The 55451-nt window shown below is 64.9% G+C and carries 57 protein-coding genes and 1 tRNA gene (2 of these 58 running past the window's edge); 29 read left to right on the forward strand and 29 right to left on the reverse strand.

All coding sequences use genetic code 11. From position 1 onward, the window contains the following. The 3 genes from CLM74_RS13455 to CLM74_RS13465 all read left to right on the forward strand — a co-directional run. On the forward strand, positions 1 to 1600 hold the 3' portion of the coding sequence (locus CLM74_RS13455) for a MacB family efflux pump subunit (protein ID WP_105164304.1). It extends 365 nt beyond the left edge of the window; 1600 of the gene's 1965 nt are visible here — the last part of the coding sequence; the start codon falls outside the window, past its left edge; its stop codon occupies positions 1598 to 1600. A gap of 90 nt (positions 1601 to 1690) precedes the next feature. Beyond that, complete coding sequence (locus CLM74_RS13460) at positions 1691 to 2083, forward strand: hypothetical protein (protein WP_105164305.1); 393 nt, start codon at positions 1691 to 1693, stop codon at positions 2081 to 2083. A gap of 31 nt (positions 2084 to 2114) precedes the next feature. Then, on the forward strand, positions 2115 to 2492 hold the full coding sequence (locus tag CLM74_RS13465; protein WP_105164306.1) for an EF-hand domain-containing protein: 378 nt from the start codon (positions 2115 to 2117) through the stop codon (positions 2490 to 2492). A 44-nt stretch (positions 2493 to 2536) separates the two neighbouring features. Here the strand turns inward: CLM74_RS13465 and CLM74_RS13470 are convergent, their stop codons facing one another. From CLM74_RS13470 to CLM74_RS13480, 3 genes are all read right to left on the reverse strand, one after another. Beyond that, entirely contained in the window at positions 2537 to 3859 is a 1323-nt protein-coding gene (locus CLM74_RS13470) for an XVIPCD domain-containing protein (RefSeq protein ID WP_105164307.1), read from the reverse strand. Between the two features lie 19 nt (positions 3860 to 3878). Further along, complete coding sequence (locus CLM74_RS13475) at positions 3879 to 4742, reverse strand: hypothetical protein (protein WP_105164308.1); 864 nt, start codon at positions 4740 to 4742, stop codon at positions 3879 to 3881. 129 nt (positions 4743 to 4871) lie between these two features. Then, positions 4872 to 5087: a hypothetical protein gene (locus tag CLM74_RS13480; protein WP_105164309.1), complete on the reverse strand. Its 216-nt coding sequence runs from the start codon at positions 5085 to 5087 to the stop codon at positions 4872 to 4874. 175 nt (positions 5088 to 5262) lie between these two features. Between CLM74_RS13480 and CLM74_RS13485 the strand changes: the two genes are divergently transcribed. Next, positions 5263 to 5622: a helix-turn-helix transcriptional regulator gene (locus tag CLM74_RS13485; protein WP_105164310.1), complete on the forward strand. Its 360-nt coding sequence runs from the start codon at positions 5263 to 5265 to the stop codon at positions 5620 to 5622. A 67-nt stretch (positions 5623 to 5689) separates the two neighbouring features. Here the strand turns inward: CLM74_RS13485 and CLM74_RS13490 are convergent, their stop codons facing one another. After that, positions 5690 to 6097: a hypothetical protein gene (locus CLM74_RS13490; protein WP_105164311.1), complete on the reverse strand. Its 408-nt coding sequence runs from the start codon at positions 6095 to 6097 to the stop codon at positions 5690 to 5692. A 291-nt stretch (positions 6098 to 6388) separates the two neighbouring features. Between CLM74_RS13490 and CLM74_RS13495 the strand changes: the two genes are divergently transcribed. From CLM74_RS13495 to CLM74_RS21765, 4 genes are all read left to right on the forward strand, one after another. Next, entirely contained in the window at positions 6389 to 7063 is a 675-nt protein-coding gene (locus CLM74_RS13495; protein ID WP_234003369.1) for a hypothetical protein, read from the forward strand. Positions 7064 to 7307: 244 nt separating this feature from the next. Continuing rightward, entirely contained in the window at positions 7308 to 8435 is a 1128-nt protein-coding gene (locus tag CLM74_RS13500) for a site-specific integrase (RefSeq protein WP_234003370.1), read from the forward strand. A gap of 293 nt (positions 8436 to 8728) precedes the next feature. Continuing rightward, on the forward strand, positions 8729 to 10489 hold the full coding sequence (locus tag CLM74_RS13505) for a hypothetical protein (RefSeq protein WP_105164313.1): 1761 nt from the start codon (positions 8729 to 8731) through the stop codon (positions 10487 to 10489). A gap of 454 nt (positions 10490 to 10943) precedes the next feature. Beyond that, positions 10944 to 11078: an AlpA family phage regulatory protein gene (locus CLM74_RS21765; RefSeq protein WP_234003482.1), complete on the forward strand. Its 135-nt coding sequence runs from the start codon at positions 10944 to 10946 to the stop codon at positions 11076 to 11078. 42 nt (positions 11079 to 11120) lie between these two features. On the opposite strand, the gene CLM74_RS13520 is transcribed toward CLM74_RS21765, so the two are convergent. Beyond that, positions 11121 to 11210: transfer RNA gene (locus CLM74_RS13520), tRNA-Ser, on the reverse strand. Positions 11211 to 11295: 85 nt separating this feature from the next. Next, entirely contained in the window at positions 11296 to 12288 is a 993-nt protein-coding gene (locus CLM74_RS13525; RefSeq protein WP_025878750.1) for a LysR family transcriptional regulator, read from the reverse strand. A 122-nt stretch (positions 12289 to 12410) separates the two neighbouring features. On the opposite strand from CLM74_RS13525, the gene CLM74_RS13530 reads away from it, so the two are divergent. Beyond that, a complete protein-coding gene (locus tag CLM74_RS13530) occupies positions 12411 to 12998 on the forward strand; it encodes an NAD(P)H-dependent oxidoreductase (RefSeq protein WP_033831454.1) in 588 nt (195 codons plus the stop codon). A gap of 135 nt (positions 12999 to 13133) precedes the next feature. Beyond that, complete coding sequence (locus CLM74_RS13535; RefSeq protein ID WP_033831455.1) at positions 13134 to 13484, forward strand: variant SH3 domain-containing protein; 351 nt, start codon at positions 13134 to 13136, stop codon at positions 13482 to 13484. 201 nt (positions 13485 to 13685) lie between these two features. Here the strand turns inward: CLM74_RS13535 and serS are convergent, their stop codons facing one another. After that, positions 13686 to 14966, reverse strand: coding sequence for a serine--tRNA ligase (gene serS / locus CLM74_RS13540; protein WP_025878753.1), 1281 nt, complete (start codon positions 14964 to 14966; stop codon positions 13686 to 13688). 113 nt (positions 14967 to 15079) lie between these two features. Between serS and CLM74_RS13545 the strand changes: the two genes are divergently transcribed. Further along, positions 15080 to 15724, forward strand: coding sequence for an energy transducer TonB (locus tag CLM74_RS13545; RefSeq protein ID WP_025878754.1), 645 nt, complete (start codon positions 15080 to 15082; stop codon positions 15722 to 15724). Between the two features lie 118 nt (positions 15725 to 15842). Then, positions 15843 to 16412, forward strand: a complete 570-nt coding sequence (locus CLM74_RS13550) for an energy transducer TonB (protein WP_105164316.1) — start codon at positions 15843 to 15845, stop codon at positions 16410 to 16412. 158 nt (positions 16413 to 16570) lie between these two features. On the opposite strand, the gene aroA is transcribed toward CLM74_RS13550, so the two are convergent. From aroA to CLM74_RS13570, 4 genes are all read right to left on the reverse strand, one after another. Next, positions 16571 to 17878 carry a 3-phosphoshikimate 1-carboxyvinyltransferase gene (aroA, locus tag CLM74_RS13555; protein ID WP_105164317.1) on the reverse strand — a complete coding sequence of 436 codons (1308 nt, stop codon included), beginning with the start codon at positions 17876 to 17878 and terminating at the stop codon, positions 16571 to 16573. 74 nt (positions 17879 to 17952) lie between these two features. Further along, entirely contained in the window at positions 17953 to 19143 is a 1191-nt protein-coding gene (gene pheA, locus CLM74_RS13560; protein WP_025878757.1) for a prephenate dehydratase, read from the reverse strand. Positions 19144 to 19194: 51 nt separating this feature from the next. Then, positions 19195 to 20280 (reverse strand): 3-phosphoserine/phosphohydroxythreonine transaminase, encoded by a 1086-nt coding sequence (serC, locus tag CLM74_RS13565; RefSeq protein ID WP_105164318.1) that lies wholly within the window; start codon positions 20278 to 20280, stop codon positions 19195 to 19197. A gap of 236 nt (positions 20281 to 20516) precedes the next feature. Further along, positions 20517 to 21326, reverse strand: coding sequence for an FHA domain-containing protein (locus CLM74_RS13570; RefSeq protein ID WP_025876986.1), 810 nt, complete (start codon positions 21324 to 21326; stop codon positions 20517 to 20519). Positions 21327 to 21451: 125 nt separating this feature from the next. Between CLM74_RS13570 and CLM74_RS13575 the strand changes: the two genes are divergently transcribed. From CLM74_RS13575 to CLM74_RS13585, 3 genes are all read left to right on the forward strand, one after another. Continuing rightward, positions 21452 to 21727: a polyhydroxyalkanoic acid system family protein gene (locus CLM74_RS13575; RefSeq protein ID WP_025876985.1), complete on the forward strand. Its 276-nt coding sequence runs from the start codon at positions 21452 to 21454 to the stop codon at positions 21725 to 21727. Between the two features lie 81 nt (positions 21728 to 21808). Next, positions 21809 to 22300, forward strand: a complete 492-nt coding sequence (locus CLM74_RS13580) for a phasin family protein (RefSeq protein WP_105164319.1) — start codon at positions 21809 to 21811, stop codon at positions 22298 to 22300. A gap of 238 nt (positions 22301 to 22538) precedes the next feature. After that, a complete protein-coding gene (locus CLM74_RS13585; RefSeq protein WP_105164320.1) occupies positions 22539 to 23555 on the forward strand; it encodes a restriction endonuclease in 1017 nt (338 codons plus the stop codon). Between the two features lie 135 nt (positions 23556 to 23690). On the opposite strand, the gene hutC is transcribed toward CLM74_RS13585, so the two are convergent. Together hutC and CLM74_RS13595 are read right to left on the reverse strand one after the other, a co-directional pair. Further along, complete coding sequence (hutC, locus tag CLM74_RS13590) at positions 23691 to 24419, reverse strand: histidine utilization repressor (RefSeq protein ID WP_093819095.1); 729 nt, start codon at positions 24417 to 24419, stop codon at positions 23691 to 23693. Between the two features lie 28 nt (positions 24420 to 24447). After that, a complete protein-coding gene (locus tag CLM74_RS13595; RefSeq protein WP_105164321.1) occupies positions 24448 to 25818 on the reverse strand; it encodes a formimidoylglutamate deiminase in 1371 nt (456 codons plus the stop codon). A 67-nt stretch (positions 25819 to 25885) separates the two neighbouring features. On the opposite strand from CLM74_RS13595, the gene hutI reads away from it, so the two are divergent. From hutI to hutU, 4 genes are read left to right on the forward strand one after another with little or no spacing between them, the layout of a single operon-like run. After that, positions 25886 to 27109, forward strand: a complete 1224-nt coding sequence (gene hutI, locus CLM74_RS13600) for an imidazolonepropionase (protein WP_105165025.1) — start codon at positions 25886 to 25888, stop codon at positions 27107 to 27109. Continuing rightward, complete coding sequence (gene hutH, locus CLM74_RS13605) at positions 27106 to 28647, forward strand: histidine ammonia-lyase (protein WP_105164322.1); 1542 nt, start codon at positions 27106 to 27108, stop codon at positions 28645 to 28647. The genes hutI and hutH overlap by 4 nt, the downstream gene beginning before the upstream one ends. Further along, on the forward strand, positions 28644 to 29498 hold the full coding sequence (gene hutG, locus CLM74_RS13610) for an N-formylglutamate deformylase (RefSeq protein WP_032976262.1): 855 nt from the start codon (positions 28644 to 28646) through the stop codon (positions 29496 to 29498). Before hutH ends, hutG begins: the two co-directional genes overlap by 4 nt. After that, positions 29495 to 31162 (forward strand): urocanate hydratase, encoded by a 1668-nt coding sequence (gene hutU, locus CLM74_RS13615; RefSeq protein ID WP_033831466.1) that lies wholly within the window; start codon positions 29495 to 29497, stop codon positions 31160 to 31162. The genes hutG and hutU overlap by 4 nt, the downstream gene beginning before the upstream one ends. Before the next feature lie 121 nt (positions 31163 to 31283). Here the strand turns inward: hutU and CLM74_RS13620 are convergent, their stop codons facing one another. Next, positions 31284 to 31742, reverse strand: a complete 459-nt coding sequence (locus CLM74_RS13620; protein WP_158684150.1) for an Imm30 family immunity protein — start codon at positions 31740 to 31742, stop codon at positions 31284 to 31286. 242 nt (positions 31743 to 31984) lie between these two features. Then, complete coding sequence (locus tag CLM74_RS13625) at positions 31985 to 32653, reverse strand: GAD-like domain-containing protein (RefSeq protein ID WP_105164324.1); 669 nt, start codon at positions 32651 to 32653, stop codon at positions 31985 to 31987. 189 nt (positions 32654 to 32842) lie between these two features. On the opposite strand from CLM74_RS13625, the gene CLM74_RS13630 reads away from it, so the two are divergent. The 3 genes from CLM74_RS13630 to CLM74_RS13640 all read left to right on the forward strand — a co-directional run bounded on the left by CLM74_RS13630 (position 32843) and on the right by CLM74_RS13640 (position 37343). Next, on the forward strand, positions 32843 to 34279 hold the full coding sequence (locus tag CLM74_RS13630) for a serine hydrolase domain-containing protein (RefSeq protein ID WP_105164325.1): 1437 nt from the start codon (positions 32843 to 32845) through the stop codon (positions 34277 to 34279). A 96-nt stretch (positions 34280 to 34375) separates the two neighbouring features. Continuing rightward, on the forward strand, positions 34376 to 35176 hold the full coding sequence (locus CLM74_RS13635) for a restriction endonuclease (protein WP_105164326.1): 801 nt from the start codon (positions 34376 to 34378) through the stop codon (positions 35174 to 35176). 58 nt (positions 35177 to 35234) lie between these two features. Then, a complete protein-coding gene (locus CLM74_RS13640; protein WP_105164327.1) occupies positions 35235 to 37343 on the forward strand; it encodes a TonB-dependent receptor in 2109 nt (702 codons plus the stop codon). Between the two features lie 41 nt (positions 37344 to 37384). Here the strand turns inward: CLM74_RS13640 and CLM74_RS13645 are convergent, their stop codons facing one another. Genes CLM74_RS13645 through CLM74_RS13655 form a run of 3 tightly spaced genes read right to left on the reverse strand, consistent with a single transcriptional unit; the run spans position 37385 to position 39072 of the window. After that, entirely contained in the window at positions 37385 to 37900 is a 516-nt protein-coding gene (locus CLM74_RS13645) for a hypothetical protein (RefSeq protein ID WP_105164328.1), read from the reverse strand. Between the two features lie 48 nt (positions 37901 to 37948). Beyond that, entirely contained in the window at positions 37949 to 38698 is a 750-nt protein-coding gene (locus CLM74_RS13650; protein ID WP_099784699.1) for a hypothetical protein, read from the reverse strand. Next, positions 38695 to 39072, reverse strand: coding sequence for a VOC family protein (locus CLM74_RS13655; RefSeq protein WP_105164329.1), 378 nt, complete (start codon positions 39070 to 39072; stop codon positions 38695 to 38697). The genes CLM74_RS13650 and CLM74_RS13655 overlap by 4 nt, the downstream gene beginning before the upstream one ends. A 166-nt stretch (positions 39073 to 39238) precedes the next feature. Here CLM74_RS13655 and CLM74_RS13660 point away from each other — a divergent pair, with 166 nt between their 5' ends. Beyond that, positions 39239 to 39547: a hypothetical protein gene (locus CLM74_RS13660; RefSeq protein ID WP_234003371.1), complete on the forward strand. Its 309-nt coding sequence runs from the start codon at positions 39239 to 39241 to the stop codon at positions 39545 to 39547. A gap of 12 nt (positions 39548 to 39559) precedes the next feature. Here CLM74_RS13660 and CLM74_RS13665 read toward each other — a convergent pair whose 3' ends face one another. Continuing rightward, on the reverse strand, positions 39560 to 40138 hold the full coding sequence (locus tag CLM74_RS13665) for a TetR/AcrR family transcriptional regulator (RefSeq protein WP_032976272.1): 579 nt from the start codon (positions 40136 to 40138) through the stop codon (positions 39560 to 39562). A gap of 69 nt (positions 40139 to 40207) precedes the next feature. On the opposite strand from CLM74_RS13665, the gene CLM74_RS13670 reads away from it, so the two are divergent. Further along, a complete protein-coding gene (locus CLM74_RS13670) occupies positions 40208 to 40753 on the forward strand; it encodes a thioesterase family protein (protein WP_105164330.1) in 546 nt (181 codons plus the stop codon). A 15-nt stretch (positions 40754 to 40768) separates the two neighbouring features. On the opposite strand, the gene CLM74_RS13675 is transcribed toward CLM74_RS13670, so the two are convergent. The 3 genes from CLM74_RS13675 to CLM74_RS13685 all read right to left on the reverse strand — a co-directional run bounded on the left by CLM74_RS13675 (position 40769) and on the right by CLM74_RS13685 (position 43500). After that, positions 40769 to 41488 carry a hypothetical protein gene (locus tag CLM74_RS13675; RefSeq protein WP_229655613.1) on the reverse strand — a complete coding sequence of 240 codons (720 nt, stop codon included), beginning with the start codon at positions 41486 to 41488 and terminating at the stop codon, positions 40769 to 40771. A gap of 202 nt (positions 41489 to 41690) precedes the next feature. Beyond that, positions 41691 to 42437 (reverse strand): SGNH/GDSL hydrolase family protein, encoded by a 747-nt coding sequence (locus tag CLM74_RS13680; protein WP_234003483.1) that lies wholly within the window; start codon positions 42435 to 42437, stop codon positions 41691 to 41693. 94 nt (positions 42438 to 42531) lie between these two features. Beyond that, complete coding sequence (locus CLM74_RS13685) at positions 42532 to 43500, reverse strand: DUF2268 domain-containing putative Zn-dependent protease (RefSeq protein ID WP_059064593.1); 969 nt, start codon at positions 43498 to 43500, stop codon at positions 42532 to 42534. A gap of 140 nt (positions 43501 to 43640) precedes the next feature. Here CLM74_RS13685 and CLM74_RS13690 point away from each other — a divergent pair, with 140 nt between their 5' ends. Then, on the forward strand, positions 43641 to 44624 hold the full coding sequence (locus CLM74_RS13690; RefSeq protein WP_105164332.1) for a hypothetical protein: 984 nt from the start codon (positions 43641 to 43643) through the stop codon (positions 44622 to 44624). 13 nt (positions 44625 to 44637) lie between these two features. Here CLM74_RS13690 and CLM74_RS13695 read toward each other — a convergent pair whose 3' ends face one another. From CLM74_RS13695 to CLM74_RS13705, 3 genes are all read right to left on the reverse strand, one after another. Continuing rightward, positions 44638 to 44961, reverse strand: coding sequence for a hypothetical protein (locus CLM74_RS13695; RefSeq protein ID WP_025876947.1), 324 nt, complete (start codon positions 44959 to 44961; stop codon positions 44638 to 44640). A 155-nt stretch (positions 44962 to 45116) separates the two neighbouring features. Next, positions 45117 to 47579: a prolyl oligopeptidase family serine peptidase gene (locus CLM74_RS13700; RefSeq protein WP_105164333.1), complete on the reverse strand. Its 2463-nt coding sequence runs from the start codon at positions 47577 to 47579 to the stop codon at positions 45117 to 45119. A gap of 155 nt (positions 47580 to 47734) precedes the next feature. Next, positions 47735 to 48070 carry a hypothetical protein gene (locus CLM74_RS13705; RefSeq protein WP_025876944.1) on the reverse strand — a complete coding sequence of 112 codons (336 nt, stop codon included), beginning with the start codon at positions 48068 to 48070 and terminating at the stop codon, positions 47735 to 47737. A gap of 760 nt (positions 48071 to 48830) precedes the next feature. Here CLM74_RS13705 and CLM74_RS13710 point away from each other — a divergent pair. From CLM74_RS13710 to CLM74_RS13725, 4 genes are all read left to right on the forward strand, one after another. Continuing rightward, complete coding sequence (locus CLM74_RS13710) at positions 48831 to 49337, forward strand: hypothetical protein (protein ID WP_234003372.1); 507 nt, start codon at positions 48831 to 48833, stop codon at positions 49335 to 49337. A 13-nt stretch (positions 49338 to 49350) separates the two neighbouring features. Next, positions 49351 to 50781 (forward strand): XVIPCD domain-containing protein, encoded by a 1431-nt coding sequence (locus CLM74_RS13715; protein ID WP_105164335.1) that lies wholly within the window; start codon positions 49351 to 49353, stop codon positions 50779 to 50781. Positions 50782 to 50845: 64 nt separating this feature from the next. Then, positions 50846 to 51622, forward strand: a complete 777-nt coding sequence (locus tag CLM74_RS13720) for a HipA family kinase (protein ID WP_105164336.1) — start codon at positions 50846 to 50848, stop codon at positions 51620 to 51622. Then, positions 51600 to 51992, forward strand: coding sequence for a DUF3037 domain-containing protein (locus CLM74_RS13725; protein ID WP_105164337.1), 393 nt, complete (start codon positions 51600 to 51602; stop codon positions 51990 to 51992). Before CLM74_RS13720 ends, CLM74_RS13725 begins: the two co-directional genes overlap by 23 nt. Before the next feature lie 4 nt (positions 51993 to 51996). Here CLM74_RS13725 and CLM74_RS13730 read toward each other — a convergent pair whose 3' ends face one another. The 4 genes from CLM74_RS13730 to CLM74_RS13745 form a co-directional block, all read right to left on the reverse strand. Next, entirely contained in the window at positions 51997 to 52380 is a 384-nt protein-coding gene (locus CLM74_RS13730; protein ID WP_158684151.1) for an energy transducer TonB, read from the reverse strand. A 46-nt stretch (positions 52381 to 52426) separates the two neighbouring features. After that, positions 52427 to 52882, reverse strand: a complete 456-nt coding sequence (locus CLM74_RS13735; RefSeq protein WP_105165028.1) for a DUF4952 domain-containing protein — start codon at positions 52880 to 52882, stop codon at positions 52427 to 52429. A 77-nt stretch (positions 52883 to 52959) separates the two neighbouring features. Then, on the reverse strand, positions 52960 to 54390 hold the full coding sequence (locus CLM74_RS13740; RefSeq protein WP_105164339.1) for a serine hydrolase domain-containing protein: 1431 nt from the start codon (positions 54388 to 54390) through the stop codon (positions 52960 to 52962). An 88-nt stretch (positions 54391 to 54478) separates the two neighbouring features. Continuing rightward, positions 54479 to 55451: the 3' end of a membrane-bound PQQ-dependent dehydrogenase, glucose/quinate/shikimate family gene (locus CLM74_RS13745; RefSeq protein ID WP_105164340.1), read on the reverse strand. 1553 nt of this gene lie beyond the right edge of the window; the window shows 973 of its 2526 coding nt (coding positions 1554-2526); the start codon falls outside the window, past its right edge — the gene reads right to left on this strand; it ends in the stop codon at positions 54479 to 54481.

The raw sequence follows: 55451 nt of genomic DNA on the forward strand, positions 1-55451 counted from the left end.
CTCCCCCGCGCGCCACGCGCGGGCCGCCGAACTGCTGGCGCGGCTGGGCCTGGGGGAACGCATGCAGCATCTGCCCGGCGAGCTGTCGGGGGGCCAGCAGCAACGCGTGTCGATTGCCCGCGCACTGATGAATGGCGGTGCGGTGATCTTTGCCGACGAACCGACCGGCGCCCTGGATACACAGTCGGGCAAGGAAGTGATGAAGATCCTCGGCGAGCTGCATGCCGAAGGCCACACCGTGGTGCTGGTGACCCATGACATGGCGGTGGCCGAACACGCCCAGCGCATCATCGAGATCCGCGATGGTCGGATTGTCGATGATCGTGCCACGGGTGCTGGCTCGGCAGCGGGCATGGAGCCGACCGCGATGCCGCAACGCAACGATGGCATCGGCTGGCAGGCCGTGCGTGATCGCTTCTCCGAGGCTTTCCGCATGGCCCTGCGCGCCATGAATGCACACCGCATGCGTACCTTCCTGACCATGCTCGGCATCATCATCGGCATCGCCTCGGTGGTGTCAGTGGTCGCGCTGGGTACGGGCGCGCGTCAGGCCATCCTGTCCAACATCTCTTCGCTGGGTACCAGCACCATCGAGATCTATCCAGGCTCCGGCTTTGGCGACCTGCACGCGGCGCGGGTGGAGACCCTTACCCCAGGTGACAGCGTGGCCCTGGCCGGGCAACCGTTCGTGGACAGTGCCACCCCCGGCGTAGCCACCACGGGTACCGCGATGCGTGGCAACCGCTCCGCCAGCGTGCAGGTGCAGGGCGTCAGCGAACAGTACTTCCGCGTGCATGGATTGAAACTGGGCGAAGGCACCTTCTTCAACGCGCGGGGTGTGGCTGGCTATCAGCAGGTGGCGATCATCGACGCCAACACCCGCGCGCGCTTCTTCGCCGCAGCCGAGAACCCCATCGGGCAGACCCTGCTGCTGGGCACCGTGCCGGTGCGCGTGGTGGGTGTGGTGAAGAAAGATGCCGGCGCCGCCGGCGACGCCTCGCTGCTACGGGTGTGGATGCCCTACACCACGGCCATGGCGCGGGTGTTGGGCCAGAGCCATGTATCCAGCATCACCGTGCGCGTATCCGATGCGACCAGCATGGAAGCGGCCGAGCAGGCCATTGCACGATTGCTGACCCGCCGCCACGGCAGTACCGACTTCTACATGAGCAACAACGCGCAGATCCGCCACTCGATTGAACAGACCACCGGCATCCTCACCATGATGATCAGCTCCATTGCCGCCATCGCGCTGGTGGTGGGTGGTATAGGAGTGATGAACATCATGCTGGTATCAGTGACCGAGCGCACCCGTGAGATCGGCGTACGCATGGCCGTGGGCGCGCGGCGCAGCGACATCCTGCAGCAGTTCCTGATCGAGTCGGTGCTGGTGTGCCTGCTTGGTGGTGTGCTGGGCATTGGCGTGGCGTTGCTGCTGGGCGCAGTGCTGGCACTGGCCCACGTGGGCTTCAGCCTGGTGTTCTCGGCGAACTCGATCATTGCGGCGTTCGCGTGTTCCAGCCTGATCGGTATCTGCTTCGGCTTCCTGCCGGCACGTCGTGCGGCGCAGCTGGACCCGGTGGAAGCACTGGTCCGGTAGTCACTGCAATTGCCTGCGGTGACGGCAGGTTCGCGCAATGTCTGCGGTGTGTACTGCAGCTACCGACGATTTCCGCACAGGAGCTGGACGATGTTTCTGAAAACAGGAAGGACTGCGCTGCTGCTGGCAGCAGCCACACAAGTGCTGGTGCTGATGCCGTATTCCGGCGATGCCCATGCGCAGCGTAGTGACCGCTACAACCCGCAGTGGAACCAGGACTATCGTGACCGCGAGCGCGATGACTGGCAGCGCCGCGAGCGGGAGCGTGACCGGGAACGTGAGCGCCGGCATGACGCCAAGACCGCGGGCGTGGTGGTGGGCGTCGTGGGCGCGGCCGTGGTGGCGGGCGTGATTGCGGCAGCGGCGAAGCGCGAGCGGGAAACACGCGAGCGCGCCGATTACTGCATGAACCGCTACGGCAACTATGACCGCCGCACCGACAGCTATCGCGACCGCGATGGCTACACCTACCCCTGCCGCTGACTCCCTCGCTCAAGGACTACATGCAATGCATATGAACAAGACCGCCCTGCTGATCGCGCTGTGCGCCGCCCCGCTGCTTGCACAGGCGGCGCCAGCCGACCCGAAACAAGCCTATATCGATTCCACCTTCACCGCGATGGACAGCAACAAGGACGCTCGCGTCGACAAGGGCGAGTTTGCTACGTATCAGCAGGCACGCTTCAGCAAGCAGGCTGACTCGATCGATGCCGCGTTCGCTGCGATGGACAAGAACAAGGACGGAAAGATCAGCAAGGAAGAAGCGGCCGTGGTGCCGGAAATTGCGAAGTACTTCACGGGACTGGATACCGACGGCGATGGCTACCTGTCGCTGAAGGAAATGCAGCAGGCGATGGTGGCGGCGCAGACAGCCGACGCACCGGGGAAGTGACGGGTGCGGGGCAATGGGAATACCCCACTGCCCCTTGCTGTGCACTATGCCAGGCGCATTGCCGGATGCTCGCGCACCTGGTTGTCCAGTTCCTGCTGCTGACGCTGGGACTGGGCCTGTTGCCGTTCTGCACTGGCCAGCTCCAGACGCTGCAACGACTGCTCTACCGGCGTCTGCACGGCCACATCGGTGGGCATGGAAGCCCTCAGGTGTGCCGGATCGTTCATCTCGCCCTGCACCACGAACACGTTGCGGCCAGCTGGGCTGTCCGCCGTCTGCGCGCTGAGCAGCACATGGTCGGCACGGTCCAGGTTGTTCTGCCGGGCCAGGACCATCACGCTGGCGGTCAGACGTTCACTGCTTTCATCCGGCGTGCGTCCTGCTCTGGCGTCGATGCCGGCGACATGCCCGCTGACCTGCTGCAGCAGACTGTACTCGGCGTGGTCCGGTCCAATGTCCGCCAGACGCGTTGGCGAACGCTGGGGGCCTGGCATGCCATCGACCGATGCAGTGAGCGGGCTGCGGGTGATGGAGCGGTAGGGATCTTCCGGGTGGAAGTGGGTGGCCTTCTGCTGGCGCTCAAGGCGGACTTCGCGCGCGTCGTTGAGCTCGGCGATGCGGGCCGGATCGGTGACATCGCGTTTGATCAGCAGGCCATCCAGTGAGCGAAAGTGAACCCACTTGTTGTCCTGTTCGAAGTACAGCGAAAAATCGTCATGCCTGCCGATAGCATTGGGACTGACTGCGGAAAGCTCGCCAACGGCTTGGAACTCATGCCCACCGAGCTTCGTCAGATACTCCCCTCCCGCCTTCCAGCCCAACTGGGTAATGGCATCCACGCTGGTGTTCTTTACGCGCGGGATGCCAGCCCCGTCGTTGTCGAGCATGTTGCTCCAGATCTGCTCGAGCTTCTGCGGGCCACTCTTTTCCAGTGCGGCCTGAAGCAGCACGCGGGGTGTCCAGCAATTGGGATCCAGATGATGCTGATCGAAGGCGCGATCATGGGCCAGCATCACGTCAGCCCCAGGCAGGTTCAGCGTCAGGTCCGGGCGGCGTTCCGCCATCCACCTCTGCCGTAGTTCCAGATCTCTATCAAGCAGTGTCTGACCAAACGATTCCCACTGGCGCTCGGTCAATTCGGCGTTGGGGAACCGGGAACCTTCATCTTGCTGCGTCCTAGCGAAGCTCTGCGCATAGCTGTTCGCAACCCTTCCTGGCAGGCTGTCATTCCTGACGACACCCAATGCCAGCGTTCCGTATCCGTCGGCGCCCGGCAACTGCGACAGGTAGTTCCAATAGAGCTCGCGGTTGCCATCCTTGGCATAGCTGCCAAGGATCCTGAGGTCATGTTCGGTCAATCCACTCATGCCTGAATCCTTCCTTGGATCAATTGGATCGGGTGCGCGTGATGACATCTCTGATAGCGTCTTCCATACGCTTCCAGTCCTTCAGGAAGGCTCTCTTGTAGTCCAGGGTAACGGAGAGCTTGTTGTCACCATCCACGAAGTAGTGAACACAGCCGGCGGCAACCTCACCTTGCACGCTGATCACCTGATCACCCTCCAGCCGCACGCCGTCCTGACGAAAGCCCTCGGCATCACACTTGATGAACGTGCTGATCCGGCCATCGGCCTGGCGTGCGACGTACCAGTCCCTTTCGTAGGCTGGATTCCGGACGGGAGCCTTCCCATATCGCGCCTCGTAGCGCTTTGCGAACTCCTTCATTGCCGCCTCGTCGATGGCGTACGGCGTCAACCCCATCGTCTCAGACAGCGGGATTCGGAGATCGAGCCTATCCCTGGGATCTCCGCGTTCCACCGAATCCGCCTCGGTAAGAGCCTCGTTGGACGCGTAGCGCTCCATCAAGCCCTCGATGGGAACGCGATCAACGTAATTGATCCGAACGGAAATTTCCTTGCGGAAATCATTGGTCCTTGGATTAGCCCGCGCCCCCGGCAACGTCGGCGTCATGTCCGGCCATTCAACGACCAGCGAAACGCCTTCACCGGGCCAAGGCGCAATCTGGCTGTCCAGATAGTTGGCGGGGATACGGAAAGTATTCGGCCCCAGCTTCACGTCCACGGGCGCGTCGGTGTAGGTGTGGCCGTTGAGGGTGCGGCCGGTCTGCGTTGCGCCAGGCATGGCGGGATTCCTTTCGTGTTCGGTGGATGTCGGTCGTGCGCAGGCACTGGCGCTCACAGCGACGGTGATTGCGAGTGCCAGGCACCGGCCGTAGGACATCGGGTGCATCGGGCCATTCCATTGCGGGGTTTGGCTCCACTATAGGCAAAGGCCGATCAACGGGACAGGAACGTCATCACTACCCGCCCACGATCAGAATTTTCCTACGCACCTCCATCGCCGTGCCAGTTGGCACCTTCAACGCCATTGCAGATCGACGTGACACTGCGGGCAGGAGTGGTAGGCAGATGCCGGGCGGACCGCAAGTGCGCCCACAATGCCGATCAGTATCGACATGGCCAGCATCCCGGTGACGCCCATCAATAAGAAACCAACTGCACCGCCAAGCAGCGCCAGAAACGTGAAGGCCCACCCCGAGCCAGACCAATGCCTGCGGCCATCGCTGATGGCCATCGGGCCGCGGTATCCGCAGGCAAGGCAGATTGCCGATGTCCTGCTGCCACGCGGCATTGGCCGCGAAGACGGCTTCATACGCTACTCCGACCCACGATGCTACAAATAATGTAGCATACGAATTGTGGGGCGATTGCCATCCTGTAGACCGTTACAGGATGCGCCCAGGCGGGTAATGTCCCCCACACCTCTCCGCGACCAGTTCACCAAGCGCCTCAAAGAAGCGCGCTTGGCGATGGGCATTTCCCAGCGCGAGCTGGGCCGGCGCATTGGCTTGTCTGAAGATGTAGTGTCCAGCCGGGTGACACGTTACGAACAGGGCACGTCGGAGCCGGACTTTGCCACTGCCGGAAAGATGGCTGCCGAACTGGGTGTTCCGTTGGCCTATCTTCTGGCCGATAGCGACGCACTGGCCAATGTCATTCTCGCCGCCGCCAGGATGCCGCACGCAGAGCAGCGACGACTGGCGACGGAATTGAAAGAGCGCGCGAAGCGGTCGAGCGGCGCAGAGCAAGCAGAAAGCGACAGCGACTAGCACGGCGCTTGAACCGCAGGCATGGGGACCACGTTGCAGGTCCCCACCCTGCCCGCGCACCAGTGAATCAAGGGTCAAGACAGCGCTCTACCTGTAGTGACAGCGCCTCGCAGGCATCGAACAGACCATCGACCATGGCCGCCGACGGATAGAAGCCCGGATCGTCGTTCTCCCGAGCTACGTGTGCGGCGTGCAACATGGCAGTGAGCGCGGTGATGCCCGATGCGCTTCGAGTGGCCAAGGCCAAGTCGAAAGCACGACCGGGCGTGAGGCGGTTTTCGGACCACGGTGTGCCGTCCGCACGATGGCCTTTGCCGTGGCCTTGCAGGAACGTGAAGAACGCAGAGTGAGGCGCGGACACGGCGACATCGCTGAGTGCGTCTTCCATCTTTTCGGCGAGAGCATTGGGAAGATCGCGCACGGCATCGCCGAGCAGCGCGTGCAGACGGGGATAGTCGGGAAGCAGGTCAGACATGGCGGCAACCTCACGGTGTGGCCACCTGCAGATGCAAGGTGGCGGACGGTGCGGGTTGGCGTGCCGGATACATGACGCAAGAAGCCGACGGATCACAGGATCCCCACGCACCATCCGCCATGAACTGGCAGAGCATGCATTGTCGCGCATCATGTAAGTTCGAGACGCCAATCCCGGCCAAGGCGAGTACCTTGGCGCAACCATCGTCCACGCGTCCTTTCAGCAGATCGAGAGGCAAATGCGTCGCGAAGTGGTATCAAGACTTGGATCAGAGAGCATTGATCCCAAAACGTGAAAATCAACACCAATGCATTGTGCGGCCCGGGAGTTTTCGTCGACGCCATAGACCACATGATGCTGCGCGGCTGTCGCTCCTGCTGCTCATACGGGTGGATTCCGACAGCCAGTGATCGCGTCTTACCTTCGCCGGATTCGTGTAAAGTCACGCTGAAAGGTGCCACCCGCCTATCAATGGCGATTTTCTCGGGGGAAGAATATGCATTCCATAGCTGCAAAGATCACAATGCGAGCGGCGATGATCGCTGTTCCGTTGCTGGCCGCAGGTTGTTTCATGCCCACCAAACAACCGACGCAGCAATGGTCAAGCCGGCACCTGCAGATCGGGTATTTGCACTCCCCGACCAAGGCGCTTCCACCGGGAATGTGGTGGTAACCCGCGACATCGGCGCTGTTGGTAGCAAGTGTGCAATAGGCGTTATGGTCGATGAGCAGATGGCCGCCCATCTCAACACAGCCGAATCAGTCACCTTCGCATTGAAGCCAGGCCGGCACTTGCTGACGGTAACCGGAATTGACGGCCCCGGCCTGTGTTCATTCAATGCCACCAAATCCGCGCTGGCCAGACGCCGTTCGACCGAGATCTTTGTAGATGCCGATACAACGCAAAAGTACCGGCTATCTTTCCCTGCAGTGGAGTCACCGCCGGTGATCGAGCCTGCGTTCTGACGACACTTTCTCGTTGCAGCACAAATGCAAACGCCCCTTTCGGGGCGTTTTTTCATTCTTGGCGGAGAGAGTGGCCGATTTTCCACTCTCACAATCTCTCAGGGAGTCCAGAAACCTAGGCGTATCAACGCCTGAGACTCCACACCCATACCATCGAGTCTCGCGGAATCCGGACCCTAAACATGGGGCGAACTGTGGGGCACTATTGATGGCAAGACCAACCAATCGACTTAGCGCGCGAGCCGTGCAGACCACGACCAAAGCAGGCTATCACGCAGATGGCGGCGGCCTGTACCTGCTGGTTGGACCGACCGGTTCCAAGTCCTGGGTACTGCGCTACCAGCGGAGCGGCCGGCGTCGGGAAATGGGACCTGGCCCCACGCAGCTAGTCAGCCTGCAGGAGGCTCGGGCGTCTGCCCTGCAGCACCGCCGACAGCTGTTCGCGGGAGATGATCCTATTGAGGCCCGCCGAGTGCGCCGGTCGGCTGGCACCACCTTTGGCGAGGCAGCAGACGCCTACATCACCTCCCACCGCGCTGGCTGGAAGAACGAGGCCCAAGCGGAACAGTGGGAGCAATCCCTGCGGACCTACGGACCGGCGCGGGATACCCCAGTCGGAAACGTCGATACCCACCTGGTGATGGCATGCCTGCGGCCCATCTGGACCGAGAAGACCGTGACTGCCACACGCGTGCGCGGGCGCATCGAGCGCGTGCTGGACTGGGCAAAGGTCCACGGCCACCGCGACGGCGACAACCCGGCGCGCTGGCGTGGCCATCTGGAGAACCTGCTTCCCAAGCCCACCAAGGTGAGTAAGCCCAAGCACCACGACGCGATGCCCTACGCGGATGTACCGGCCTTCATGACCACCCTTGCCGGGCGTGAGGCGCGCAGCCGACGGGCGCTGCAGTTCGTCATCCTGACCGCAGCGCGGACGGCCGAGGTGACCGGGGCGGATTGGTCCGAGTTCGACCTGGAACACCGACTGTGGACCATCCCAGCCACCAGGATGAAGGGCGGCCGGGAACACATCGTGCCGCTGACCGAAGCCGCGGTGGCGCTGCTGAAACCGCTGTCCCGGAAGGAACCCCCGTTCTCCCTGTCTGAGAACGCGATGCTCTACCTACTGCAGAAGCCAGCGCCCAAAGGCCTGGGCATGCCCTTCACTGTGCACGGCTTCCGATCCAGCTTCCGCGACTGGGCAGCCGAGACGACGGACTATGCAAACGAGGTTGTGGAGATGGCGATGGCACACGCCATCAAGAACAAGGCAGAGGCGGCCTACCGCCGTGGGCAGCTTCTGGACAAGCGACGCCTCCTCATGGAGGAGTGGGCCACGTATCTGGGCCTCAGCTCAGACCGCGTGGCGTAGCTGCTGGAGCCCTGTCCTCACCCACGCCTCGCAGATCGGATCGCGCGCCGCCCCTGCGCAATGTTGCCAAACAGAATAGCCCTGACCGGAGTCAGGGCCATTCCATTGGCGGCATCAACAGGATCGAACCGCCGTAAACGGCTTTGCAATCCAAATATTTCATAAGCTGATCAATAACTTAAACTACCAAGCCACCCAAGCTGCCGCACCTTCGTTGGTTCTCGTCGAAATCACCACCAGCGGCCCGCCCTCCCGCCTACACTCGCTGGGTCTCCACCATGGAAAGAGAGCACATGAAGAAGAAGGATTGGATTCTCCAGAGCCGGGAAACGCGGAGGCGATTTGACAACTCCACGTGGGTACCGTTGCGAGCATCAGAGGCTACCGACGAAGGCATCAGCGATGTAAAGGAAGTCGGCCATGTCAGTGAGTACTTTGGCTGCGGCTCCGTGGCATTTCCTCCAGAGAACCGAGAAACAGCAGATCGCTTCGGGTGGAGTCAAATAGGAATAATCCACAGTGCCCGACCGTACGCTTACGACGACGGCCACTACTCTCCCGTGGAAGAATTTGAGTACGGCGATAAGGAAGCAGTTGGAGTTGAACTCGTTTACGAGCACGACCAGCCCGTTGTTGGCGGAAGGAAGTGGATACTCAGCCCCGACCTTATCATCGCACTTCGCTTAGTGAAGATTGACAATAGCTGGGTCCGACCTGAGGAGGACTTTGTTGAGGTAGTACGTGAAAAGCTGGACAAGGATGGAAGCCATATATCCATTGAGATCAAACGCGAGTTTCTCATGGACTACCTATCCGCGAGAGGCTTGGCACTGAGAATTTCGTACTACCGCCAGCGAGTTGAGAACGTTGCGTCCTTGGAAGAAAGCGAATACCACGACATCTCAGAAATCAATGGAGACAGGGATGGAGGCAAATTCGAGCTAAGGCTGCGCACTCTGGAAAACGTGTTTGGTGGTAGCTGGGCTTCACTGCGCATCTGGAGAACGGATGTTGATCCGGACGAAGACGCGCCGGTGATGGGCCCCGAGCAGGATGACAACACTGCGTCTGAACACCGACGAGGCTACCGATCTGGGTACGTTGGCGTAAGAGTCGAAGGTGAGTTTTGGCGAGATGAGTGGATCAATCACCAAGGACGAAGTGTACGGGTCCGAGGCGACGAGGATTCATCACGCCCTAATTTTATTGCAGAAACTGACGGAACTAGAATAGCGTCCAGAGATCTAGACGATGAGGACATAGGTCGTTGGCTTTGGTTCCGCCCAGGAATCGTAAATGAGCTCCTATCTAGGCGAGGCTTCTCTTTGAAGTGGTATACCCAAGACACGGGCGCAATCATATCGACGTCGGGATATCAAACTCATTTCGGGATAAATACGGCAGACCTTATCACCGTTTACGCTTACGACGTTGCCAGACTACCCACTTGGGAGCAGCATGTTTGGGCATCCCACAACGTCGCTCCTGACGGAAAGGTATCTGCCGAACTGCTAATGGCGCAAGTGCAGACACAGCCAGCCTCAACCCACGCGTTCGAAGAACTTTTGTTCAAAACGATGAGGCTGCTCGAAAGAAGTTTTCAAGACAAGTATGGATTCTCGCTCTTCAATCATGACTTGAATGATGCAGATTCAATGCAAGTTGTCACAAGGTTTGTCAGCACCGATCAGGCAGCGCTGTTCCGCCTTGCAAAGGAGCTAGTCCGCGTTTTTTCAGACAGACTCAATATCCGCGAGCTCCGAAAAATATCTACTCACGCCGATAGAGATAAGCTCGGCTCCAACAAGCTTTTGGAGGACTTGCTATCGCAGAAGATCGGCCCGGAAAAGGCGCGAAGTCTGTTCGGGGTCGTAGCTGGAGTTTACGAACTGAGACTAGCAGATGCGCATCCAACAGGCAGCAAGGTTGCGGAAGCTCTCGCCTTGGCTCGCATTGATACGAGTCTCTCTTTCCTCAGGCAAGGCGAGCAGCTGATCTACAACTTTGGAAGCACGCTATGGAAGGTAGGCGAGCAGCTTTTCGGGAGCGAGTAGCGATTGATTCCGCCGCCCCTTATCGGTGCTGGCGATCTGACGGAGCCCTTGCACATTTCCAATCCCAAGGGTTCCATCGGCTACATAACGGATTAAAAGTCTGCCTGACTCTGGATGCCAATCAAAGACTTGCTTTGACTGCAATTCTGGAGCAGGAACATGCAGGCCCTTGCAGGGTATGGGCTCGGTGGCGAGTTTTCTGGAGGCTCGGCGCTCAGACGGTGCGCCCAAGCTGGTGGCGCCCCGCCCTCACCCAAGCCTTCATCGGGTCCTTCGCCCTAGGCTTGGTCTCCGCCGGCGGCTTGCGCGGCTGGAGCGCTTCCTTGACCCGCTCCAGTTCCCTCGTTCCGGCCTCGGCCAAGCGCCGGGCCTGTTGCTGATGCTCGCGGGTCTGCAACCAATCGAGGTTGTCGCTGTGCGCACCAGCTTGGGACAGTCGTCGATCTACCGGCGAATGAAGGAAGGCACCTTCCCGCACTCGTACAAAATTGGGTCGCGTGCGGTATGGTTGAAGGAGGACATCGACCGCTTTATCGCCGCAGTGACGAATCCACAGAATGTGGGTGAAAACATGGGGCGAGCGGCGTAGAAAACAAAAAAGCCACTGGAAACAGTGGCTTAGACGTCACCTTGGCGGAGAGAGTGGGATTCGAACCCACGGAAGGTTTGACCCTTCGCCGGTTTTCAAGACCGGTGCCTTAAACCGCTCGGCCATCTCTCCGTATCGGCCCAGCCTGCTGGCCGGGCACGCATTCTCGCACGGCCGGGCGATTTGCCCAAGACCGTTGTTCCGTCGGGGCGGCGCCTCAGCCCGCGTCCACCGCCAACGCACCCAGTGCACTGGCCTTGATCCGCTCCTTGGCCTTCTCGCAGGCGCCACCGCAATCCAAGCGCGAGGCCTCCAGCTGCGGCGGCAGGTGTTCGGCCAGGAAGTCGATGAATACCCGCACCGCCGGCAGCAGGCCGCGACGCGAGGCGAACACGGCATGGCACACGCCCTGCGGCAGCGACCAGTCCGGCAGTACCACTTCCAGCTCACCGTTGCGCACGGCATCGGCGCAGACGGTTTCCGGCAGCATGGTGATGCCGAAGCCGTCCTTCACCATGCTCTGCAGCAGCGGGAAATCGAAGCCAGCCACGCGCGGCTGCAGGTCCACCCGGCGCACCGCGCCCTCCGGCCCATGCAGTTCCCAGCGCTGGCGCGCCTCGTCTTCGCTGATGCTGAGGGTTACGTGGTTGGCCAACTCTTCCGGGTCCTTCGGGCGACCGGCGCGGTCCAGGTACTTCGGGCTGGCCACCAGCAGTTCCTGCACCTGGCCGAAGCTGCGCATCACCAGGCTGCCATCGTCATCCAGCCGCGAACGCACGCGCAGGGCCACGTCGTAGCCTTCGTTGATGATGTCCACGCGGCGGTTGCTGATGTTCAGCTGCAGCCGCACCTTCGGATACTGCTCGAGGAACTTGGGCAGCAGCTTGGGCAGCTGCATCTGCGCCAGCGACACCGGCACGCTGGCGCGTACCAGGCCGCGCGGCTCGGCGCTGAGGCGGTCCACCACCTCGCGCGCGGCCTGCGCCTCGGCCAGCATGGTCTGGGCGTGGCGGTGCACGCTGGTACCGACGTCGGTAACGGCGAAGCGGCGCGTGGAGCGCTGCAGCAGGCGCACGCCCAGGTCGGTTTCCAGCTGGCTGATACGGCGGCTCAGGCGCGACTTGGGGATGCCCAGTGCGCGCTCGGCGGCGGCGAAACCGCCGTGGTCGACCACCATCGCGAAGTAGTACAGATCATTCAGGTCATGCATACCCGAGTTCCATTGATAGAACAATACGTGGCATTCAACCACCTTTATCCCGCCGATGCAACAACCTATCGTTCTCTCCGTCGGCGGCAAGCCCGCCACCTCTCCCGAACATAGGTACTGCCATGAAGCTTCTGCACATCGACGCCAGCGTGCTTGGCGACAACTCCGTCTCCCGCCACCTGACCGCCGCCGTGGTGGCCCAGTTCAAGCAGCAGATCGACGGCCTGCAGGTTGATTATCGCGATCTTGACGCCAATCCGGTACCGCATCTGCGCAGCGGCTCGCTGGCCAAGACCGACCCGGCCGAGGCCGCTGATGCTGAACAGGTGCTCGAGCAGTTCCTGGCCGCAGACATCGTGGTGATCGGTGCCCCGATGTACAACTTCAGCGTGCCCTCCACCCTGAAGGCCTGGATCGACCGCGTGGCGGTGGCCGGGCGCACGTTCAAGTACACCGAGAACGGCCCGGTGGGCCTGGCCGGTGGCAAGCGGGTGATCGTGGTCAGCAGCCGTGGCGGCATCTACACCGATTCGCCGGCGGACTTCCAGGAGCCCTTCCTGCGCCAGACGTTTGCCTTCTGGGGCATCAACGACATCGAGTTTGTGCGTGCCGAGGGCATCGCCTATTCGCCGCAGCACCGCGAAGACGCCATTGCCGGTGCACTGGCAGCGCTGCCGTCGCATGAGGCGGCGGAAGTGGCAGCGGCGTAACGCGTTCCAGCGTTCGGCGCCTCTCTCCCTCGTCTGGGCGCTGAACGCGGGCCGGGATTCCCTCCCCCATCCCGGCCCACCCTACCCTGGCGGCCCTGCTTTTGCGGGGCCGCTTTTTTTTGCCACCATGGGGCGATGGACTACATCGTGATGGCTGCGCACCGCAGCGAATTTCCGCACCCGATCACCCTGCACCGTGGCCAGGCATTGGTGGTGGGCGAACGTTATGAGGGGCCCGAGGGTTGGGAGGACTGGTTTCTGTGCGAGGCCGAGGGACAGCAGCCGGGGTTCGTGCCGGCGCCGGTGATCGGTCGCGATTCGCAGGGTGGCGCGTTTGCCACGGAGGATTACTGCGCGCGGGAGCTTGATGTGGACCCGGGGCAGCACCTGCGCGGCGTGCGCACGCTCAATGGGTGGGCGTGGTGCGTGCCGGCGGCTGGCGAGGCCGGTTGGGTACCGCTGGAGAAGCTGCGCGTAGCAGGTTGATGGATTGCGTCATCCACGCATGGCGTGGATCTACTGCAAAGCCCTAAGCCCCAGCGCCTGGATGCAGCATTGCGTCAGTAGATCCACGCCATGCGTGGATGCCACACCGCCTCAGTAGATCCACGCCATGCGTGGATGCGGTGCCGACATGGCCGGCACCCATCAGAAGGCCGCCGGGCATGGCCCGGCGCTACCGGCTGATCAGCCGATGGTTTCGATGCCGCCCATGTACGGGCGCAGGGCTTCAGGCACGGTGATGCTGCCGTCGGCGTTCTGGTAGTTCTCCATCACTGCGATCATCGCGCGGCCTACGGCCACGCCCGAGCCATTCAGCGTGTGCGCCAGCTCCGGCTTGCCGGTGGCCGGGTTGCGCCAGCGCGCCTGCATGCGGCGGGCCTGGAAGTCACCACAGTTCGAGCACGAGGAGATCTCGCGGTAGGTTTCCTGCGACGGCAGCCAGACTTCCAGGTCGTACGTCTTGATGGCCGAGAAGCCCATGTCGCCGGTGCACAGCAGCACCTTGCGGTACGGCAGGCCCAGCTTCTCCAGCACCACTTCGGCGCAGCGGGTCATGCGCTGGTGTTCGGCGTCGCTGTCTTCCGGGCGGCAGATCGAAACCAGCTCGACCTTCTCGAACTGATGCTGGCGGATCATGCCGCGCACGTCGCGGCCACCGCTGCCGGCTTCGGAACGGAAGCACAGCGAATGAGCGGTCATGCGCAGCGGCAGGCGCTCGGCATCGAGGATCTCGTCGCGGGCGATGTTGGTCAGCGAGATTTCCGAGGTCGAGATGAGGTAACGCTTCTGCTCACCCAGCTGGGTGATGAACATGTCCTCTTCGAACTTGGGCAGCTGGCCGGTGCCGTACAGGCTGTCGGCGTTGACGATCACCGGCACGTTGGTTTCCTGGTACTCGTGCTCGCCGCTGTGCAGGTCGAGCATGAACTGGGCCAGGGCGCGATGCAGGCGGGCGATCGGGCCACGCAGCACGGTGAAGCGCGAACCGGACAGCTTGGCGGCGGTCTCGCCGTCCAGCCACTTGTTGCGGGCGCCCAGTTCGACGTGGTCGAGTACCTTGAAATCGAACTGGCGCGGGGTACCCCAGCGCGACTGCTCGACGTTCTCGCTCTCGTCGGCGCCGGCCGGTACGTCATCGGCGGGAATGTTCGGGATGCCCATGGAGATCGTGTCGATCTTCTCGCGCAGCTCGTCCAGGGCCACTTCCGAGGCCTTCAGCTCATCGGCGAACGCGGCAACCTCGGCCATGATGGCCGAAACGTCCTCGCCCTTGGCCTTGGCTTGGCCGATGGCCTTGGAACGGCTGTTGCGCAGGCTCTGCAGCTCCTGGGTCCGCACCTGGATGCGCTTGCGATCGGCCTCCAGTGACTCCAGGGCAGACACGTCGAGCTCGAAGCCGCGGCTGGTGCGCAGGCGTTCGGCGAGGTCGGCGGGCTGGTGGCGGAGCAGGGCTGGATCAAGCATGGCAGGCGTCGTGGTGGGTAACAGGAACGGGATTATCGCCTGTTATACGGAATTCTGCCGCCCGGTTCATTCCGGCCGTGGCAGAATCGAGGCATTCCGTACTGGTCTGGTCCATGTCTGCTCCCCGTCCGTCGCCTGCCAAGTCGTTCACCGTGCATATCCCGCGCAACGCCCTGAAGATCGCCGGCATCGCCTTCGGCGTGGGCATCCTGCTGTTCGTGCTGGTCTGGCTGACCGGACGCGACAAGGAATTCTTCCGTGCCGACCCGGCCGCGCAGACGCCGCAGGAAACCGCCCAGGTGGAACCGCTGCCCGAGCCGCTGGCCGCTGCCGCAGGTTCCAGCGACATGCCAGACGCCAAGCCGGCCCCGGTGCCGGACGAAGAAGATGCGCCGAAGCTGGTGGAAACCGCCCCGCCCCCGCCACCGGCCACGGTTGAACCCGCTCCGGCCGCGCCGGGCACTGCGGCACCGGCAACCGCCAATGCGCAGCCGATGCCGATTGCCGGCCAGTCGCCGCCGCCCGCCTACCCGGCCGCCGCCCTGCGACGCGGTGAAGCGGGCAGCGTGGTGGTGCGGGTGGAGGTGGACGCCACCGGCTACCCGAACAACGTGACGGTGATCCAGCGCAGCGGTTCGCGTGAACTGGATCGCGCGGCAACGGACGCGGTGCGTCGCTGGCGCTTCAGCCCGGCGGTCAGCAATGGCCAGCCGGTGCCGGGCAGCATTGAAGTGCCGTTCGACTTCAAGCCGCAGTAACTGAACGCTTCCCCGCAGAAAAGCTGAACCTTGCAGGTTGCGTTGACGCAATGCTGACACGCTGCGACGCCGCCTCGGGCAACACTCTGGGCGTCGTTACTGACGTGAGGAGTTTGCGATGACTGCCACCACCCACGAGAACCTTCATTCGCCGCAACTGCAGCAGGACGGCGCGCTCGAGCCGCGCTCGACCTCCCCTTGGCTGTGGCTGGCCCTGATCGTGGCGATGTTCGCCGCGGCACTGGTCTGGCTGCGTTTCTCCAGCCATGACGACGTTGCGCCTGCGCCGGTAAGCGAGCGCATGCTGCCGGCCACGGAAACGCCGGTCGCCACCACGCCCACCCCGGCTGCGCGACAGGCCGTGCCCGCGCAGAGCGAGCGCAAGGCAGCCCCGGCCGTACGCAACCGTGAGGCGCGTCCGCTGGCCAGCAACAGCAAGCCCAGTTATCCGGCTGCTGCGCTGCGCAGTGGCGTGCAGGGCAGCGTGGTTGCCAGCTTGAATGTGGATACGCGTGGCAACGTGACCGACGCTGCGATCGTGTCGCGCAGTGGTGAGCGCAGCCGCGATCTGGACCGTGCCGTGCTGAACACCGTGCAGGGCTGGAAGTTCGAGCCGGCCATGCATCAGGGTCGTGCGGTCGCCAGCGTGGTACGCGTGCCGGTGGATTTCCGTACCGAACAGCGTTGATCACCGGCTGACGCCTGAAATGAAAACGGAGGCCTCGGCCTCCGTTTTTTTTTGCGCGCGCGTTGGGATTCCGCCGGGCATGGCCAGGCGCTACCGGGGCAGGCGCCGAAGGGTAGCGCCGGGCCATGCCCGGCGAGCGCAGCGGCGCCGGGACTACCTCAGGCCAGGTTGAAGCCGGCGCTGCGAGCCAGTCCGTCGAAGTCCGGGAAGGACGTTGCGACGTTGGCGATGTCGTTGATGCGCACTTCACCATGGCTGATCTGGCCGGCAATGGCGAAGGCCATCGCGATGCGATGATCACCGTGGCTTTCAATGGTGCCACTGCCCAGCGATACGCCGCCGTGCAGGGTGGCGCCATCTTCGGTTTCGTCCACTTGCATGCCCAGCGCGCGCAGACCGGTCGCCATCGCGGCCAGGCGATCGGATTCCTTCACCCGCAGTTCGGCGGCGCCGGTCACCACGGTCTGGCCTTCGGCGGCAGCAGCGGCCACGAACAATGCCGGGAACTCGTCGATCATGTCCGGCACCAGCTCCTCGGGAATGCGCGCACCCTTCAGCGGCGCGTAACGCACCAGCAGATCGGCCACCGGTTCGCCGCCCTGCTCTGCCTGGTTCTGTTCGGTGATGTCCGCGCCCATCAGGCGCAGCGCGTGCAGCAGGCCGGTACGGCGCGGATTGAGGCCGACCTGCTTCAGGCGCAGTTCGGAGCCGGGAATGATGCTGGCCGCGACCAGGAAAAACGCGGCCGAGGAGAAGTCGGCCGGCACCACGATATCGGTCGCGCGCAGGCGCTGGCCACCACGCAGGCGGGCCTTGCCCGGCGAGAACGCGATGTCCACGCCGAACGCGGACAGCATGCGCTCGGTGTAGTCCCGGGTCGGGTGCGGCTCAGTGACGCTGGTTTCGCCGTGCGCGTACAGGCCGGCCAGCAGCACGGCGGACTTGATCTGCGCACTGGCCACCGGCGAGGCAAAGTCGATGCCGTGCAGCGTCTGCCCGCCATGCACGTGCAGCGGCGGCGTGCCGTCTTCCTCGGTGTCGATCTTCGCGCCCATCTGCGACAGCGGACCGGTGACGCGGCGCATCGGACGGCCGGACAACGATTCGTCGCCGACCAGCGTGCAGTCGAATGCCTGACCGGCCAGCAGGCCGGCCAGCAGGCGCATGCCGGTGCCGGCATTGCCACAGTCGAGCGGTGCGCTGGGTGCCTGCAGGCCATCGATGCCGACGCCGTGCACGACGCGCTGCGACGCACTGGGGGTTTCGATGCGCACGCCCAGCTGGCTGAAGATGCGCGCGGTGGCGCGGGTGTCTTCGCCTTCCAGGAAGCCTTCGATATGCGAGGTGCCATCGGCCAGTGCGGCGAACATCACCGAGCGGTGCGAGACCGACTTGTCACCGGGAATGGTCAGGCTGCCCTGCAGGGGCTGGCCCTTGCGGGCGATCCAGTGCTGCGCGTTGCTCATCGTTGAATGGTTCCGTAAACGCCGGCTCGCCGGCGGTGCATCAGGAGCGGCGGCCGCAGCCGCCGCAGCAGGGATCAGGGCACGGCTACCGGATAGGAGCCAAGCACCTTGATCTGCGCCGAGTGCGCTTCCAGTTCGGCCAGTGCGGCCTGCATCGGCGCATCGTCAATGTGACCGGCCAGGTCGATGAAGAAGCCGTATTCCCACTTGCCATGGTGCGAGGGACGCGATTCGATGCGGTTCATGCTGATGCCATGGCGCGCGAACGGGCTGAGCACATCGAACAGCGCGCCGGGCTTGTCATGGATGAACACCAGCACCGAGGTGCGGTCATGGCCGGAGGTTGGGAAGATGTTGCGCCCCACCACCAGGAAACGGGTGGTGTTGTCGGCATCGTTCTGGATCGGCTTGGTGACGACCTTCTTCAGGCCGTACACATGGCCGGCGCTTTCGCCGCCAATGGCCGCGGCATCGTCGGCGTTGCGCGCGCGGCGCGCGCCTTCGGCGTTGCTGGCCACCGGGATCTTCTCGGCCTTCGGCAGGTTGGCGCGCATCCATGCCGAGGTCTGCATGAACGACTGCGGATGGCCGTAGACGCGCTCGATGTCCTCGATGCGGCCACTGCGCGACATCAGGTACTGCTGCACGCGCAGTTCCACTTCGCCGCAGATCTTCAGGTTGGAGGTGAGGAACATGTCCAAGGTGATCTGGATGGTGCCCTGCCCCGAGTTTTCCACCGGCACCACGCCGAAATCGGCGTTGCCCGCTTCCACTTCCTGGAACACTTCTTCGATGCTGGCCATCGGCAGGCCCAGCGCCGAGCGGCCGAAATGCTTGAGCACGGCCTGCTGGCTGAAGGTACCTTCCGGACCGAGGTAGCCGATCTTCAACGGCTCCTGCTGGGCCAGGCAGGCCGACATGATTTCGCGGTAGACGTGCACCAGCAGCTCATCGCTGAGCGGGCCTTCGTTGCGATCCACCACCATGCGCAGCACCTGCGCCTCGCGCTCGGGGCGGTAGTAGTCGACGGCAGCGGCGAGCTTGCCCTTGGCCTTGCCGACCTGGTGGGCGAACTGTGCGCGTTCGGCGATCAGGCTCTGGATGTCACGGTCGATCTGGTCGATCTTCGAACGCACATCGGCCAATGCCAGTGGCGCCAGGGTCGGCACCGCGGTTGCCTTCGACTTGCCCTTGGGCTTGGAAGTGGCGCTGTCCTTGGCCGGCTCGGCCTTCTTCGACGCCTTCTTGCTGGGTTTGCTTGCCATCGGAATTCCTTGTTGCGGGGCGCGCACCCGACGATGCGCGCCGTTCATTGCTCAGCCGTGACGCTGCTGGAAATCGGCCATGAAGGCGACCAGCGCCTCCGCCCCGGCCAGCGGCATGGCGTTGTAAAGCGAGGCGCGGATGCCACCGACCACCTTGTGACCCTTCAGCGCCAGCAGGCCGGCGGCCTTGGCATCGGCGACGAAACGGGCATCGAGGTCGGTGTTGGGCAGGAAGAACGGGATGTTCATCCGCGAACGCGCCGAATGGGCGACCTCGTTGCGATAGAAGCCGCCGGAGGCATCGATGGCGCCGTACACCAGCGCGGCCTTGGCGGCGTTGCGCTTGGCGAACTCGACCACGCCACCTTCGGCCAGCATCCACTTGAACACCAGTCCGGCCAGGTACCAGTTCCAGGTGGGCGGGGTGTTGAGCATGGAATCGCGGGCGACGTGCGAGCGGTAATCGAAGATGTCCGCGCGTGGCTGGCCACTACGCTCCAGCAGGTCGCGACGGATGATCATCACCGCGATGCCGACCGGGCCCAGGTTCTTCTGCGCACCGGCATAGATGACACCGTAGCGGCGCACATCCAGCGGCTCGCTGGCGATGGATGAACTGAAGTCGGCCACCAGCGGCACGTTGCCGGTCTCGGGCACATCACGGAACTCGACGCCATGGATGGTCTCGTTGGCAGTGATGTGCACGTACGCGGCGTCGGGAGAGAGCTGCCAACCGGCGCGCTCGGGCAGCTGGCGATACCCTTCGGCCTCGCTGCTGGCGGCGATGTTGACGTCCACGTAGGGGCTGGCCTGCTTGACTGCGGTCTTGCCCCAGTGGCCGGTGACCACGTAGTCGGCACGCTGGCCGGGGCTGGCGAAGTTGAGCGGGATCAACGCCTGCTGGGTGGTGGCGCCACCGGGCAGGAACAGCACCGCATAGTCCTCGGGAATGTCGAGCAGGCGACGCAGGTCGGCCTCGGCCTCCGCGGCCACGAACATGAACTCCGGACCGCGATGGCTCATTTCCACGATGGAGGCACCGCTACCGTGCCAGTCCAGCATTTCCGCCTGCGCCTGGCGCAGGACCGATTCCGGCAACGTTGCAGGGCCGGCACTGAAGTTGAACGCGCGCGTCATGGCACACCTGTGGGGCAAGACCCCTAGTATGCCGCACTGCACCAGCCTTGCGGCCTTGTGGCGCAAGGGAAATTTGGTTGCATCCGTATCCATTTGCCGCGGCGGCACTGGTAGTGCCGGCCGCTGGCCGGCAACTGCAATCACCTTGGTTCACCGAGGTTGCCGGCCAGCGGCCGGCACTACCCAAAGCGGATTGGTCCGGGCGGTAGCGCCGGGCCATGCACGGCGGAACGAATTCAGCGCGCGCCGAACCAGAGCAGCAGGCTGAGCACGGCTGCCAGCAGCAACGCACTGCCCAGCAGCCACGGCCAGCGCCGCACCCGACGCGGAGCGACCGGTACCACCGGTGCCTGTTCGGCTTCGTCGCTGCCTTCGTCATCGGCCAGTGGCGGCCGCCGGCGCGGGTCATGCGGCACTTCCAGCACGAACCGGTGCTGGCCGTCGAACACGACCTGGTCGCCGGCCTGCAGCCAGCAGTGGCGTACGGCAACGCCGTTGACCCGGGTGCCATCGGCACTACCCAGGTCGCGCAGCAGTACCCGCTCGCCATGGACTTCCACCCGCGCGTGCTGTTCGGCGAAGGCAGGCTCATCGATCTCGATGTCGACATCGCTGCCACGGCCAATCACCCGCGCGCGCGACAGGGGGTAGCTGCGGCCGTGGTGCAGGCCGCCCACACCGCGCAGCAGGCGCTGCTCGTCACCGCTGCCTTCGACGCTGGCTGCCGGCGCCGGTGCCTGCAGCAGGGTGTCGACCTCGCCCTGCAGGACCATTTCCACGCCGTCGACGTAGACCGCGTCGCCCGCCCTCAGCAGGGCCATGCGCCGCACCGGGCGACCATTCACATGGATGCCACGGATACCGTTGCCGACCTGCAGCCAGAGGCCGCGGTCGTCCATGCAGAACTGCGCAAGCAGCAGCGCGCCGTTGCCGGCATCACCGAGGCGCACGCTGCCGTTTGCCTGGCGCACGATGCGCTGCACCCCGGGCCGCAGCGGCTGGTCGGGCTGTTGTTGTTGACTGAAGTGAACTAGCAGGTTCTGCACGCGGCGCAGACTAGCAGGTTGGCCGCCCACGAAGAAGAACCTGCGATGAGCGCTTGGCGTGGGCGCCGTCGATGCGCACAATGCTCGCCCTCTCAATTGATCCCCGCCCTGCGCCAGGAGCCTGCATGTCCACCATCGATGTCCGCCACGCCCACACCCTGCCCGACACCCAGGCACGTGAAGCGATCGAGCAGGTTGCCGCCAAGCTGGGCGAACGCTTCGGCCTGAAGTCGTCGTGGGCCGCCGACGTGCTGAATTTCTCCGGCAGTGGCGTGGACGGCGCGATCGAACTGCAGCCGGGCGCGGTGCGGGTCACGGCCAAGCTGGGCTTCCTGCTGTCGGCAATGAAGGGCATGGTGGAAAGCGAGATCCAGCGCGTGTTGAAGGAAAAGCTGGGCTGAACCTGCGCTGCGGCCATCACGGCCCAGCAACGGCGCGCCGCGCTACTCTCGGGGATAGGCCCAACTCCCACGGGGAATGCAATGAACCGTTACGAGAATGACGATCGCCGCGACGACGATGCCGGCTTCGGCGACCAGGCAGAGCGCTTTTCGCGCAAGCTGAGCGATTCGGCACAGCAGGTCTGGCTGGCTGGTCTGGGCGCCCTCGGGCGCGCGCAGGCAGAGGGAGGCCGTTTCTTCGATGGCCTGGTGAAGGAAGGCGAAGCCTGGGAAGCCCGCCGCCGTGAACGCAGCGGCGAGCAGGAACCGGGCTGGCGCGACAACGTCGAACACTCGCTGGACGAAGCCCGCGAGAAGGCGTCCGGAACCTGGGACAAGGTCAACAAGGCCTTCGATGACCAGGTGCAGGGCGTACTCAAGCGACTGCACGTGCCGACCGCCGATCAGGTGACCGCGCTGGAAGCCCGCATCGCTGCCCTGACCGCGCGCCTGGCCAAGCTCGAACACCGTGCCTCCACCGACGTGGACGCCCCCTCGCCGGGCAACCACCAGTCGCCGGGCAGCACGCCCTGAACCGCCTTTGTTGCAACGCAATAAATTTTCGTTGACAATCGCGTAGAACCCGCCAATCGCTTCGGCTGCCGTTTGTTCCCTCCCCTCACGGCTTCAGGATTGGCGGGTTTTTTCGTGTCTGGCGCATGCAGATCTGCGGGCTGCATCACGGTTGTTGTCGGGAACACCCTGACGCAATCAACCGGTCGGCCCTTTACACTGTGGGCTTCCGTTTTCGCCCCTTCCGTCGTCGCCCTGCATGCTTCCCTGGATTCTGGCCCTGCTGTCGGCCCTGCTTACCTGCACCCTGGCCACCGTGTACCTGTGGTGGTTCAAGCGTCGACGTACCGAAATGCAACTGGGCCTGCAGGCTCTGGCGGGCATGCACTGGCGTGAGTTTTCCACGCTGATCAAGCGCATGCTGCGCGAGCAGCGCGGCCTGCGTGAACTGCAGGATCCGAGCGAGGAAAGCCGCGAGCCGAGCAGCGATTTCCTGCTCAGCGATGGACCGAACACCTGGCGGGTGTCGTGCAAGCACGGCCTGGCCTATCGCATCGGCACCGCTGCGGTGAACGAACTGGGTGCTGCCGCGCGACTGGCAGGCGCCAAGGGCGGCATGCTGATCACCGAAGGCCGGGTTGAACGCGATGGCCTGGGCGCGGCGGAAAAGCAGGCAGTGGAAGTAATCGATGGTCCGCGCCTGTGGCCACTGCTGCAGCCCTACCTGCCGGCCGATGTTGACACCCGCGTGCGAGCGATCGCCCGCCATGAGGCGCTGCGCCGCATTGCCATCGCCGCACTGGCCTCAGTGACGCTGGGCCTGCTGGTCGGGCTTGGCCTGCAGGGCCTGCGCCCGGAACAGGCGGACCCGATCCCGGCACCGGCCGTTGCACCTGTCGCACCGCCGGCTGCACGTCCTGTGCCGACGCCCGCCGCGCCGGAAAGCGCCGCGAATGCGCCCGCTCCCATGGTCGCCGCAGCCGCGCCGCAGAATGGCGACGACACGCGCAGCAATCTCAACCCGGACGCTGCCACGCTGGACCGCTACCAGGCCGAACTGGCCCGCGCGCTGGCGGGGCAATCCGGCATCGCCAGCGGCGTCTGGCTGACCCGGCAGACGCTGGCCATCAACCGCACCGGTGAACTGGAAACGGTGTGGCCACGCGTGTGCCAGGAAGTGCTGCGCTACCCCGCCCTGCGCAACGTGCGCGTGCAGCTCAACGCCCGCCCCGGTGTGGATGAGCCGGTGCGCTGGCGGCAGTGCGCGACGTATTGATGGGCTGAGGCATGATGGTGCCGAGCTCGCTCGGCTGCTCGGCACCACATCCACGCATGGCGTGGATCTACTCACGGCGATTCATTCCCGCTTGGCTGAAAGCGCCCAGGGAAGAAGCCGAGCGTGGGTTCGCCCCTATCGCGCCCCAGGCGCGAAACGGGCGACCAGGTCCCAGGCATCGCCCAGGAACATCTGGCGCACGCGGGTGATCGGCTGTTCGCCGCGCCAGGTCAGGCGCTCGATCACCAGGCAGGCGGTACCGGGTTTCACGTCCAGCAGCCTGGCGGTGGGCGCATCGGCGCCCCAGGCGCTGATGCGGTGCTGGGCGCGCGTCCACGACACGTTCTGCAGCAACCAGCTGCCCGGCGCGGTGGTGCTGAAATCCACCTCCAGCACCTCGGGCACGCCGACCGGGCTGATCAGGCGATGCTCCAGCGCCAGCGGCCGGCCATCGGCCAGATGCAGGCAGCGCATCGCCAGCAACTGCTCACTGCCGGCCAGTTCCACTTCGCCGGCATTGGCTGCCTCGGCCAGGCGCAGTTCACGCTGCAGCAGCCGGTAGCCGTACTGATGTCCGCGCGATCCGACCTCCATTGCGATGTCAGGGATCTCCAGCGCCACCTGCTCCAGATGCGGTGGCTGCCGAGCCACGAAGGAGCCCGCTCGGCGGCGGCGCTCGATCATGCCGCTCTCGGCCAGCGCCGTCAGCACCTTGTTCACCGTCATCCGCGAGCACCCGTACTGCTCCATCAGTTCGTGCTCGTACGGGATACGGAAGCCCGGCGCCCACTCTCCGCTGAGGATGCGGCTTTCCAGGTCGCTGCGGATGCGCTGGTTGAGCGTGGCGGACTTGCTGGCCTTCACGTGGTGGAGTCTCGATGGTGGGAGGCGATCAGCCCAGCACGCCACGCAGGGCAGCGGCGAAAGCGCTGGTGATGGCCTCGCGCTGCAGGTGGCGGCCGTCGGCCACGCACTGGCGGCCATGGCGCCAGACCGATCGCAGCGCGCCATTACGTGCGGCGAACACCCAGCTGTCAAGCCATGCGTCACCGTGTCGCGCCTGCAACGCCGGGTGCGCGGCATCCAGTTCAACCATGTCTGCGCTGGCACCCACCTGCAGGCCGGCAGCCACACCAAGCGCCTGTGCACCGCCCTGCAATGCCCCTTCAAACAGGAAGCGCCCGGTGCTGCGGCCGGCATCCGAGGCCAACACATTGCGACCCCGCAGGGTCAGCCGCTGGCCGTATTCCAGCAGGCGCAGCTCTTCTGCGGCATCGATCAGCACGTTGGAATCGGAGCCGACACCGAAGCGTCCGCCCTCGCGCGCGAAGGCCTGCATCGGGAACAGGCCGTCGCCCAGGTTGGCCTCGGTGATCGGGCACAGCCCGGCCACGGCCTTGCTGGCGACCATCTGCTCGCGCTCGTCGTCGGTGATGTGGGTGGCGTGCACCAGGCACCAGCGCGCATCGACCGGGGCATGCTCGTACAGCCACTGCACCGGTCGCCGGCCACTCCACGCCAGGCAGGCCTCGACCTCGCGCACCTGCTCGGCGATATGGATGTGTATCGGGCCATCGGTAAGCGGCAGCAGTGCGCTCAGCTCCTCGCCCGTCACCGCGCGCAGGCTGTGCGGGGCGATGCCGAGCACCGCATCGGGCAGCGTGGCCAGCGCGGTGCGGGCGCCATCAAGCAGCTGCGCGAACCCGTCTACATCATGGATGAGGCGGCGCTGCGCCGGGTTCGGCGGCGCCCCACCGAAATCGGCGTGGGCGTAGAACACCGGCAGCAGGGTCAGGCCGATGCCGGTCTGCGCGGCCGCAGCAGCGATCTGCACACTCATCTCGGCGCGATTGGCGTAGGGGCGGCCATCGGCATCGTGGTGCAGGTAGTGGAATTCGCCGACACGGGTGAAGCCGCTTTCCAGCATCTCCATGTAGGCCTGGGCGGCGATGGCCTGCACTGCATCCGGGCGCAGATGGGCCAGGAAGCGGTACATCAGTTCACGCCAGCTCCAGAAACTATCGCCGTCGCCGCCACCGATCTCGGTCAGGCCGGCCATGCCGCGCTGGAAGGCGTGGCTGTGCAGATTCGGCAGGCCCGGCACCAGGATGCCCACGCGGGTATCGCCTTGCTGCGCAGCCTGCCCACGCGTGACCTCGGCGATGCGCCCGTCCTGCACCTGCAGGCGGACGTCGGCGGCCCAGCCGTCGGCCAGCAGGGCGTGGGCGGCATGGAAGGAGTGCGCGGAACGCGAATCGGACATGGCTGGACAACCCGAATTGGACGCCTATATTGTATAGACATATAAGCACAGCTGCGTTGTGGATGCCATGCACGTCGATACCCTCTGGTCCAACGTCCACCTGATGACCCTCGATGGCGAGGGCCTGGGTGTCCTGCGCGATGGAGTACTGGCCGCCACCGATGGCCGCATCGTGCATGCCGGCCCCGCCGGCAGCGATGCCCATCTGCAGCCGACCACCCGCATCGACGGCGAAGGCCGATGGATCTCGCCCGGTCTGATCGACTGCCACACCCACCTGGTCTACGCCGGCAACCGCGCCAACGAATTCGAGCAGCGCCTGCAGGGCGTGAGCTATGCAGAGATCGCCCGTGCCGGTGGCGGTATCGTCTCTACGGTGCGCGCCACCCGTGCTGCCTCGCCAGAGCAGTTGGCACGCGAGAGCCGGCCGCGCCTGCTGGCGATGCGCGCCGAAGGCGTAACCACCATCGAGATCAAGTCCGGCTACGGCCTGACCCTGCAGGACGAGCGCAAGCAGTTGCAGGTGGCCCGCGCGCTGGGCGAGGAATGCCGGGTGAACGTGGTGCCGACCTTCCTCGGTGCGCACGCGGTGCCGCCCGGTCGCGAGGCGCAGGAATACACCGATGAGGTGTGCGAGGTGATGATTCCGGCCATCGCTGCAGAAGGCCTGGCCGAGGCCGTGGACATCTTCTGCGAGAACATCGCGTTCTCGCCGGCGCAGGCCCGCCAGGTATTCGACGCTGCGCGTGCGCATGGGCTGGCGATCAAGATCCACGCCGAACAACTGAGCAACCAGCATGGCGCCGAACTGGCGGCCGGTTTCGGCGCGCTGTCGGCCGACCACATCGAACACCTGGACGACGCCGGCATCGCCGCGATGGCCGCCGCCGGTACCGTCGCCGTGCTGCTGCCGGGCGCGTTCTACTTCACCCGCGATACCACCCTGCCGCCGATCGCTGCGCTGCGCGCGGCCGGTGTGCCGTTGGCACTGGCCACCGACAGCAACCCCGGCACTTCGCCGCTGACCAGCCCGCTGCTGGCAATGAACATGGGCGCCACCCTGTTCCGCCTGACCGTAGACGAATGCATCGCCGGCTTCACCCGTGAAGCGGCGCGTGCGCTGGGCCATGGCGAGCGCATCGGCCGCCTGGCCGTCGGCATGGACTGCGACCTGGCGATCTGGGACATCGACGCCCCCGCCGACCTGGTCTATCGCATTGGATTCAACCCGCTGCACGCGCGCGTGGTGCGCGGACAGCCCGACCTGCCTGCCTCCTGGAGCAACACATGAGCAACACCCTGGTTCTTCGCCCCGGCCATGTCACCCTCGCCCAGTGGCGGCAGGCGTATCGCGGTGCGCCGCTGTCGCTTGACCCGGCCGCGTTGCCGGCGGTGCGCGCCAGTGCCGCAACGGTGGCTGCCATCGTTTCCAAGGGCGCACCGGTGTATGGCATCAACACCGGTTTCGGCAAGCTGGCCAGCGTGCGCATCGAGCGCGAGGACCTGGCCACCCTGCAGCGGAACATCGTGCTCTCGCATGCCGCGGGCGTGGGCGAGCCGATGCCGGCCAACGTGGTGCGGCTGATGATGGCGTTGAAGCTGGTCAGCCTGGCCCAGGGTGCTTCCGGCGTGCGCGAGGAAACGCTGCTGCTGCTGGAAGCAATGCTGGTGAAGGGCGTGCTGCCGGTGGTGCCGGCGCAGGGCTCGGTCGGTGCCTCGGGCGATCTGGCACCGCTCTCGCATCTGGCCAGCGTGATGATCGGCGTTGGCGAAGCCTTCGTCGGCGATGAACGCCTGCCCGCCGTGGACGCACTGGCTCGCGCCGGCCTGCAGCCGGTGGAGCTGGGCGCGAAGGAAGGCCTGGCCCTGCTCAACGGCACCCAGTTCTCCACTGCGTATGCACTGGCCGGCCTGTTTGAAATCGAAACCATGTTCCAGGCCGCACTGGTCACCGGCGCGCTGTCGGTGGAAGCGGCCAAGGGCTCGGATACGCCGTTCGATCCGCGTATCCATGCGCTGCGTGGCCAGCGCGGGCAGATCGCCACCGCCGCCACCCTGCGCACGCTGATGCAGGATTCGGGCATCCGCGAATCGCACCGCGACAACGACGTGCGGGTGCAGGACCCGTACTGCCTGCGCTGCCAGCCGCAGGTGATGGGAGCGGCGCTGGACATCCTGCGCCAGGCTGCGACCACGCTGGAAATCGAAGCCAATGGCGTGTCCGACAACCCGCTGGTGTTCACCGATACCGGTGAGGCGCTGTCCGGCGGCAACTTCCACGCCGAGCCGGTGGCCTTCGCCGCCGACATGCTGGCGATGGCCGTGTGCGAAATCGGTTCGATCAGCGAGCGCCGCCTGGCGATGCTGGTCGACCCTGCGCTGTCCGGCCTGCCAGCCTTCCTGACCCCGCGCCCGGGCTTGAACTCCGGCTTCATGATTCCGCAGGTGACCGCCGCTGCGCTGGTCTCGGAAAACAAGCAGCGCGCCTACCCCGCCAGCGTCGATTCGATTCCCACCTCGGCCAACCAGGAAGACCACGTGTCGATGGCCGCGCACGGTGCACGCCGCCTGATGCAGATGGCCGAGAACGCAGCCAACGTAATCGGTATCGAGCTGCTGGCCGCTGCGCAGGGCTGCGACTTCCATGCGCCGCTGCGCTCCAGCAAGGCACTGGAAAACGTGCGCGCCACGCTGCGTGCACAGGTGCCGATGCTGCAGGACGATCGCTATTTCCACCCGGACATGGTGATCGCAACCGACCTGGTCCGCAGCGGCGCATTGGCCAAGGGCCTGGCCGAGCTGTTGCCCACGGTGGAACCGCGGGCATGAACGGCCATCCCGAATGGCTGACCGTGCACGAAGGTGATGCGCCGCTGATCGTCAGCTTCCCGCACACCGGCAGCGAGCTGCCGCATGACCTGATCGGCGATTTCCACTCGCCGTGGCTGGCGCGCCGCGATGCCGACTGGTGGGTGCATGAGCTGTACGACTTCGCACGCGGCATGGGCGCGACCACCGTGCGCTCGGCAATCTCGCGTTCGGTGATCGACCTCAACCGCGACCCCAGCGGCGTGTCGCTGTACCCGGGGCAAAACACCACCGGCCTGTGCCCGCTGACCACCTTCGACAACCAGCCGCTGTACCACGCCGGTCGCGAGCCGGACGACGCCGAGATTGCCCGGCGCCGCGACACGTATTTCGCGCCGTACCACAACGCACTGGCCACGCAGATCGCACGCCTGCGTGCACGCCACGGCACCGTGGTGGTGTACGACGCGCATTCGATCCGTTCGCACATCCCGCACCTGTTCGAGGGCGAGTTGCCGCAGTTCAATCTCGGCACCGCCGGGCCGTCCGGTGCACCGGACACCTCCTGCGACAACGCACTGAGCGATGTAGTGGAGAACCTGCTGGCGCTCAGCGGCATGAGCCAGGTGCGCAACGGCCGCTTCAAGGGCGGCTGGATCACCCGCCACTACAGCAGCATTGCCGGTGGTGTGCACAGCCTGCAGATGGAACTGGCCTGCCGCGGCTACATGCACGAACCACTACCCGACCAGGTGGACGAGCACAGCTGGCCCACCCCGCTCGACCCCGAACACGCCGCACCGCTGCGCCACACCCTGGCTCAGGTGCTCAATGCCTGCCTTGAATTCGCTACGAACCGGAGCGCCGCATGACCCGCAACGACCCGTCCCGCACCATTGCCGCACCGACCGGCACCACGCTCACCGCCAAGAGCTGGCTCACCGAAGCGCCGCTGCGCATGCTGATGAACAACCTGCACCCGGACGTGGCCGAGCGGCCGCAGGAGCTGGTGGTGTACGGCGGCATCGGCCGTGCCGCACGCGATTGGGAGAGCTTCGACGCCATCGTCGAAACCCTCAAGCGCCTGGACGATGACCAGACGCTGCTGGTGCAGTCGGGCAAGCCAGTGGGCGTGTTCCGCACCCATGCCGATGCACCGCGCGTGCTGATCGCCAACTCCAACCTGGTGCCGCGCTGGGCCAACTGGGATCACTTCAACGAGCTGGATAAGAAAGGCTTGGCGATGTATGGCCAGATGACCGCCGGCAGCTGGATCTACATCGGCGCACAGGGCATCGTGCAGGGTACCTACGAGACCTTCGTGGAAATGGGCCGCCAGCATTACAACGGCAGCCTGGCCGGCAAGTGGCTGTTCACCGGCGGGCTGGGCGGCATGGGTGGCGCGCAGCCGCTGGCTGCGGTGATGGCCGGCGCCTCGTGCCTGGCGGTAGAATGCCGCAAGAGCAGCATCGAGATGCGCCTGCGCACCGGCTACCTGGATACCTGGACCGACGATCTGGATGAGGCCCTGCGCCTGATCGAAGAATCGTGCACCGCCAAAAAGCCGCTGTCGGTGGGCCTGCTCGGTAACGTTGCCGACGTGCTGGACGAACTGCTGATCCGCGGCGTGAAGCCGGACCTGCTGACCGACCAGACCTCCGCCCACGACCCGGTGAACGGCTACCTGCCGCAGGGCTGGACGGTGGAAGAATGGGATGCCAAGCGCGTGACCGCCCCGAAGGAAGTGGAAAAGGCCGCGCGTGCGTCGATGGCCAACCACATCCGCGCCATGCTCGGTTTCCACTCGCTGGGCGTGCCTACCGTGGATTACGGCAACAACCTGCGGCAGATGGCGCTGGAAGAAGGTGTCGAGGATGCGTTCGATTTTCCGGGTTTCGTGCCGGCCTACATCCGGCCGCTGTTCTGCCGTGGCATCGGCCCGTTCCGTTGGGCGGCGCTGAGCGGCGACCCGGAAGACATCGCCAAGACCGATGCCAAGGTGAAGGAGCTGATTCCGGACAACCCGCACCTGCACCGCTGGCTGGACATGGCCGCCGAGAAGATCAAGTTCCAGGGCCTGCCGGCGCGCATCTGCTGGGTCGGTCTGGGCGATCGTGATCGACTGGGCCTGGCCTTCAACGAGATGGTGGCCAACGGTGAACTGAAGGCGCCGGTGGTGATCGGCCGCGACCATCTGGACAGCGGCAGCGTGGCCTCGCCGAACCGCGAAACCGAAGCGATGGCCGACGGCTCCGATGCTGTGTCCGACTGGCCGCTGCTGAATGCCCTGCTCAACACCGCCAGTGGCGCGACGTGGGTGTCACTGCACCATGGCGGCGGCGTGGGCATGGGCTTCTCGCAGCACGCCGGCATGGTGATCGTCTGCGATGGCACTGAAGCGGCGGCCAAGCGCATTGCACGCGTGCTGTGGAACGACCCGGCCACCGGCGTGATGCGCCATGCCGATGCGGGGTATGAGATCGCGATTGAGTGCGCGAAGGAGAAGGGTCTGGATCTGCCGGGAATCCTGGGCTGATCAAGTGTCACCGGGCGTGGCCCGGTGCTACCTTGAACGTGTGGTAGTGCCGGCTGCTGGCCGGCACCACCTGATGCTGGGACGCCCTGGTAGACGCCGACCTTGGTCGGCGCTCGCACCGCTACATCAGTGCCGAAGCGACCACCGATGCCCTTGCTCGGATACTGTCCGACGCATCATCCTTCAGCGCTTCGATCAAGGAGACGACTTCTGCTGCGCCTTTGGTTGAGGCCTCGTTCTTCAGGCAGGTAATCAACACATCTCTGTGTAGATCACTATTCAGCAATCTGCAGATGAACGTCTCCAACCATTCTGGTGCCACGGTACGCATGTACGGAGCCGATTGGACAAGCGCAGAAATCAAAATCTCGCTCTCACTTGTCTCGACGAGATGAAGCAGCCCCCACATGACTTCATGATGCGGAGTGTCATCGGCGAATATCGAAAAGAGGACTCCCAGCTCTCGATTGGAGAATTCCAGTCCTGATAGCGCCTGAACCGTCCGGTCAAATGCAGCAACTTCTTCTGAAGTGAGCATTCGCGAAGCCCCCAACAGCTCGTCCAGACGTTGATCTTTCATCACAGCTTCGTTGGCGGAACCTGGCATTACTTGCACCGGTGCATCAGCGGAGTGGTATCCGATTGTACCCACCCACCCTGATAACGGTGGCATTGGCACCAAGAACCGCCAAGTATGACCAGTGTTACCGACCGAACCGTTTGGAGCCGTGCAACTGCTCGGCTCAATTTTCCCGGCTGCACGACGCCTGACCGAGAGACAGCCGAGCATGGGCTCGGCTCTACATGATTGGGGCCTTCAATTCACTTCCGGGCCAGCGGCTTCACATCAATCGCATAGCGTGGAAACGCAGGCGCGGCGAAAGCCCTCAGCATATGCAGGTGCGGGTGAAGCTTGAGCCTGCGCAGATTGCCAATGGCTACTTCGCCGCCGCAAACCAACGCTGGCTCAAAGCCATACATCTCATCCGCCATCAGGTGCCCGCAAGTGCTCACAACCCTGTCAAAAGGCAGCTCTTCGGCCCCATCCATCAGATCAAAGTCGTCGAGCTCAGCGCAAGCGAAAAACGCCCTGATGCCCCCCTCCTGTCGTGCGAGAGACTTGGGTCTCAAACAGCTCTGAAGTGCAAACACTTCACTGCGGATCGGATCGATGCTCACGCCAGCGCCTGATGCTTCACCGCACAGGTAGAGCCGCCCAAACCCGCTTCTGCCAAATACATGGTAGGTATCGATCAGGGGAAATGGAGTACCAGCCAACCACATGTGCATCAGGCCTTCGTAGCCCTCGGGATTGACCGTCCACAGCCGTCCATTGCCATAGTTCGCCCATCCATCCCGACGCCAATAGCTCAAGAGCGATTCAGGTAAGATGCCCGCCCACTTGGAGAAGGCGGTCTCTGGCACCGGATCGTGTTCAGTTGCCTCTCCGAAGCTCTCGATGAAGAGCGCGAAATCCTCATCCTCTTCCATTGCGCCTCCCATCCAAGGCTATTTCGTCGGCGTGGACCGAGGCGCTCTTATATCTGATGCTTCATTAGATTCTAAGAGCTGTTTACGACAGGCCATTGGAAATTCACGCATTCACAAAGGGGCCCGCCCCGCTTGACCCAGCGCCCGCCGCTGACCAACATGCGCCATCACCGCTGACGGATCACCGCGATGTACCGCACCCTTGCTGCTGCATTGCTCTGTGCCTTGGCCATCGCCCTTCCCGCCTCGGCGCGTGACGTCCCTGCCGGCCTTTCTTCCCGGCTCGACACCCAATTGCAGAGCAACCGCGAACGCTACGGCATCGCCGGCCAGGCGGTACTGGTCGCACACAACGGCAACGTGCTGTACGAGGGCGCCAGTGGTGAACGCGACCCGGCCACCCACGCGCCCGCCACCGTCGATACCATCTTCGCCGCGCAGTCGATGGCCAAGCTGCTGACCAGCACGCTGGTGATGCAGCTGGTGGATCAGGGCAAGGTGGATCTGGATGCCCCCGCCAGTCGTTATGTGCCGGCGCTGCCGTCCACGTGGCACGCCATCCACGTGCGTGACTTCCTCAACCACAGCTCTGGCATCGGCGAATACTACGACCGCGTGGACAACCGCTGGGTGAGCAAGGGCTACACCGGCGTAGCACCGGACCTTGCCGCCGCACTGAAGGTCGCTGGTTCGGCACCGATGCAGTTCGCCACCGGCAGCCGCGTGCAGTACACGCAGGCCAACTACCTGGTACTGACCGCGTTGTTGGAAACTCATTACGGCAAGCCCTATCCGGCCATCGCCCGCGAGCGCATCCTGCAGCCGCTGAGGATGACCAGCACCTCGTGGGGAGCAGCCAGCGTGCCAGCACAGCGCGCGGCAGTGCCGTACATCGGCAAAGACGGCCAGCTGCAGCCGGCCAATGAAGATCCATGGCCGAACTACGGTTGGGGCCACGCCGATCTGCAGACCACCGTGGGCGACATGAACCGTTTCCTGCAGGCACTGGCGACCGGCAAGCTGGTGCGCACTGCCACGCTGGAAGCGCTGTGGCAGCCACAGACACTGACCGGCGGTGGCAGCAACTTCTTCTCCACCGGCTGGGATACGACCCGCAGCGATGGCTACACTCAGGTCGGCCACGATGGTGGCACCCGCGTACGTGCGCGGCTGGCCTACAAGGGCACGCTGGCCAGCGGCTACTGGGTGTTCGTGTACCTGACCAATGGCAGCGCCCGCAATGCCTGGTCGAGCACGCTGGTGGAAAGCACGATGGCAGTGGCTGCGCCAGGAGATTTTCCGCATGCAGCACTCTCCGAACGTTTGATCGGCTATGCCTTGACCGGTGACAGCGGCAGTGAAAGCAGCCTGCGTGCGTGGCTGAGCGAGAACAGTGGCATTGCATCCAACGAACTGGAGCGGGCCATCAATGCAACCGGCTACGCGATCCGCAACAATCTGGGCAACCGGCCCGCGCTCAAGGTCTTCGCCCTCAATACGGCCCTGTATCCCACCTCGGCCAATGCCTGGGACAGCCTTGCCGAATGCCATGCTGCGCTCGGTAACGCTGAGATGGCCAAAACGCTATACGCCAAATCAAAAGCACTGGTGAAATCCGCTTTGTAGAGTCGAGCCTCTTCTACTGGAATTTGCTGTGAGGCACACCGGAAAACCAATCGGAAGGCTCGACTGAACAATGGCGAGCACGTCGGAGAAAAATGCATGGGACGCAGGCGCAACAGTCTTCTGGATGTCATGGCCGCATGGCCGTGGTACATCAACGCAGCGGTGGGCGGGCTCGGCTTCGCCACTCTGCGCTGGTTGTTACCGGCGTGGCGCCAACCTGTCACTGCCGCCACTGGCGACATCCTCCTTCAGATTCTTGCCCAACCGGTATTTGCCTGGGCCTGGTTGGCGATCTGCATGCTTGCCACCTTGCTTTCCTTGGCTGGCGCCTCTAAGCGACGCCAGCTGCTGGATACCCGAACCGGGTTGGAAAGCCTGGCCACGACGGGCTGGCGCAATTTCGAGCTTCTTGTCGGCGAAGCCTTCCGGCGCCAAGGCTATGCAGTCGAAGAAACCGGACTGGGCGGCGCGGACGGTGGCATCGACCTGATCCTGCGACGCAACGGCAAGCGCACGCTGGTGCAATGCAAGCAATGGCGACGGCAGCAGGTAGGCGTGACGGTCGTGCGCGAGCTTTACGGGCTGCTCGCGCACCACAAGGCGGACGCCGCAATGGTTGTCAGCTCGGGCAGGTTCAGCCGTGATGCCCAAGCCTTCGTGGCGGGCAAACCCGTCGCATTGGTGCCCGGCGCCGAGCTACTGCGGATGATCCGCGAAGTGCAGACTCGGCCGATCACCGAACCGTTGAAACGGCTGGAGCCAACCCTGGCAACGCCCACGGAAGCCGCAACTGCCGCAACCTGCCGGAAGTGCGCTGCGCCGCTGGTTGAGCGCAAGAACCGGACTACCGGCGAGTTGTTCATGGGATGTAGCCGATTCCCGGCCTGCCGGGGATGACGTACCGCGTCTGACCTGTTAACTTTCGCGCCTGTTTTGTGGTTTACAGACTCTCCGCATGCCCTTCCTGCCGTATCGCCCCGCCCCCTCCTTGCTGTCGCTGGCCATCCTGCTTGGCCTTTCCACCACCGCCCACGCCGCCCCACAGGCCACCACGCTGGACGCGGTGCAGGTCACTGCCGCCGATGCCAGCGCGCAGGCGCGCGAGGCGCTGAAGCGCGTGCCGGGCGCCAGCAACGTGATCGACGTGGCCAAGGCGGACAGCCGCCTGTCCAGCAGCGCCGACGTATTGGCCTACCAGCCCGGCATCAGCGCGCAGTCGCCGGGCAACGAAGGCACCAAGGTGTCGATCCGCGGCTCGGGCATCAACCGCGGCCCGGGTGCACATGCTTCCGGCATTGCGGTGTCGATCGACGGCCTTCCACTGACCGGCCCGGGCGGCACACCTTACGAACTGCTGGAACCGTTGTGGCTGTCACGCGTGGAAGTGCTGCGCGGTGCCAACGGCTTCGAACGCGGCGCGCTGGCACTGGGCGGAGCCATCGACTACATCAGCCGCAGCGGTCGCGACTCGGCTGGCGTGCAGCTGCACTACGAAGCCGGCAGCCGCGGCTACCAGAAGCGCGGGATCAGCTGGGGCGGCGTCAGCGGCGATGTCGATTACTTCCTGGCCTATACCGATACCGAATTCGATGGCTACCAGCGCCATGCGGCCGGCGATGGCAATGGCGCGATGGCCAACATCGGCTGGCAGATCACCCCCGATCTGCAGACCCGCTTCTTCGTGCGCTACCGCGAAACCAACCACGAGACACCCGGGCGCCTGACCCGCGAGCAGATCCGCAATGATCCGCGCGCGGCGAACGCGGCCAACCTGGCCATCGATGCGCGCCGTCCGCAGCCGGGCAGCACCTGGGTGGGCAATCTCACCACCCTGCAGATCGACGAGGATTCCTCGCTGCAGGCCGGGCTGGTCTATCACAAATACCCGATGGACTTGAACGAGAGCCTGTACCGCCAGCAGCTGGACTACGCCAACCTCAATGCCACGCTGGACTACCGTCGCCGGCACACGCTGTTCGGTTTGGACAGCGAGACCACCATCGGGCTGCGCATTACCCACGACCTGGATGCCGATGTGCGCGAGTCGCTGCGCTTTGCCAACAACGGTTATGCCGCCGGCACCCGCACGCGCGACTTCCGCCACCACGGCACCGACAGCACGCTGCACATCGGCAACAACCTGGCCGTGAATGATCGCCTGCGCGTACAGACCGGTTTTGCGCTGATCAACACCCGCCGCGATGTGCAGGTCACGTGGCCGAGCAGCGGCGGCCGCCTGCGCGACCACGCCTGGGACTACGCGCCGCGGCTGGGCTTCACTTGGCAGCAGACGCCGCAGACGCAGTGGTTCGGCAACCTCAGCCGCTCAGTGGAAGCGCCGCACCCGTGGTCAATGATCTGGGGCTCGAACCAGTACTTCGGCGCGGGCAATGGTCCTTCCGCCGGCCGCCAGCGTGCGCCGGTGCCGGTGCAGAACCAGACCGCCACCACGCTGGAACTGGGTGCACGCGGTGAAGCGGCGCTGGGCCGCTGGGAACTGACCGGCTACTACGCGCACGTGAACAACGAGCTGCTGAGCGTGGAACTGCAGCCGGTGCCGAACCTGTTCATCGCTGAGAACAACGCCAGCCCCACCGTGCACCGTGGCATCGAGGCCGGGTTGGACAGCACCTTGTGGCAGGCTGCACCGGGCCGTCTGTCGTTGCGCCAGGTGTACACCTTCAGCGATTTCCGCTATCGCCACGATGCACGTTTTGGCAGCAACCGCCTGCCCGGCCTGCCGCGCCACGCTTACCAGGCCGAACTGCGCTTCGACCACGCCTCGGGCCTGTATGCCGCACTGAACACCGAGTACGCCTCACGCATCGCGGTGGACTACGCCAACAGCTATTGGGCGGACAGCCACGTCATCTTCGGTAGTCGCATTGGTTACGACGCACCGGGCGGCCGCTGGCAGCTGTGGGCGGAGATGCGCAACATCGCTGACCGCCATTACGCCGCCACCGTCACCCCCGGTTACAACGATGCCGGCAAGGACGTGGCGCGCTCGACGCCCGGCGAAGGCCGCGGCGTGTATGCAGGCGTGCGCTGGCGCTTCGACTGATTCACAAGGGGAGCGCCGGGCATCGCCCGGCGCCCCATGGATCATGCAATGCGCCAGGACGGCAGGCGCTCGCTGCGTCGCCAGACAGTGGGCGCGAAACCAATCATCAACAGCCCTGCCAGCCACTTCGGCGACGTGCTGAGCAGTGTAGAGGCCAACGCGGCATCCAGCGGAGCGGCGTCCTCCTGCCACGGGTTATAGCCCAGGTAGATGATGCTGCCCGCCCACCACAGCAGGGCCACCCCGATGCCCACCAGCAGCAGGGCCATCGTGCGGCAGGTCCAGCGCTGCGAGGTCGTCCCCCATTCGCGGGAAATGGCCACCAGCAGGCCGACCACCAGCAGCGACACCACGGTTACCAGGCCGATGTCGACCTTGTGCCCGATGCGTTCATAGGTGCAGGCGCGGCACTGGGCTTCTTCGGCGGCCGCATCTGTTGTGGGCGGGGTGGCCGCAGGCCCGGACTGGGCCAGCACCGCGAAGGGCATCAACAGGGCGAACATCGCCACCATCAGCCAACGAACGAACTTCCTGTTCCTGCGTGCAGCGACATCCATGCGCTTCTCCTTGCGTGTGATTGATATTAAACGTCGTGGCAGATCCTGTTACAACGCCTTGAATACCTGCATCAGGCTGACCGCATCCGGCGCCAACTGCTGCGCAAGCCAGCCCAGCCCGGCGAAAAACACCAGCAGGCCCAGCAGCGGCCAGATCGTATGGGACAGGCACAGCCGCCACCACCCCTGTGCCTGCATGCCCTGCATCCGCTTGTACAGACCCCCGGCGATGGCCGCATCCACCAGCAGCTCGGCCATCAGCACCGGCGCAGACCAGACTACCCAGACACTGGCCACGAGCACTGTAGCCACCAGCGCCATGATGCCGAGAATGGCCAGCAACGGCAGGCCTGCCTCGCCGTCGGCCACGTCCAGCAACGATGCGCTGTCGGCGCTCGCGCTGGAGGACGCTGCGGCTTCGCCCCAGGAGGCGGACGCGCCACCACCGCCGGAATGCCCGCCGCTGCCGGTCCACGGCGATGCCTGGCTGTCACCGCCGCCGGGCGCGGAGCCCAACCCATCGGCCACTGCATCCCAGCGCCACCGGATCCAGACCCACATCAGCAGCAGGAACACGCCATAGGCGATCAGCACGGCCAGCGGATAGCGCAGCAGCATCGCGTCCATGCCTGCCAGGCGCAGCACGTGCGAGGCGAGGAACCCGGCGGCACCGGTCAGCACGACAATCACGGCCATCTGCAGCCGCGGCCAGCCACGATGCTGCAGCTGCCGACGTGCACGCATCGCTTCCCCGCTGCGGCTGCCCGGCATTGAAACGGGCTGGCGTGCGTGTTTCATGCCGCCGCCTTGGTCACCGCCTCGATGCGATGGCCATCTGGATCGATCACGAACGCAGCGTAGTAGCGCTCGCCGTAGTCCGGGCGCAGACCGGCAGGTCCGTTGTCCTGGCCTCCGGTGGCCAAGGCAGCACGATGGAAGATATCAACGGCCGCACGCGTAGTTGCCGTCAACGCCAGATGGAAGCCAGGTCCCGGCGCAACCGCATCGTCGCGCAGCTTCAGGCACAACAGGTCTTCATCCTCGACCAGGCCATAGCCGATCGCAGTGTCGTCTTCGAAAACGCGGCGGTAACCGAGTGCTGCAAGAACGGCATCGTAAAAGCGACCTGCACGCTCGAGATCGCGGACACCCAACGAGAGGTGGTGCAGCATGCAGACATCCTTGCCAGGCACGCGCGGGCTGCGCTGGCCGGATTCTACCCTGCCGTGGCGCCGCGTCTACAGGTCACGTCCCGTCCAGTTTCCGCCCGATCCACGGCAACCGCAGTCCGGTGTGGATCCTATATTCTGGGCAGCCACGGAACGGATCGGCTCCTGCATGCAAGCGTCCCAGTTCACCCGCCCTGTTGCCATCGTCATGTTCCTGCCGATGATCGGCCTGGCAGGCTGGGGGTCCTGGTTCGCGACCTATTGCATGAGTGACGGCTGCCTGGGCGTGTTTCCACTTTGGCTTGGCGCAATGGCGGCCTTGTTCCTGCAGGCCCTGCTGGTCTTGCCTCTGCATGCCTGGGCACTGAAACGGCGAGGGGCCGATGCGGCCAGCCGCTATGTACGCTGGCTGGTGGCATCCAGTATCGCTGTGATGGTGCCCATGTTTGCCGGGTGGGTCTACATGTTCTTCAAGTAGTCCGCGCGCCGCTCAAGCAGGCGGTGCGGCTGCCTTCAACAGCTGCGCAGCCACCTGGTCGAACGGGGCGATGTCCTGCAGTGCGCGGCTCATCGCCACTGCGCCTTCCACACTGGCAATCACCAGGCTGGCCAGGCCGGTCGCCTGGGCAGGCGCGTGCCCATCGGCGACGAACGCCTCAGCCAGGTGCCCCTGCCAGCGGGCAAACACCTCGGCGGCCGCCGCACGTGGCTGGCTCGGCAGGGCCTCCACCGGCTCCTCGACGGCTGCCGCCAGCACCGGGCAGCCGGCACGAAAACCGGTGCGCAGCAGGCGCTCGCGCCACAGCGCCAGGAACTGCTGCAACCCCTGCACCGCGCCGCCCTTCAGCAGTTCGATCAGCAGCGCCTCCACCTTGTCGCCGGCCATCGTGGTGGCCCGTGCCAACAATTCCTGCTTGCCGCCCGGGAAGTGGTGATACGTGGACCCGAGCGGCGCATCAGCCAGTTTGGTCACTTCGCGGATGCTGGTCGCGTTGAGGCCCACCCGCGCGAGCATCTGCGCTGCGGCATCGATCACACGCTGGGGGGCATCGGACGATCGCGGGCTCACGGCCGGCTCCTTGCTAAGACAGTCGTCATAGACTAGCGTATCGACCGCTCTATAACAGTCGTCATAATCATGAATCTCTGGTTCCGCCTGCTCCACCTGCTGCTGCGCAGCCTGTTCCGGCCGAAGCTGGAGGCCCCGTTCGGCGTCTCCCGCCTGCAGTTCCGGGTGCTGCCCAACGACTTGGACAGCAACCTGCACATGACCAACGGCCGCTACTGGAACATCTTCGACCTGGGCCGGCTGGACCTGATCCTGCGCATGGGCCTGGGCAAGGTGGCGCTGCGTGAGAAGTGGGCGCCGATTGTTGGCGCCGGCACCATCCAGTTCCGGCGCGAGCTGAAGCCGTTCCAGCGCTTCACCCTGGAAACGCGACTGGTCGGCTGGGTCGGCACACGCGGCATCATGGAGCAGCGCGTACTGATCGGCCCGGAGCAGAAAACCGCCACGCGTGCACTGCTGATCACCGGCATCTACGACCGCCGCGCACGTCAGTTCGTCGGCATGCCACAGATGATGGAATCGATCGGCGTGGTTGCTCCGCCCTCGCCGGCCCTGAGTGCGGCAGCCGAGGCGCTGCTGGCTGCCGATCTGGCGTTGAAGCAGGACCATGATTGACCCCTGCCACGCAGATCAGGGGGCAGACGCCTCCACCATCATGGGGGTCACGAAGGTGATCTGCGTGCGGCCACCCACATGCAGCACATACTCGAAGGTCTGCCGCATCTGGCTGTACGCGCCACCTTCGGGCGCGCCATAGTTGGCGCCGACGCTCACGGTGTGCCGACCGGGCGTCAGTGGCTTGAGCATCAGCCAGTAGCCGTCGGCTGCAGCCAATCTCGAGTCGTCGTCATCCGGATCCATGCGGAAGCAACCTTCGCTCTTCACCCGGTGCAGGCGCATGTCACCCAACGGCTGCCCGTCCAGCAGCACCACAGCGCTGACAAGATGGTCGTTGTTGATCGCCGCGCCGGCCTGCAGCTCCTCGCAGGAGACGTCTTCCCCGGTCTGGTAGCTGGCCATGTTGATGATGGGCAGCAACAGGTGCCTGCCCTCGGGCACCACGCACTGCCTGCGTGGCTGGAAGCGGCCATTGGTTCCTGCCAGGTTCCAGACCGGCCCCTCCTGGCCCAGTTCGCACAGGCGACCATCGGGATCCAGGTAAGGCGCCACCCTCTGCTCGTCAGCCCAGCGCCACCAACGCGCGGTCCATTCGCTCAGGGAAATGCCGGCCACCGCCTCACGTGTAATCGGTGACGCTGCAGGCGCGGCAATGGCGCTCGCCTGACCTGCAAACATCAGTACCGTGGCCACGCCGGCCAAGCGCAGCCTGCTGCCGATTCCGTTCTGCATTCCCTGCCTCGTCGTCCCTGGCGGCCACCGTGCGCGGCCCGCTCGGTGGACACTCTATCGCAGCGGCGTCGCGTCCGTTGGTGATGCGTTTCTGTGAGTGGCTTCTGGCGGAACTGGCGATAGGGTAGTGCCGGCCGCTGGCCGGCAACCCGTTCGGCATGCAGATCGAGGTTGCCGGCCAGCGGCCGGCACTGTTCCAATCTCAGCGCTTGGGCGCGTTCGCCTGCGCGCGCTTGATCGCCGCCTCGGCCAGCGGCGCCATCAGCGCATAGCCCTTCGCCGTCGGATGTACGCCATCGGTTGCCAACTGCGCATCCAGTCCGCCGGCGCGGTTGGCCATCGGCGTGTGGTAGTCCAGATAGACCAGCCCGCGTGCATCGGCCTGCCGCTTCAACGCAGCATTCAATGCACGCACCTTGGATGCAGGTGCTATGCCCGGCATCCACGGGTACTCGCTGACCGGCAACACCGACGCCAGCACCACCGCAATGCCATGCGCTTTGGCCAGATCCAGCATGGCCTGCAGGTTGTCCTCGATCATCGCCTGCGTGGACGGGCCGGTGTTCCCGGCGATGTCATTGGTGCCGGCCAGGATCACCACCACATTCGGGCGCAGCGCCAGCACATCCTGCGAAAAGCGCACCAGCATCTGTGCGGTGGTCTGCCCGCTGATGCCGCGATTGAGGTAACCCTTGCCGGGGAAGAAGGTGCTGCTGCCTTCCCTGCCCCAGCCTTCGGTGATCGAATCGCCGAAGAACACCACACGTGACTGGCCGGCCCGTGGCGCGGGCAAAGCAGCATTGGCTGCGCGGTACTTCTGCAGCTGCGGCCAATCGGACAGACGCTGCTGCATGAAGCGCACTTCGTCTGGCTGCACCTGCTCCACTGGCTTGGTCAGCAATGGATTGCTGGCCGCCTGCACCAACACTGGCGTGGCCAGCCCCGCCATGAGCGATCCGGCCAGCAGCCAGGCCAGTGAAGTCCTCCTGCGCATGAGCATCCTCCGTTGTCGACCTGGGCAGTCTAGCGCGGCCTGCCAATGGTCACTTGGCCGATGCAGCCGCCCTTGCCGCCACACCCGTCACCTTCGCCGGCATCCACATCCCTGGCGTCCAGCCGCTGGCTTGCAGGATCGCCTTCGGGTTGTCCTGCTGGATCAGCGCGCGCACGGCATCGCGCTTGTTGCCGGCCTGCAGGTAATACGCCTTGGCGATGCGGTAGCCCACCCAGTAACCCAGATCGTAGGGCTCCTGCGAACCCGGCGTGTAGTTGTACAGCCAGGGCGTCAGATCGGTGCTGTCCACGTCCAGCGCGAAGGCGCTTTCGATATGCACTTCCCTGCCCCGCGTCCAACCGGCATGCCGCCCGTTGCCAACGTTGCCGGAAATCAGCTCGGCGATGAACTCGGCGATCCCCTCGCCCAGCGACTCGCGGAGCACCGTCGCCCGCGGGTCGCCTGCTTCGTACTCGCTCACGCCGGTCTGCTGGATATGCACGTACTCATGCGCGATCACGTGCACGAAGCGGTCCTGCGCGTTGGCGTTCATGAAATCGGCCGCGCACAGTGCTTCCAGGCCGATCACCACGCCATCGGGGTACGTCATGCCCACCGGCTTGCCGCGCCCCACCACGATCGCCACCGGCGGAAACTTCGCCTGCGGATAGATCGCCTGCAGATTAGCGAACACCTGCACCAGTCGCTGCCGCACCGCCGGCAACTCCGCCAGGCAGGCCCGTCCATTGGCGTACAGCGCAGGGTCGCGCGCCATCGCTTCGGCCATGCGCTGGGCGGTCACCCGGCGCAGCTTGGCGAACTGGGCCAGGCTCGGCGTGCCCTGTGCCAGGTACTGCTCAAGCTGGGCCACGCTGGGCTTGCCGCCAGCGGCCTCGTACAGCGCGTAGAAACGGGTGGCATCAGCGGTCAGGATTTCCGGTCCCGGCGCGGCCGCCTGGGCAGTGCCGATCACCCCGCCGAGGGCCAGGACAAGCAGGCAACGCAATGACACGAACATGGCTCCGTCCTTGGTGGAGTGCACGCGAAGCGCGCAATTTACCACCGCGTCGGCGCATGCGCTGCCGTATCGTGCAACGCACTCTGCGGCTGTGCCAGACTCGTGCCGACCGGCTGCCAGGGAAGCGAGGGGAATACAGGATGATGATCGTTCCAGCGTACTGGGCCGAAGCCCGCCTGCAGGACAGGTACAAGGGACGCCCGCTGGTGGTACGCCGGTTCGGCTGGTCCGACGACGACCAGGACGCCGCGCAGGCCCACGCCGATGCACGTGCACGCGAAGCGCTTGATGCCATCCTCAGTGGCCAGTCCGTGCCGCGTCGCGAGCGACGGACCAACTACGGTGTCGAAGGCATCCCGATCCGCGAGCAGATCGTGCAGCGCAGCGATGACGTCATCGTTACCCGCAACAGCTACGGCGCGCTGTGCCTGAACACCCCGGACGTACTGTTTGCGGATATCGACCACGCGTCCACTCCGTCAGGCTGCGCATTGCCGCTGCTCGGTGCGCTGGGGCTGCTGGCGGCCGGTGCGCTGATCGGCGGTGCGCTGGGCAACTTCAACATCGGCCTGGCGGCCGGCGGCATTGCCATGGTGGTGGTCAACCAGATCCTGTCGGGGCGGCGCAATCGACGGCTGGCCCGGTCCGGCGGCGTCGAGGGCATCGCACTGCAGCGCGTGCAGGCATTCGTCGAGCACCACCCCGACTGGCACCTGCGCGCTTACCGCACCCCGGCCGGGCTGCGCATACTGGCGATGCATGCCACGTTCGAACCACAGGATGCGCAGGTGCATGCCTTCTTCAAGGCATTGGGCACCGACACGTTGTATGCACGCATGTGCACGCTGCAGCATTGCTTCCGTGCGCGGCTGACACCCAAACCGTGGCGGCTTGGCATCATCGCGCACATCCGTCCGCCGGTGGCGGCCTGGTCGGCCGAGCAGGCCAGCAACCCCGACCGCCTGGCGTGGGTCGCCGAGTACGAAAGGGAAAGCGCCGGCTTCGCTGCATGCGCCTATGTCCGCAGCTTCGGCGATGAGCGCCGTGTGGATGCCAAGGCCGAACGCGTGCGCGACCTGCATGATCGGATGTCGCGTGCGCTGGAGAACCTGCCGCTGGGCTGAGTGCCCGTCGTGCTCAGCGGCCGCCCTGCACGAAGGGTTGGCCCGCCAGCGTGGTTCCCACCTGCAGAGCGACCTGCTGCCCATCCTTGGCGAAAGTGCTGCTGCAATTGTTGCCGCCCTTTTGGCAGCCCACTTCCGGAAAACCGTCCAACACTTCCGGCGCATCGCGTGGCGGGCTGGCCTGCCACCCTGCGGCATCAAGAAGGCGCTTGGCCTTGCTGTAGGGCATGCCGGCAGTGATGCCCAATGCTGCCAGCTCGGCCGGCAGCGGCTGGGCGAATGCAGTGCCCGGGACAACGGAAATCGACAGCGATACGGCGAGGATGAAGGCCTTCATGGAGCGAACCCGTAGCGGACATCAGATGCGCAGCGTACCGCAGCTTTGTGGCCGATCCATGCCTGCATCACAGATGGTTACGCAACACCCACAGGGGGATACCTGGACTGGATGCCTGAACCAGAAAGGCCGCCCCGGAGGGCGGCCTTGCCGGATTACTTCGCGTTCTTCACGTAGGTGTCGAACCAGTTGAGCATTTCCGACACCAGCTGCTCGTTCGATTCCAGCGCGGTATACCAGTGCGGCTCGTTGGGCAGCATCACCAGGCGGGTGGTACCACCATTGCCGCGGATCGCCTGGTACAGCTTGCGCGACTGGAACGGCTCGGTGCCCGGGTTGGCGTCGTCCTCGCCGTGGACCAGCAGCAGCGGCAGCTTGATCTTGTCGGCGTAGAAGAACGGCGAGGCCTTCAGGTACACATCCTGCGCCTGCCATACCGAGCGACGCTCGTTCTGGAAGCCGAACGGGGTGAAGGTCTTGTTGTACGAGCCACTGGTCGCCACGCCGGCCTTGAACAGGTTGGTGTGGGCGATCAGGTTGGCGGTCATCAGGCCACCATGGCTGTGGCCGGTCACGCCGATACGGTTGCGGTCGACCACGCCCAGCTCCACGGCCTTGTCCACCGCCGCCTTGGCGTCGGCTTCCAGCTGTTCCAGATAGGTGTCGTAGGCGTTCTTCGGGTCACCCACGATCGGGAACGAGGCGTTGTCGATGATCGCGTAGCCGGCCAGCAGCATCAGGCGGTACGGCTGCAGACGAGTGAACGTCTGCTGCGACCCGGAGACCTGGCCGGCCTGCGCGGCATTGGCGAAGTCGGCCGGGTAGGCATACAGGATCGCCGGCACGCGCTGGCCTTCCTTGTAGCCCGGCGGCGTGTACAGGGTGAACGACAGGTCCACACCATCGGCGCGCTTGTAGGTCACCAGGCGCTTCTGGATCTGCCGCACTTCCGGGCTCGGGTCGACCAGCTTGGTCAACGCAGCAGGCTTGGACTGGAACTGTGCCTCGCCGGCCTTGGCATCGTTGATGCGCTCACCGAGCAGTCGCACGAATGCGTTCGGCGGGTCCATCACCGACTGGTGCCAGGTCAGGAAGCGACCCGGTGTATTGCTGAACCCCAGGAACTGTTCGTACGCATCGGCATCACTGCGGAACAGGCGTTCGCTCTTCAACGTAGCCAGATCGAGCGCATCCAGGAACGGACGGTCGCCCTGCGGCGACGCCCCCTGCCCGCGCAGGAACACGGTGTTGCCCTCCTGGCGCACCACCGGCGCACCGCTGGGGAGGCGCTTGAACACCAGGTTGCCCGGGTTGCCGTACAGCTCATCGCTGGACATGTCCCACAGCAGGCGACCTTCCTTCTTCGGCTGGTCCACATCGACGATGCGGGCCTGCATCCAGTGGCGGTTCTCGTCGTTCTCGAACTGGAACGACACGGCCGGGTCGGCCGACCACGCAAACCCCTCGAAGCGCTGTGCAGTGCGGGCGATTTCCACCGGCTTGCCGGTGAACGGGGCCTTCAGCATCAGCACGCGATCGCGATGCGGCACGCTCACCTTCCAGTCGCCCTTGTCCAGCGCTTCGGCATAGACCAGGGTGGCCGGATCGGTGGAGCGCCAGTCGTAACCCCGCGGACCTTCCGGCACACCGTGTACCGGCACGCGATCGGCCAGCGGCAGGCTCGCCAGAACCGTATTGCGGCCATTGGCCAGGTCCAGCACCGCCACATCATTGGCGAAGCGCTGGTAGGTCACCGCATGCGAGAACGGCGCCTTCAGGGTCTCGGTCAGCACATGCACGCCATCGGGTGCGGCGTTGACGTCGTTGTACAGCGCCGGCTGGCCAACCGGGCGCACGCTGCCGGCAGCGGCATCGACCACCGCCAGCTGCGAGGCACCGTAATAGGCGAACAGCTTTTCATCGTGCACGCTGGTCAGCGTGTCACGCGCTTCATAGGTGCTGCTCTCGCCACTGCTGCCCAGCGACTCCTGCGCGTCCGGACCGGTGGGCGTACCGCCGTTGGACGGCGCCGGCCCCTGGTTGGCCGGCACCAGCTTCACCAGCAGGTTCTGGCTGCCGCCCAGCCACTGCACCGTGCTGCCGAAGATGGGGTTCAACTGCACGTTCGGCACCTGCTTCACCTGGCCGGTGGCGGCGTCGCCGACCCACAGCTGCACGCTGGTATCGACGGCATTCTGGAAGGCGAAACGGCTGCCATCGGCTGACCACTGTGCGCCACCTGCGCACCCCTGCGGCAGGTTCACCTTGGTGCTCTTGCCGCTGACGATCTCGACCAGGGTGAAGTCGGCCACACAGGCCGGAATGCCATAGCCACCGGGGGTGTCGTGGCGGCTGCGGTTCTTCGGTTCCAGGCGCACGCCAGCCAGCTTCAGGTACGGCTGGGCGACGCGGGTGATGGACGGATAGGTCTGTGCGGTGGTCAGCAGCAGGCGCTGGCCGCTGGGGTCGATGTTCGGTGCCGGCGGCGGCGGCGCCTTGAGCACCTTGAGCAGGTGTTCCGGCGGCTTGGCGTAGTCGGCGAAGGCCGGGCCAGCGGCCAACAGGCCGAGCGTGGCAACGGCAACGGCCGCCGCCAGAGAGGTGCGACGGATGAGCATCCTTTTCCCCTGGGGTGTGAGTTGGGTACCCGCACGGCGGGCATGGGCCGAATCTAACACCCCCTGCCCACCAAGAAATGGGCCGGAAGGGCTAGTCGCCCCATCCTGCAAAGCGTGGCCCTGCCTGGACCGGCCCCTCTCTGGATGCCCTTCGCCTACTGCCGCGCGTGCAGTTCCCAGGTGGACAGATAATCGGGATCGATCACCGTCACCCCGCTGGACCGCAACTGGTACTCGCCCGGCGCGGCCGGCAGGTACTGGTCCAGCATGGGCGGCAGGTAGCGCTCATGGCCGTCATCGCCATCGGCCAGCACCAGCCCTTCTTCGGCACTGACCCTCAGCACGGTGCCGGCAAACTGCTCCAGCCCCTGCACCTGGCCATCGCCGCCAAAACGGGTAACGCCCACCAGCACCAGCTTGCCAATCATCTGCGCGGCCTTGGCATCATCCAGATCCAGGGGCGGCAGGGCTCCTCTCGATTCGTTGCTCATCGTGCACCTCGGAAGCCTGCGTGGACATCGTGGACGAGATGCGCGCCCAGTGCTGCGAACGAAGCAGCGCCATGGGGCGACTCGCATGCATGTAGTGGCTCTGCGCATTGCGGGATGCAGAGCCAACCATCGGTGCTCAACTCACGGAAGAATTCTGTCTGAGGCTGCATGAACCGCAGCAACGTCTTCAGCATGTCTGCCAACACCAGCGCACGCTGCCTGCGCGATAGGCTGGTTGCTGATGCGGTAGGTATACGCGTGAACAGGACTGTGCATCGCGGGCCTCCTTGCCGAGGGGAGTGGCCTCGCAGGACCACGTTCAACGCTGCGCAAATGTGCCGGAAACAAGCTGGCGGGTGTCGGTCGCGGGAAAACGGCAGGGAGGCCTGCAATTCAAGGCCACGCCAGTGCTTGATCGACTCACGGCTGGATGCTGCCACCTCTCAAGGAATGAGGAAGTGAAGAAAATTCCATGGCATCCAGAGCCGACTGCGCGCCGCCAGGGAGAGCCCGGCGGTGGCAACTCCGCTTGCAGCAAACACCTGAGGTCCGAAGCGCCCGGCCCCGGTGCCAGCAATCGTCAATTGCATTTAACCTGTGATTCACCTGGCCCACTTTAGGGTCAGCGCTCAACATGCAGGGAACGCTTATGCTTGGGTACGCATTCACACGGCCGTGGACGATCGTCCTAAGTGCGGCCTCGCTCTGCGCCTGCGCACACGCGACTGACCATTCGTCGACTTCTCAAGGACCCGCTACCATGGCATCGACTGCCTCCGACGCCGCAACGCCGTCTGCGCTCACCGCAGATCAGCTTCTTTTGCGCCTGCTGGATCTGATCAAGGACACCACCTCCACCCGTGAACTGACCCTTGAACGGGTATCGCAGGCCATGCAGGCGCCCGCGCAGAGTTTCGGCCCAGGTCATTTCGGCTACGGTGGCACGCTCACTCCAGAGTGGAGCTACGGCCTCGAGGTCAAGAAGGCTGGCGCCGCCGATGCGCGTCTCGATCTCAATTTCATCGACACCACCGCCGACCGCAAAGCCAACGCAACGGCGATCTGCCAGGTCGACTTCAATCAGTTCGCCTCGGCTCTGCAGGCTGCGGGCTTCAAGCGCGACACCATCCGCGGCGAGCACGGCCGGGTCATCCATGACCGTTTCGATCGCCCGGATCTGACCATCAAGGTCGACACGATGGCTGAGAATCCGACCCCGTCTGGCGAGCCGGCGCATGCCTGCGTCCGCCTTGTCACCGTGCAGTAAGGAGCAGCGCACCATGCCTACGCTTTCAGCGGATACGGAACGCCTGCTGACCGAATTTGCAGGAAAACCCGATGTAACGACCGATCAGGTCGACAACCTTCGCAAGGCCATCGCCAACTCTCCGGCGCTGGCAACCCAGGTCGACTCGGCCATCGCTGCCGGTCATCTGCAGCGCTTTGAGCTGCTGCCTGCCGACAGCAGTGTGGGCGGCGAGTACGACGGCGGCGCAAAGACGATCAGCCTGCCGGCATCCAGTCTGTCCACACCAGCGGGGGACAGGCACGACGCGGCAGAGCTGACCTTCGTACTGGGCCATGAGCTGCAGCATGGGTTCAATGATGCAGCGACCGAACGGGCCTATAAGCAGTTTGATTCCGATATTGCAGACATTGCCGCACGCGATTCGACCCACGACTACACCCAGGCCATCGGTACCCTGCTCGCAGCCAACCGGCGCGACGAGGCATCGGCGAACATCGAGGGCTGGAATGCGCTGGTCGGCATGGTCAAGACCGCCAAACCGGACGCCACGCTGGAAGATCTCTACAAAGCAAGTACCCGTGCAGAGGAGTTCGTGCGCGTGCAGCCCGGCCCGCCGATGACCTATGCCGCGCATCCGGACCTGACGCTCAATGCAGACCTGAGCATGACCGCCACTGCCGCCAACATCGAGGGCATGGGCAAGCACTACTACGACGAAGGTGTGTCGTCGCGGCTGGGTCCCAACGGCAATTCGGATTACCAGAACTACTACGCCACCGATGCCATCGGCCGCGCCTGCAAGGAAGAAGCCAAGAACCCCGCACCCGATGGCATCAGCCGGATGTCGGTGAACATGGCACAGCTCGGCCTGCAGGAAAGCCTGCTGGAACAGAACGGTCTCTCTCTGGGTAAAGGCGCGCCACCACGGCAGCCCTACTTCGATACCAGCACCTCGCCGTCCACGCTGCACTATTTCGACCACACCGAGGGCACCTACGCCCACGTGCCCATCACTGCACAGGCAACCACACCCGTGCCGACCGAAGCGCAGGCTGCGCCGTTGGCGGGAGGCAACGACCGTGCCCTGCACGATCAGATCCGCGGCAAGGTGGCAGAGCTGGATGCCGCCAACGGCCGCAGCTTCGACGCCTCCAGTGAACGCCTGAGCGCAAGCCTGCTGGTACTGGCCCGCGAGAACGGCCTGGACCGCGTGGATCATGTGGTGCTCAACCGGCAGGCAGGCGATGTCGCTGCGGCGCAGAACGTGTTCGTGGTGAAGGGCGCGCTGGATGATCCTGCGTCGCTGCGTGCATCGGCAGCCACGGCCGAAGCCGCGCAGCGGCCGGTGCAGGAAAGCCTGGACAGCCTCGCTATCGTCAACCAGCGCCAGGCCGACCACGCCTCGCAGGAACAGACGCGCCAGCAGGTGCAGGAACAGCAGCGCAGCGCGTTGTCGCACTGACGTCAGGGACAGCGCCGGGCACCACCCGGCGCAACCCAAGCATGGGCCACGCTAGAATGCACCCATGCGTACCGTCCATGCCCTCCGTTATATAACCCCCTTGCGGGAAGGTGGCTCGCTGCCTGCCGTGGTCGAGACCGACGACGACGGTATGGCGGTGCTCAAGTTCCGTGGCGCTGGCCAGGGGCCCAAGGCGCTGATCGCCGAGCTGATCGCAGGCGAGATGGCACGCGCGGTGGGCCTGCCGATTCCGGAGATCCTGTTCGTCGAGCTGGACAGCGAGTTCGCGCGGACCGAGCCGGACCCGGAGATCCAGGACCTGATCCGCGCCAGCGAAGGCCTGAACCTGGGCCTGGATTACCTGCCCGGCGCGATCAACTACGATCCGGCGGCGATGCCGGTGGACGCCGACCTGGCCTCGCGCATCGTCTGGTTTGATGCATTCACCAGCAACGTCGATCGCACCACGCGCAATCCGAACCTGATGGTCTGGCACCGCAAGCTGTACCTGATCGACCACGGTGCGGCGATGTACTTCCATCACGACTGGGCCAACGCCGGCGATGCCTGCGAGAAGCCGTTCGTGTTGATCCGTGACCACGTGCTGCTGTCATTCGCCAGCCGCATCGCCGAGGTGGATGCCGAGCTGGCCGCGCGCCTGCCTGATGCGGAGATCGAGCGCATCGTCGGCCTGGTGCCGGACAGCTGGCTGGTCGATGAGCCGACCTTCGACAGCCCCCAGGCTTACCGGCAGGGCTACATCAACTACCTGAAGCATCGCCTGAAGGTGCGTGCGGTGTTTGTGCAGGAGGCCATCCGTGCCCATGCTGCACACGTATGACTATGCCGTCATCCGCGTGGTACCGCGGGTGGAACGCGAGGAGTTCATCAACGTCGGCGTGATCGTGTCCTGCCCGGGTGCACGGCACCTGGAAGCGGCAATCGAGATCGATGCCGCGCGCCTGCACGCCTTCGCGCCGGCGCTGGATATTGAAGCGCTGCAGCCGTGGCTGGATGCCATCGTGGCGATCTGCCGGGGCGATGCCGGCGCCGGCCCGATCGCGCAGCTGCCTGCGCGCGCGCGCTTCCATTTCCTGACCGCCAAGCGCAGCTCGGTGGTGCAGATGTCCAGCACACACGTAGGCCGCACGGCGGACCCGGCGGGCGTGGTCGAACACCTGATGGCAAAGATGGTTCGGGTACCTGCCTAGCGCACTACTTGCCACCGCCCCAGCGTGCAGTCATTTCGCTGCGGATCGGCGTGCGCTCGGTGTTGCTGTCCGTTGCCGTGAAGCGCATCGCCTTGACCGCATTCAACGCCCAGCCACTGAAGGCCGTCGACGGCTTGGCCTCCACCACCTTTACGTCATACGTCCGGCCGCGCTTGTTGACCGAATAGGCCACGGTCACCTCCTCCGCGAACGGCACACGGCCGGGGTCGACATTGAGTTGTGGGCGGAAGGTTCCCTCCGCCGGCTTCCAGTACGTCAACGCTTCGGCCTGCGGCAGCTGCAGCGGCTCGGGAGATGCGGCGGCGGCGGCCTGGCTCAGTGCCAGGGCAAGCGTGATGGCAGCAACACGGAGCAGCATCGGGGGCATGGTTGTCATTCCTTGTACGCCAGTGGTTGGTTTCAAGCGTACGCCATCAAGGGCCTTTGCGGTTCACCGCAACGGTTACCGTGAAGTAGGGAATCGCGCTCCACTGCGTGCGCGGATGGTGCAGCGATTCCACGCCCATGCCGATCTGGTACTTCACGCTGCCCGGCTGCTCATGCCAGAAATAAGGCGCGCCGCTGCTCCAGCCACAACATACATATGTCAATGACGGCATGCCAAAGGTCTGCTGCAGATAGGCTTCGATCTTCGCCGCCGAGGCACCGCTGACGCGATACCGCGCTTCCATCGGCTGGATGTAGGAATCGTCGTCCTGCGTGCAGCCTACGTATTCCAGCTCGGCTGGTTTTCGTCCCATCGCCTGCAGGAAATCCTGGCAGACGGTGTCGGGGCGGGCCAGGCCTTCGGAGCGGCCGTGTAGTTCCCATTCTGCAAGCGCGGCGTCGGGACGCTGTGCCTGTGCCGTGCCGGCAAGAAGGAAAGCCATGCACAGCGATGACCATTGCAGTCCAATCAGGCCCCTCTTGCCGCTCTGCTGTCGGTCGTTGCTGCCGGCGCCGTGCATCACAGGGGCACGCGGCGGGCGATGTAGTTGATCACATTGCCCATTGCATCCGGATCGACGTTGGCCAGGCCGATCAGTACATATCCCTGCTCAGGCATCACCACAATGGCGCTGTTCGAGCCGGGCGCCCCGCCCTCATGGCCGAACTGGCGCTGCCTGCCCTCTCCCTGCACCATGAACCCGTAGCCGTACCAGCCCTTGTTGTTCTGCGGACGCGTGGCCTGCTGTAGCCACGCCGGCGAAACCAGGGTGCCGGCACGCAGGGCCTCGGCGAACTTCAACATGTCACCCACGGTGCTGTAACCGCCACCGGCCGCAGTCCCGCGCCATAGCAGGGATCTGGTTTCGCTGAGCCACTGTCCTTTCGCCCGGGTATAGCCGGGTGCACGATGTGGAACGTCCACCAATTCCGGCTCAAAGCCGGTTGCCGTCATGCCCGCTGCGCGGAGAATATGGTCGTTGACATAGTGGTAGTACGTCTGCCCGGACACCGCCTCGATGATCCTACCGAGCACAATGAACCCGTAGTTGGAATAGCCATCCTGGCTGCCTGCGGCAAACTGCGGGGGATCCTTGGCGAAGCGTTGCACATAATCGTCGTGCGTTCTCAGTGACGCCGCGTAGTGCTCGAAATCATCACCGAAGAAATCACCGAGCCCACTGGTATGGTTGAGCAGTTGCCGGATCGTGACCGTACCTGCCACCCCTTCGTTGGGATAGTCCGCCAGGCGCTTGCCGATGGTGTCATCCAGGGTAAGACGGCCGGCCTCAGCCAGTTGCAGGATCGCCACTGCGGTGAACATCTTGTTGGAAGAGGCAAGGCGGAACTGCGTCTGCGCATCGACGGGCACGCGCTGCTCACGGTTGGCGAGCCCTCCCTGCCACTGCATCAGCACCTTGCCATCGTGCGCGACCAGCACGGCGCCAGAGAGTGCGTCGGCCGCCTGCAGCGCGTTGAGCCGTGCCGTGATTTCGCCCAGAAGTGCCGGCAGCTCCATTCGTGCGGGCTGGAACTGTTGCGGCGTCGGCACACCCTCCAACTGGAACAGCTTCACGTGGCGTGGAGCGGCAGGGTCCATTTCCGCAGTCAACAGCATCGCCCGTTCACTGCTCTCGCCCAGCACCAGCACTTCGACCTTCTCCGGCGTGCTCGAGCGGACGTCGAGCACCTTCATCGGCCCACTTGACGCACGGAACTCCAGGTAATCCTGCGGGCCGCTGCCCGCCTTCTTTGCGTACCTGTCGGCGAACGCCTGCAATCCATCGAGGCTGCCCGCATTGAAGGCAGCCAACCATTCATCCACGGCATCCTGTGCGCGCGGACCGCTCGATCCGGCAGGTACTTCGGCCACACCAACACTGGATGACAATGCCGGCAGCAAGGCGAAAGCCAACAGCAAGGCACAGAAGCGTTGACGGTACACGGACATGGCGAATCCTTCGCAGGCAGAACGTAGCGCCATCCTAGAGGACAATCGCACAGAGTCCATGCACTGCAGCCGCACTCACACCCTTGGGCTATTCCGGCAACGCATACGCCATCACGTAATCCCCGGCCGGCGTCTCCATGAAATGGTGCCCGCCAGCCATGATGACCACGTATTGCCGCCCGCCCTGCTCGTACACCATCGGGCTGGCCTGGCCACCGGCTGGCAGCTTGGTGTGCCACAGCTCCTTGCCGGTCTTCAGGTCGATGGCACGCAGCAGGTCGTCGGTCGCTGCGGCGATGAAGATCAGGCCGCTGGCGGTCACCACCGAACCGCCATTGTTCGGCGTGCCGATTTCAATGGGCAGGCCGGAGCGGATGCCGAAGGGGCCGTTGCCACGCGCGCTGCCGAACGGCCGGTCCCACAGCAGCTTGCCGCTGCGCAGGTCGATCGCACGGATACCGCCATAGGGCGGCTGCTTGCACAGCAGGCCGGTGAACGGCAGCCGCCAACCGGCGTTGACGTCGATGCCATAGGGCGTGCCGACCTGCGGATCCCCCGCGCCTTCGGCACCGCCCTTGTCGGCGCGCATCTGCTCGCGCGGCAGCCAGCCCTTGCGGTCGGCTTCGGCGCGCGGCACCAGCCGGTTGTAGTTGGGCATGTCGTTGTAGTTGGCCACGATCACGCCACGCCGCGTATCGATGGCCACGCTGCCCCAGTCCGAGCCACCGTTGTAGCCGGGGTATTCGATGGAGTGGTGATCGCTGCTGGGCGGTGTGTAGAACCCTTCGTAATGTGCCTTGCGGAACTGGATTCGGCAGACCAGCTGGTCGATGGGGGTGATGCCCCACATGTCGCGCTCGGTCAGCGCGTCGTCGCGCCGCAGCGTGTGGTACAGCGAGAACAGCTGGGTGGCGGCACGCTGCTCGGGCTCCACGCCGCCCTGTGGCACCTTGCGCTCCTCGGCCGGGGTCAGCAGCTGGCCATTGCGACGGTCGAGGATGTACATGTCGCCCTGCTTGGTGGGCAGCAGGATCGCCGGCACCTTTCCCGATGCCGTCGGG

Origin of the sequence: Stenotrophomonas sp. MYb57, from assembly GCF_002966815.1 — a bacterium.
GTDB lineage: Bacteria > Pseudomonadota > Gammaproteobacteria > Xanthomonadales > Xanthomonadaceae > Stenotrophomonas > Stenotrophomonas indicatrix.

Coding starts and splice junctions, on each gene's coding strand:
- CLM74_RS13460 (WP_105164305.1), top strand. CDS start 1,691: ATGTTTCTGAAAACAGGAAGGACTGCGCTGCTGCTGGCAGCAGCCACA.
- CLM74_RS13465 (WP_105164306.1), top strand. CDS start 2,115: ATGAACAAGACCGCCCTGCTGATCGCGCTGTGCGCCGCCCCGCTGCTT.
- CLM74_RS13470 (WP_105164307.1), bottom strand. CDS start 3,859: ATGAGTGGATTGACCGAACATGACCTCAGGATCCTTGGCAGCTATGCC.
- CLM74_RS13475 (WP_105164308.1), bottom strand. CDS start 4,742: ATGCACCCGATGTCCTACGGCCGGTGCCTGGCACTCGCAATCACCGTC.
- CLM74_RS13480 (WP_105164309.1), bottom strand. CDS start 5,087: ATGGCCATCAGCGATGGCCGCAGGCATTGGTCTGGCTCGGGGTGGGCC.
- CLM74_RS13485 (WP_105164310.1), top strand. CDS start 5,263: ATGTCCCCCACACCTCTCCGCGACCAGTTCACCAAGCGCCTCAAAGAA.
- CLM74_RS13490 (WP_105164311.1), bottom strand. CDS start 6,097: ATGTCTGACCTGCTTCCCGACTATCCCCGTCTGCACGCGCTGCTCGGC.
- CLM74_RS13505 (WP_105164313.1), top strand. CDS start 8,729: ATGAAGAAGAAGGATTGGATTCTCCAGAGCCGGGAAACGCGGAGGCGA.
- CLM74_RS21765 (WP_234003482.1), top strand. CDS start 10,944: ATGAAGGAAGGCACCTTCCCGCACTCGTACAAAATTGGGTCGCGTGCG.
- CLM74_RS13525 (WP_025878750.1), bottom strand. CDS start 12,288: ATGCATGACCTGAATGATCTGTACTACTTCGCGATGGTGGTCGACCAC.
- CLM74_RS13530 (WP_033831454.1), top strand. CDS start 12,411: ATGAAGCTTCTGCACATCGACGCCAGCGTGCTTGGCGACAACTCCGTC.
- CLM74_RS13535 (WP_033831455.1), top strand. CDS start 13,134: ATGGACTACATCGTGATGGCTGCGCACCGCAGCGAATTTCCGCACCCG.
- serS (WP_025878753.1), bottom strand. CDS start 14,966: ATGCTTGATCCAGCCCTGCTCCGCCACCAGCCCGCCGACCTCGCCGAA.
- CLM74_RS13545 (WP_025878754.1), top strand. CDS start 15,080: ATGTCTGCTCCCCGTCCGTCGCCTGCCAAGTCGTTCACCGTGCATATC.
- CLM74_RS13550 (WP_105164316.1), top strand. CDS start 15,843: ATGACTGCCACCACCCACGAGAACCTTCATTCGCCGCAACTGCAGCAG.
- aroA (WP_105164317.1), bottom strand. CDS start 17,878: ATGAGCAACGCGCAGCACTGGATCGCCCGCAAGGGCCAGCCCCTGCAG.
- pheA (WP_025878757.1), bottom strand. CDS start 19,143: ATGGCAAGCAAACCCAGCAAGAAGGCGTCGAAGAAGGCCGAGCCGGCC.
- serC (WP_105164318.1), bottom strand. CDS start 20,280: ATGACGCGCGCGTTCAACTTCAGTGCCGGCCCTGCAACGTTGCCGGAA.
- CLM74_RS13575 (WP_025876985.1), top strand. CDS start 21,452: ATGTCCACCATCGATGTCCGCCACGCCCACACCCTGCCCGACACCCAG.
- CLM74_RS13580 (WP_105164319.1), top strand. CDS start 21,809: ATGAACCGTTACGAGAATGACGATCGCCGCGACGACGATGCCGGCTTC.
- CLM74_RS13585 (WP_105164320.1), top strand. CDS start 22,539: ATGCTTCCCTGGATTCTGGCCCTGCTGTCGGCCCTGCTTACCTGCACC.
- CLM74_RS13595 (WP_105164321.1), bottom strand. CDS start 25,818: ATGTCCGATTCGCGTTCCGCGCACTCCTTCCATGCCGCCCACGCCCTG.
- hutI (WP_105165025.1), top strand. CDS start 25,886: ATGCACGTCGATACCCTCTGGTCCAACGTCCACCTGATGACCCTCGAT.
- hutH (WP_105164322.1), top strand. CDS start 27,106: ATGAGCAACACCCTGGTTCTTCGCCCCGGCCATGTCACCCTCGCCCAG.
- hutG (WP_032976262.1), top strand. CDS start 28,644: ATGAACGGCCATCCCGAATGGCTGACCGTGCACGAAGGTGATGCGCCG.
- hutU (WP_033831466.1), top strand. CDS start 29,495: ATGACCCGCAACGACCCGTCCCGCACCATTGCCGCACCGACCGGCACC.
- CLM74_RS13620 (WP_158684150.1), bottom strand. CDS start 31,742: ATGAAAGATCAACGTCTGGACGAGCTGTTGGGGGCTTCGCGAATGCTC.
- CLM74_RS13625 (WP_105164324.1), bottom strand. CDS start 32,653: ATGGAAGAGGATGAGGATTTCGCGCTCTTCATCGAGAGCTTCGGAGAG.
- CLM74_RS13630 (WP_105164325.1), top strand. CDS start 32,843: ATGTACCGCACCCTTGCTGCTGCATTGCTCTGTGCCTTGGCCATCGCC.
- CLM74_RS13635 (WP_105164326.1), top strand. CDS start 34,376: ATGGGACGCAGGCGCAACAGTCTTCTGGATGTCATGGCCGCATGGCCG.
- CLM74_RS13640 (WP_105164327.1), top strand. CDS start 35,235: ATGCCCTTCCTGCCGTATCGCCCCGCCCCCTCCTTGCTGTCGCTGGCC.
- CLM74_RS13645 (WP_105164328.1), bottom strand. CDS start 37,900: ATGGATGTCGCTGCACGCAGGAACAGGAAGTTCGTTCGTTGGCTGATG.
- CLM74_RS13650 (WP_099784699.1), bottom strand. CDS start 38,698: ATGAAACACGCACGCCAGCCCGTTTCAATGCCGGGCAGCCGCAGCGGG.
- CLM74_RS13655 (WP_105164329.1), bottom strand. CDS start 39,072: ATGCTGCACCACCTCTCGTTGGGTGTCCGCGATCTCGAGCGTGCAGGT.
- CLM74_RS13660 (WP_234003371.1), top strand. CDS start 39,239: ATGCAAGCGTCCCAGTTCACCCGCCCTGTTGCCATCGTCATGTTCCTG.
- CLM74_RS13670 (WP_105164330.1), top strand. CDS start 40,208: ATGAATCTCTGGTTCCGCCTGCTCCACCTGCTGCTGCGCAGCCTGTTC.
- CLM74_RS13675 (WP_229655613.1), bottom strand. CDS start 41,488: ATGCAGAACGGAATCGGCAGCAGGCTGCGCTTGGCCGGCGTGGCCACG.
- CLM74_RS13680 (WP_234003483.1), bottom strand. CDS start 42,437: ATGGCGGGGCTGGCCACGCCAGTGTTGGTGCAGGCGGCCAGCAATCCA.
- CLM74_RS13685 (WP_059064593.1), bottom strand. CDS start 43,500: ATGTTCGTGTCATTGCGTTGCCTGCTTGTCCTGGCCCTCGGCGGGGTG.
- CLM74_RS13690 (WP_105164332.1), top strand. CDS start 43,641: ATGATGATCGTTCCAGCGTACTGGGCCGAAGCCCGCCTGCAGGACAGG.
- CLM74_RS13695 (WP_025876947.1), bottom strand. CDS start 44,961: ATGAAGGCCTTCATCCTCGCCGTATCGCTGTCGATTTCCGTTGTCCCG.
- CLM74_RS13700 (WP_105164333.1), bottom strand. CDS start 47,579: ATGCTCATCCGTCGCACCTCTCTGGCGGCGGCCGTTGCCGTTGCCACG.
- CLM74_RS13705 (WP_025876944.1), bottom strand. CDS start 48,070: ATGAGCAACGAATCGAGAGGAGCCCTGCCGCCCCTGGATCTGGATGAT.
- CLM74_RS13710 (WP_234003372.1), top strand. CDS start 48,831: ATGGCATCGACTGCCTCCGACGCCGCAACGCCGTCTGCGCTCACCGCA.
- CLM74_RS13715 (WP_105164335.1), top strand. CDS start 49,351: ATGCCTACGCTTTCAGCGGATACGGAACGCCTGCTGACCGAATTTGCA.
- CLM74_RS13720 (WP_105164336.1), top strand. CDS start 50,846: ATGCGTACCGTCCATGCCCTCCGTTATATAACCCCCTTGCGGGAAGGT.
- CLM74_RS13730 (WP_158684151.1), bottom strand. CDS start 52,380: ATGCCCCCGATGCTGCTCCGTGTTGCTGCCATCACGCTTGCCCTGGCA.
- CLM74_RS13735 (WP_105165028.1), bottom strand. CDS start 52,882: ATGGCTTTCCTTCTTGCCGGCACGGCACAGGCACAGCGTCCCGACGCC.
- CLM74_RS13740 (WP_105164339.1), bottom strand. CDS start 54,390: ATGTCCGTGTACCGTCAACGCTTCTGTGCCTTGCTGTTGGCTTTCGCC.